We start from the raw sequence: 57,671 nt of genomic DNA, 5'->3' as shown, positions 1-57,671 counted from the left end.
AGGCAGGAAGCATTTCAAAAGCATTTGCCCCCACATAAAACTTGGCCAAACCGCCTTTAGGTGACACGGGTGCTTTGATCTTTAGGATATTGTTGATGTAATCCAAAGATGCTCGGGAAGGAGCGGCTCCATCACTTATGTTTGTTTCCAAATCTTGACCCAAGAGCGTAAAACTGATGTGACTTTCGTTGCCATACGCATCACGCAACTTCAGTTTGTAATTTTTCTTCACATCGGGCTCCAATTCTAGATGACCTGTGTTTTCTAACCTTGGGTAAATAAATTCAAACTTTAAGTTCTTTTGATAATAGAGTTTGGAATAGCGATTTTGAAAGGTATGATGAAGGAATTGCCTGGTGTAATTGAAATCCACCTTGTCCACAGTCAGATTGAAAACAGTGCCTTCTTCATCCGTCAGCTCAAAAATGGGGAAGCCATTTCTGTTGCTAGCACCATCAAGTTGGTCGAAGCTTCGGATTTCTATACCTACTTTTCCAGTGATTTTTATATCATTTGGTAGTCGGTAGTCTGATCCGTTGGCTAGAGGATTGACTTCCAGTCTGTCAAATTTCCCGTTTACACGTGAATCTATCTCCAGTGGAACTATTACTATACTTTGCGGTACCGGAGCCACATTATCCAAAATTTCCGGAAAGCCAAATAGGAGAGGATCCAGTGCCCGATCCAGACTGTCACGTATTTCAAAATGAAGATGCGGTCCACCCGAACCTCCTGTATTTCCGCTGTCGGCAATTCGCTGACCCTGTTTTACCTGTAATTCACCGGGTTCAGGGTATACCTCTAGTTCATTGACTTTAGCGGCATACATTTTCTTGCGCATGTAATCACTAAGCTCTTTGTTGAAATTGCGTAAATGGCCATAAAGTGTGATTTTGCCATTGGGATGCTTGAGGTAAATCACATTCCCATAGCCAAAAGAAGATATTTTGATTCTGTGCACCCATCCATCGGCCGCTGCCAAAATCGGAACTCCTTCTTGACCGCCGGTCTTGAAATCCAAACCGGTGTGGAAGTGATTTGGTCTCAGCTCAGCAAAATTACCGGATAAATAATTTCTGGTTCCCGGGTTAATGGGATTTATAAAATAGCCTTTGTCCACTTCCTGCGCATTTAGCTTCAGTGAAGTAATTAACCCAAGAAATATGAAGGTGCAGCTTAACTTACTTAATTTCAAAATCCAACAACTTTTCCGTTCCTATAAATCCTTCCAATTTGTCCCCGATTTGCACAGGGCCCACTCCGGCAGGAGTACCCGTATAGATAAGGTCTCCTGTTTTCAGCATGAAAAATTGCGATACATATTCTATAATGGTTCCAAAATCAAAAAGCATGAGAGAAGTATTGCCTTTTTGGCGCACCTCTCCATTGATGGTCAAATGAAAGTCAATGTTTTTCAGGTCTTTAAAATCTTCTAAGGATTTAAAGTTCCCAATCGGAGCAGCTCCATTAAAACCCTTTGCTATTTCCCAAGGCAATCCCTTTGCTTTGCATTGATCCTGCAGATCCCGTGCAGTAAAGTCAATTCCCAAACCTATCTCATCAAAATATCGATGTGCAAATTGTTTCTGTATGTGTTTTCCCTGCTTGGAGATTTTCAGAACAAGCTCCGCTTCGTGATGTATGTTTTGGGAGAAATCAGGGTAGAAAAAGGGAGACCCATCTTTCAATAATGCCGTATCAGGCTTAAGAAAAACAACAGGATTCCCCGGTGTTTCATTTTTCAACTCCTCTATATGAGCCGCATAATTTCGGCCAATGCAAATAATTTTCATGTGTTTATATTTTTCTCTCAATGGTCACATGGAATCTCGCATGGTCAATATTCATCCTTCCGTGTGTCGCTTGTGTCATGCTTGATTTCATAGGTGATCTTAATCTACAGCTTGGAAAGTCATCAAGGTTTCCCCAGCTTCATTCAGAAGGTAAAGTTGGTTGTTTTCCAGTTTATATCCACGCGTATTTATGAGTGCTTCGGATATTGCTTGTTCCGGAGCCATATCAGGGCAAGCCATCATGGTAGCGGCACCTGGCCCAAGTACTAATTTTTCGCCATCATTTTCTTTGATAGCTCCTCTTATAGAATTGCAACCCATGTTTCCTACATAGGTTTTCTTAGAGACATCAAATTCAAACGTAAGCACTTCTTCGTTTTTGAATCCTGTGGGATTTTCAAGATCGCCAACTTTTGTCACCTTCCAGATGTTTGTCAATCGTAAAGCCGGATCCTGATCTTTGCTCAAGATCTCAACCAATTCGTAGTTTTGGGATGAAGCATCTGCTGGAATAGTCCCTTTTTTGTCTGTGATTTTTAATTTGATTTGGTAAATATTTCCAGGTTCGTAGTCAAATCCTTGAATATCACTGTAGAAAAACTCCCAGCCTTCAGGATCTATTTCAGCCCCTCTTTGGATTTGCAGACATGACATGGGGCCGACTCCCACACAATCTATTTTGGCAGAGTTGATCCACCAAGTTTCTGTTTTCGAATCAGATTGGTCTTCACAGGCGACTACTCCGAGTACTGTGCAGAAGAGAAGAAATAGGATAGTTTTCATGTGTTTATAATTGTTTTCTATTGGCCACATGGAATCTCGCACGGTTTATAATCATCCCACTGTGTGTCGTCTTCGACATGCTCGATTTCATCTGTTTATATTTTGATTTTTAATGGTCAGATGGAATCTCGCCAGGCGAATAATCATCCCTCTGTGTGTCGTCTTCGACATGCTCGATTTCATGTGTTTATAGTTGACTTTTTATGGCCGAATGGAATCCCCGTTTGCGGTAGGCAGGTCGCATGGCAGATAATCATCCTAGTGTGTGACTCTTGAGCCATGCCCGATTTCATGTGTTTGCAATTTTTCATTCAAAGGATATAACCCGCTGTTTGGTACTGAAAGTCGGGGTAGCCTTTCCCTACCATGTATGCCTTCCGTCCTTTAGCCAAATTCCAGACATATAATATTACTGTTTTACTTAGAAATCCATTGTTTTTAGGTGTTCAAATAGCTTTTCTGTCCAAAGGCCGTACATTTTGGCACTGGGGTGCAATCCATCAGCCGCAAGCATGTCAGGTTGTGCAGCTAGGCTTCTGTATTGAGCCGTGATGTCAATATACATAACTTCATGCTTTTCGCAGATTTTTGCTTTAAGGCTATTATATGCATCGATTTCCTCAGCAATTTTTCCTATATCCCGGCCACTTTGCGTAGCAAAAGGAGTAACTCCCCAGTCCGGTATAGAGAGCACTACCACGTGAGTAGTATTGACAGCTGCAAAGCTGATAGCCCGAAGCAGCATATTTTCAAATTCCTCCTCGAATTTCGAAATTGGAAGACCCCTGTATTGGTTATTTACTCCAATAGAGAGTGTCACCAAATAGTACGTGTTTCCTTCGATACCCGCTTTGTTGATTCCTCTATCCAGTTCATCCACAGTCCAGCCTGTTTGAGCAATCACTTTTGGGGAAGCCCAAGATTTGCCGGTTTCAGCATTCAATGTTGCGATCAATTGGCTTGGATATCGTCCTGTATCGCTGACACCTTCACCGATAGTGTAACTATCTCCAAGTGCCAAATATGTAAGTTGGTCAGTGTTGTCTGTTGGGTTTTCAGTCATGGGTAAATCAACATCATTTGGAAGCATATTTTTGGAGCTATTGCAAGAGAAAATTCCAAGAATAGAGAGTGTGAGTAATGTTAATTTCATGTTTAAGTCGTTATCATGGTACTAGACAGTAAGTCTTTTACTCATTGAAATACGGACTCAAGCATTGAAATGGTTCCTTTGTCCGCATCCATTGTAACTCTAGCACCTACAGGAATAATAAATTGCTTGGAAATATGTCCAATCATCGCACCGGAGTAGGCCGGTATATCAAGCGGAAGTACATAATCATCCAAAACCTGATCAAGGGTCAGAGAGCCATATCCGCCGCCGGGTTCGCAATCAGAACATTGTCCAAAAATAAAGCCCTTGATTTTGTTCAGTGTGCCATTTAGTTTCAACGTGCTCATCATGCGGTCTATTTTGTATGGGTCTTCTCCTATGTCTTCGATGAATAGAATGGCATCTGTAAAATCAGGATAATAGAGAGAGCCCGAAATTGCGGTAAGTACCGTTAAATTTCCACCTAGGATTTTTCCTTCTGCTTTTCCACTTTTAAGGGTTTGAATGCGATTTGATTTGACTACCAAGTCGTCACTTTCGGAGTGGATATTTTCAAAGGTGACTTTTTCTTGATCGAAGAATATCTTTTCGAATTGAGTTACATTAAAGCTATTCCAACTTCCTGAACCCATGGGACCATGAAAGGTAATCAAGCCTGTTTGAGCCTGAATAGCACAGTGTAAAGCTGTGATGTCTGAGTAACCAAGAAGCGGCTTTGGGTTTCTTGCGATGGTTTTGTAGTCAATCAGGGGTAAAATCCTGGCCGCACCCGAACCACCGCGGATACTAACTATAGCTTTTACACTATTGTCAGCAAACATCTCATTCAAATCTCCGGCACGTTCTTCATCCGTTCCTGCAAGGTGACCTCTTCGGTTCATCAGGTTTTTGCCCGGCATCACTTCGAAACCCAGTGCTTCCAAAGCTTCTTTGGCATAGGTGAACTGCATTCTATCTGCCGTAGCCGCGGAGGGAGAAATAAGTCCGATGGTGTCACCTTTTTTGATCGCTTTTGGCAAAAGAACTTTCGGGTCGTCAGCCAGATGGGCAGAGTCCCATGAAGCCAATGGAAGGGAAGCTGAAAGAAGTCCAAGGGATTTGAGGAAAGCGCGTTTTTGCATCTGGGAGCTAAGTGTTTTTCTGGAATGTGAAAATAAGGTTTTTTTAATTTCCTTAACCTTTGATGTTTTAAAAACCTCGAAGGTTTTGTTTTTAGTCCCAAAGCACACAAAGGATACGCAAAGAATATTTTACTGCCTTGACAACTGAATCTTCTAACCACAAAGAAAGTAGGGTCGAATAGTCATTCACCCTTACCGATCACTTGAAAATTCCTTTTTCAGATAATCTATCGGTTTTTATTCATTTCCTTCTGAGTTTCAAATATTATCAGAGGTCAGTTCCAAACTCAGGAATGGACAAGGTTCTCCTAAGTTATCCAGTTTTCTTCTCCAGCATTTCTTCCATCTGTTGGATTATTGGAAGGAGTTCCCTGTCGTATTTTCTTACTTTTCTGCGCATCTGCCAATGCATAAAGCCAGCAATGGAAAGCGTCAAAACTAGATGGATACCTATCCGAGTGAGGGTGTTCAGTGGTTCCAGTAAAACATAGTAGGAAATGTTGAGTGCCAATACCAGTAAAACGGCATAGATATACATATACTTTTTGGCGATTTGGTAGCGATAGCCCAGTTTGGCAATTTGGCTTTTCAGGTATTCTTCATTGCTGAATAGTTCGCTGGAATCACTCTTGGATAGTTTGGACCGAAATGCCATGCCCAATACCCAGACCATGGCAAAAGCTATAATATACAAACTGATCTCAATTCCCCGACTTTCTCTCCAGGGCATTGACCAAAAAAGCAATCCAATCGTCAATGGTGTAATGATCAACATAAATATCCGTTCCCGCCGTTGTTTTGTCTCGGTTTTTTTCAATCCTGCCATTAATGATGTCAGGTCGAATTCCACGGATTTTTGGGTTTGCCACAGTTTCTTTATGTCTTCGAAGCTATTTTCCATTGGGATTGAGAGTTTGGGTGAGCGATGATTTGATGCGGTTGACTTTTACCGCCACATAGTTTTCGGAGATGCCCGTGACCTCAGCGATTTTTCTGTACGGCGTGTTTTCTAATAGTAGCGTCGCAATGACACGTTCTGTTTCAGATAGTGAGTTGATGGCGATATAAAGTTGTTGAAGTTGGACTTCCTGTTCCTGGCTTGTATTTTCAGGTTCGGCAAGATCCATTCCGATAGGAAAATCAGTTTGATCTGAGGTATTCTTTTCTTTTGCAGAAAAGGTGATGGCGGTGTTATAAGCGACTCTATAGATCCAGGTGCTGATGTCGCTGTCACTGCGAAAGCTGTCCAGATGCTTCCAAATCTTGATCAAGATCTCTTGAAAAAGATCCTGAGCCAGCTCTCTATCCTTTATAAATCCCAAGCAAAGACGAAAAATCTTGTCTTTGTGGAATTTATAAAGTTGTTCGAACTTGAGCTCCTTACTTTCCTTCATTTGATGAAATTCTGGATTTGCGACATAAACCATTCATAATTGTCCCACATAATAAAGTGATGTGCGGTAGGGGCCATTTCGATTTGTACATTTTCCGCTAATCGGTATTGCTGCTCAAAATTAGCCTTGACAGATTCAGCGGTCATTCCGTAATCTTTTCCGGAATACCATGCTCCTAGAATCAGAACGGAGGTTTTAAGACTACTGAGATTTGGTCTATAGTCCGTAGTCATTAATTCGTATATGGCTTGACCTAAGGTACTTCTGTCGCTTTTCACAGACCAATCCACCAGCTGTGGAATTCTCCCTGCAGTAGCCGTCATAATCGGCATACTTGCCGCTTGCTGTGTTTCAAAATCTTCACCACTTGCATTTTCGATCATAGACTTCGTCTGCTTTGCAACTGGGATCATTATTTCCACTGTGGCTATTGGATTCATCGCTGCGGAATAAAAAGGGTAAGAGTCTACGATTATTGCCTTTGAGATCAGTTCAGGATGTTCATTTGCCACCTGAAGGGATAAAAACCCTCCTAGACTATGGCCTATTAGTATTACTGGTTGATCAAGTTGCAGAATGTATTGGGCGATTTCAGCTTTTATTTTGGGGAGGAATCCCTCGTTGAAATTGGTAGCAGGTTGGCCGGCAAAGCCGGGTAACGTCAGGACATGGCATGCATTGGTTTTGCTGAGCTCGGCGACAGTTTCTTTCCAGACATCGCCCGAGGATGCCAGCCCAGGGATCAGAATAATTGGCGCGCCATCGCCGGAAACTTTTGTTTCAAATGAAGTTTGAGAAATTGAGAAGCTGACGAATCCGAAAAGAAGTAAAAATAGAAGAAGTGATTTTTTCATGGTTTGTGTTGTTTTATTCTTTAGACCATGAGCCGGCTGATTCCTTACAGATTTTCGCAATTATTTTAAACAATTGAGTTCACCAAGGTCTTGCGCAGAGGTTGTATTTGATATTTATCGATGGCGAATGCTTCAACTAATTCGTTTGCTCCGTAAATCGTAAATCGTAAATCGTAAATCGTAAATCGTAAATCAAATCATATCCCTTACCATAACCATCACTTTCTCCATTTCTTTTCTAACCTCGGAAGCTTTCCAGGGGTAATTGGAGTTCATAAAGGCAAAGCAATAATACCTGCCGCTTTTTCCCTTGATTAGCCCTACTAGACTGTGATTGTTGCTCATGGTGCCAGTCTTGGCAAAAATGTAAGGCTGCTCTGCTTTGTAACTGTTTTGTAAGGATCCTGATATTCCGCCGGTGGGTAAAAGTTCAAAGAGCTCCTGATCGGGTATCATACGGTAGATTTTTTCGAAAAGCGCCACCATAGTGCGCGGGGTGATCAAGTCATGCCTGCTTAAGCCGCTTCCATCCACCCATTGGGGTTTATCCGGCAAATCATACAAGTATGTTTTGAGCATGTATTCAATGGCCCGTTCGGTATCCAGTCGCTGAAACAACCGATCCGAGACCATCAGCATAAGTTGCTCTGCCAGAAAATTGTCACTTTCCAGCATCATTTCCTTTAAGATAGGGAAGAGTGGAGCAGCACGCCATTCTTGATGGACTGTTGGCAAACTGTCCGGCTGGTAAATCCAGGTTTTCCCTGTTGCGTTTGAGGCTAGTTTGGTAAAAAGCTCCGGTGAGGTGATAAAAGGGATAAATTCCTCCTTTGCCCTGAAGTTGTTGGGATTGTAAAAGAATTTATTGCTGTGAAAATCACGCTCCAATTCACGGATTGTACGACTGGTAGGGAATACTGATTCTTGGAAGCTGGGAGGGAAAACGGTAGGAGCGTTGCCTATTTTTTTCACCTGAACCATATTTCCATAGATAGGCAAAGAAGTACGTTCGGCGGAATAATTGAAGTAATAATCATCCCACTGCCAGCCATAACCAAATGCCGGTGAAATCATATTCGCGTCCGAAAAAATGACCTGATCATAGGGGCTCAAAAATTCACGGAAATCAGGCTGGAAAAACTTTTTGTATTTCCAGCTGGGATCACCGGTCCCCCAGATTTTAATTGTTCTTCCTTCAGCGACATAACGTAAAGTCTGAGTGCTGTCATTCAGAACTATTAACGATGAGAAGAGCGTGAAAAGCTTGGTAGTGGAGGCGGGGATAAAACGCTGATGGCTATTTTTCTCATAAAGCACGGTCTGGGAATCCAAGTCGTATAGCAAAAAACCCGAAAGGTGTCCACTGAAAAAACTGCCTTCACCCAAGGCAGATTCCAATTTGAGAAACTCGTTTCGGCTTAGCTGGGCAAAAAGGGTAGAAGAAAAAAGAAATGTCAGGAGTACAAGAGTACTGATTTTATGCATACGTTAGTTTTTTGAAGCTGCCACAAACACCAAAGCCCATCCTGCAATAAAAGCAACTCCTCCGAGAGGAGTGATTGCCCCAAGCCAAGAGATGCCTGTAAGAGAAAGTGCATAGAGTGAGCCTGAGAAAATTAATATTCCCACTACCATTAAGATTGCCGCAGTGTTGAGCTTTTTCCATTCAGGTTTTATTAGAGCCAAAATGCCGATCAGAAAAATGGCCAATGAATGATAGAAGTGGTATTTCACACCGGTTTCAAAAGTTTCCGCTCTGCCGGTTTCAGCAAGGATTTCTTTCAATCCATGTGCTCCGAAAGCTCCAATTCCCACTGCAAGCATTCCTAAAACCGCTGCTGTTCGTATTACCTGTTTCCCTTTCATTTTATTAAAATCTTTACTTTATCTCTATAACCCCCTTACTTGCCTGTCGTGCGCAGAATCCGAATTCCACGTTAGTTTTTCGATGTCAATTCTTTCACCCCAAACCTTAGGGAAGCCTTGTTTGTACATAGGCAGAAGGGGAGATCAAAATTACAACAACTTCTTAAGCTCTCCCACTACTTCCATGGTTGAAACAATCCTAGAAAACTTCCAAATCCCCCAAACTCCAACCCCAAGGTTGGCGTAGCAGATCATCGCTTACGCTTACTTTTCTGAGGGTTATTTCAGGGCCTATAGACATTACTGGCATGATTCCCATTTCCAATGGCAAATCATTACGAAACTGTAATCCCGAAAATGAAGTGAATCTTACACGCTCATTTTTCTCAACAGTTTTCAATCGATTGTTCAGTTGTTTTTTTTCATTCTCTCCAAAACCTGGAAGCTTAAAGAAATCTACAATTCTAAGTTCTCTGCCAATTTTTCCTTCTTTGATTCTATAGATCAAAAGATAAGTACTTCCATCGCTGATAAAGTGGTATGGAAGTAAAGGACAAGCTTCATACCGCCACTTGAGATAACCAGGGACTAGGTTTGTTTGAATCCTGTCAGAATATAAGCTTCCCTTTTCTATTTGATCAATCAGGCTATGTATACTTGACCAATCACTGGGGAGTGACTGGTTATTGGGTTTGCCCAATTTAAGATTGAAGTTTATTTTAAGAGGGAGTTTACCCCAGCTTTCCCAGCCCATTTTCAAATAGCCCGGTGTGCTTTGGGAATTCGGTGTGTTATATATGAATTCTACTCCTTCGTATTTAAGTTCTTCGACGAGTGTAAGCGTAAGGTTCTTGAAAAGCCCCTTTCCCCGATATTCAGGGTGGATTGCCGTATCCACAGCTCTGCATGCTTTTAAGAGTTGTTTGCCTTGGCGAAATTCCCAGCGTAAAAACACCCGTAAACCGCAGATTATACCACTATCTTCGGCCAGTAAAACAGGTGAAATGCCAAAGGGGTTAGCCACATGCTTCCAATTCCATAATTCTTCAGATTTAGGGATTAAATTTTCTCCAAGAGAGGTCTTTAACAGGTTTATAATTGAGGGTAAATCTTCGGGATTTGCCTTTCTGATTTGCATGGGATGAAGATAGGAAGATTTTATAATTGGTTCCGGATGTAGCTTAATGAGGATTCGCAGTAAGTAGGTACAGCCAGCTCAATTGGGAAAGGCCGGGGTTTATTTTAGTGAATGTTTCCGTATCCTATTCAGTTCAAAGTCATAGTTGTTAGGTTCGGCTTTTAGATGGAGTTTTACTTAGGGTAATAGGCTAAGAATACGATGTGGATTCAGGGAAGTTTCTGTGCTACTACTTTTCTAAGTTCTAATTTCAAACTTATCCCTTCTCCTCAAGGATTTTTATATATTTGACCCAAGCCAAATTTTTGCTTCTAGCTAGAATGAAGAGAATCTTGTTTATTGTCAGTTTTGCGGTTTTTGTGACGAGTTGTATCAGTAACAAGCGAATCACTTATTTGCAAAATCTTCCTGATAACACTCCTATAGAATTGGATGAATTTATCCCTTTTGCAGAGGTGGATTACGAGTATATTTTACAGCCTTTTGATATAGTTGAGATAGATTTTGCCACATCAGATGCTGAGCTTATAGAGGCTTTTTCTTTTCAAAATTCTCAAAATGTCAGGGCGATGGGCAATGGTGGAGGGGGCGGTGGGTCGGATCCCTTATATTTCAGAGGCTATTCTATAGATCAGAAAGGGGATGTAGAGATTCCTAAGCTGGGCAAAATCAACATTGCCGGAATGACCGAAGAGATGGCTAAGGAAAAAGTACAGACAGAAATCAACAAGTTTTTTAAGGAAGAAATCTACGTCAAATTAAGGATTGCAGGGATCAGATATACCACGCTGGGAGAGTTTAATGCGGTAGGAGTGAATGTGATTTATAAAAACCGGGCTACTATTTTTGATGCATTGGCCAATTCGGGAGAGACGACGTTATTAGGTAAGAAAAACCAATTATTTATCATTCGTCAGTACGATGGAGGTACCAAGATTCACCAGATCAATCTTAATGATCGAGCTCTATTGGCGAGTCCTTTTTACTTTATCCAGCCGAACGATATTCTGTATATGGAACCGATGAATATCAGACAGTTTGGTAATGCGGATAATTTAACAGCTTCATTGGCACTATTTGCAGGCTTGCTAGCATCCACGCTTTTAATTATTAATTTGGTAGCTGGGAATTAGTTGATATGGAGAAGTTAGACTTAAGCCAATTAGACAACGAGGAAAAAGCACTGGAGATCAGATATGTGATAGCCAAGTATATCCGGTATTGGCCATGGTACTTGCTGTTCATTTCTTTGTTTCTCATTGCTACTTTTCTATTCCACCGATATACAGTAGATGAATATGAAGTAACGGGATCCATGGTGATCAAAACAAACACATCTCCCGAAGCACGTATTCTGGACAGGTCAAATATTTTTTCTACAGGTCTTAATTTGGAAAATGACATCCTGAGATTAAGATCAAAAGGATTGGCCCGTGAGGCTTTGAAAAAATTGCACTTCGATGTGGAATACTATGCAAAGACCAATATTAAAGCAATAGAGCTTTATGACAGATCGCCGATTCGTATCGAAGTAGATTGGAATCATTTTCAGATGGCTGAAGTGCCCATCCAACTGGAAATACTTTCTGAAAAGACCTTTAAACTTACCAGAGAGGATGGCGGGTTCATGGATTTTAATTCAGCAATGGCTGCGGGAGATGAATCCATCTATGACAAGACATTTACTTTTGGCGAAGAGATAGAGACAACCAAGTCGAAGTTTGTAGTGCACCTAGTGAATCCGGGCAGGACGAATGAAGAATTGATATTTAGATTGAGAACCCCGAGCTCACTGGAAGATAGCTACGCAAGGTCTGTGCAGGTGAGTTTGCAGAATGAATACAGCTCAGTACTTCGATTAAGCACTACAACTAAGGTGGTGGAGAAAGGAAGAGATTACATCAACGCCTTAATGGAGTCCTATATAGAATTTGATTTAAATGAAAAGAATAAAATACAGGAAAACACACTGGCTTTCATAGAAGAGCAACTTGGCTTTTTAGAGGATTCACTTCAGAAAAAGGAGAGGGAGTTACAGGATTTCAAAGTTGAAAATAAGCTACTGGATGTTTCGGCTGAATTTTCCAATATACTGGGAAAAATGAATACGCTCGATGAAATGAACGCTGAAATTGATTATCAGCTGGATTACTTTGAGCAAATACGCTCCTATATGGAGCAGAAGAGCAAGGATTTCTCAGATGTAATAGCTCCTTCAGTCATAGGTGTTCCAGACCCATTGCTGAATGGCCTCATTCAGACATTGGTCACGCTTTCCCAAGACAGAAGGAGGCTGCTTGCCACAGTTAATGAAAATCATCCCGAAGTCCTGAAAATTGACGTGCAGATGGAGAAAGTGCAGGAGGCACTTTTTGAAAATGTGGTCAATTTGATAGCTAACACCAAACAGAAAAAAGGCAGTATCCAGCGGGATATTCGTGTGTATGATGCTCAATTCTCTACGCTTCCTGAATCTGAATCTGAATATTCGGGGATTTTCAGAGAGTTCAAATTAAGAGAGTCTCTTTATACTTATTTGCTGGAAAAGCGTGCCGAAGCAGGTATTGCGATGGCGTCAAATGTCTCAGACAATTCAATCTTGGACGCTGCCAGGCGTGGAACTCTGATCTTTCCGAAGAAAGAACAAAACTATGGTTTGGCTATTGTTTTGGGTTTGCTGGTGCCTTTTGGTTTTGTAGTGGTGCGGGATATTTTTGATGATACGATCAAAGATCAGCGTGATTTGAAAAAACATTTCATGATTCCACAGTTGGGGATAGTGGGATATAGCCACAAGGATACTAACAAGGTAGTATTGGATTTTCCGAAGTCTGCAGTTGCAGAGTCTTTTCGTTCCCTCAGATCGGCCATTACCTATTTGGCGAGTGGCAAGAATTCGAAGAAAATACTGGTAACCTCATCAGTTTCCGGTGAGGGAAAGACCTTCACTTCTCTAAACCTGGCTTCGGCTATGGCTTTGGGTTCTAAAAAGACAGTAGTAGTGGGAGGGGATTTAAGAAGACCAAAATTGGCATCGTACTTTGGAGAATCTGAGAATATAGGATTATCCACTTATCTAATCGGTAAAGTAGAGGCTGAGGAAATAGTTATTGCTACGGTCCATGAAAATCTATGGTTTGTCCCTTCGGGTATCATTCCCCCAAATCCGGCAGAACTGTTGCAGACGCCGAGATTAATTGAATTCTTGGATTATCTGGAGTCCCGATTCGATGTAGTGATTTTTGATACGCCCCCTATGGGCTTGGTATCTGAGACAATTGACTTAATGAGGTTGTTTGATATTAATATCTACGTGGTGAGGCAAAATTACACAGCTAAGGATCATTTGGTGATGATCAACGATCTTGTTAATAACAAGCAGGTGAAAAACGTATATGGGGTTTTCAACGGGATTGTAAATTCAGGATATCATTATGAAGGATATAATTATGGCTATGGAAATACTTATTTATATTCTCAGAACAATGAGTACATGTACAATTATTATGGTGACGATCTAGGAACCAAGAAAAAGAAGTTTAAAAAAGGTAGGGAGAACATCTTCCTGAAATTGAAAAATGCTTTTAAAGTAAAGTAGGGGAAGAAACATAGGGAAATGGCAACATACTGCTGATTTTAAGTTTTTAATGCTTTCCATTTCTAATTCCGCTTACTAGTAGATTACGATTCACAAAAAAAGATCGATTAACAACAGTTCCCATATATGCTTACCATTGTCGCTTTGATACCGGCCCGATATGCCTCTACAAGATTGCCTTCCAAATTAGTTCAAGATCTGGGGGGGAAGTCAGTAATTCAGCATACCTATTTGAGTACCGTGAGCACTGCTGTATTTGATGAAGTATGGGTGGTCACGGATCATCTTGAAATTAAGAGACAAATAGAGTCGCTAGGTGGCAAAGTGTTTGTTAGCAGGAAAGACCATCAGAGCGGATCTGATAGAATTGCAGAGGCTGTGGAATCCATAGAAGCAGATCTTATCGTAAATGTACAGGGGGATGAGCCCTTTCAGGATAAGCAGTCGTTGATGGATTTAGTTTCTGTCTTTAAAGACCCGAAAGTTGATGTGGCTTCACTTAAAACAAGAATATCTGCAAAAGCAGCAGAAAACCCCAACGCAGTCAAAGTGGTTACTGATTTAAAGGGGGACGCGTTGCTTTTTTCCAGATCAGTGATACCATATAATAGGGAGGATAAGCCACAGGTATCCTATTGGAAGCATATTGGTATTTATGCTTATAGAAAAAATGTGCTACAGGAATTTACGGATTTGCCCAAGAGTGATTTGGAATCAACTGAAATGCTGGAGCAATTGAGATTGCTTGAGAATGGATATAGAATAAGAATGGTGGAGACAGTGCATCAGGCAATAGCGATTGATACTCAGGAAGATTTGGAAGAAGCCAGGAAGAAGGTGAGCTAATTGATTAATGTTAATTATGGTGATGGATTTCAGTTGTTTATTGTCAAAATCATAAAAAATATAACAATTTGAGGTTAAATGTTTAAGTTTGCGGAGTTTTTGTCAGAGAAGTATTAAATATATATATATGATGAAGTTGTTAAAGGGGGTATCGTTTTCCCTTGTTTTTTTATTGGCCTTTGGGTGCATCTCGAATGAGAAAATCATCTATCTGCAAAACCAAGATGGGGCTGAGGCAATTTCGGACGGAGATCTGATCACATACGAACTCCCTGAATATAGGCTCCAGTTCAACGACATCATTGACGTGAATGTGCAGACTGTCGATGACATGATTCAGAACGGCTTCAACAATAAATCCGCTGCCGGGAGCAGCAGCCAGATGGGGAATATGGCCAGTCAGTCGGGTGGGGATATTTATTATATGACAGGCTATACGGTAGACCGAAATGGAAATATACGTCTTCCGATCGTGGGTGATGTAAGCGTACGGGATAAAACGCTTGAAGAGGCTAGGATCTTAATCGAGGAAAAGCTGCGCGTTTACGTTACCACAGAGCTGTATGTAAAGGTAAAGCTGGGTGGTATCCGTTATGCAGCACTAGGCGAGTTCAGGCGACCGGGTAAATTCGTGGTTCTCCAGGATCGTATGACGATTTTTGAGGCAGTTGCTAATGCAGGTGATCTGACACCCGTAGCCAAGCGTGATGAAATACTATTGATCCGTCAATATCCCGAAGGGACAAGGTTACACAGAATTAATTTGATAGACAGGCGGGTGGTAGAATCCCCTTTTTACTTTATCCAGCCTAATGATCAGTTGTATGCAGAGCCCATGAAGGTACGTGAAGTGGGAGCTGGTGAAAATGCAGCCCAGTCGCTTGCTTTGATAATTTCAGCTGTAACCGCTTTGGCGTTGATCTTGAACTTAATCAAATAAGTATTTATGTATCCGAATACCCCAAATCTTTCCAATTCCACACAAAATAGCTTTACTGTACAGAAGGAGGAAGAAATAGATCTAAAAGTATTACTTTTTAATTACCTGCAGTACTGGCCGGTGATTGTTGCATTTATGCTTGCGGGGCTAGCGTCGGCATTCTTGTTTAACCGTTATGCTACAAATATTTATAAAGTTGAGTCAAGTGTGTTGGTTGAAGATGACAAGCCAAGCTTGGGTACGGATCTTTTTGAGTCTGCAGGACTCGGCCTGCAAGGAAAAAATAATATTGAGAATGAAATAGGTATTTTAAAATCCTATTCTTTGGCAGAGGAAACCATCCGAGAACTGAATCTGAACGTACAGTATTACCAAGATGGATTTTTCTCCAGTGTACAGCTTTATGATAAGCTTCCTGTAGTCGTAACGGTTGATTGGAATCATCCACAATGGGTAGGTGGCTTATTCAGGATAGAGGTGATTAGTGAAGATTCTTACGAACTTCAAATTGAAGAAGAGGGATTCAGCGTGTTTAATCCATCTGATCCCTTTTACAAGACAAGAGTAGAACAAGCAGTTCTAAGTAAAAAAGTTTATGAATTTGGCGAGCAGGTCCAAGAGGATAATTATGAGTTTAAAATCAGCAATATCTATGCAAACCCCGGTGATATAATCCTGTTTAAATTGACAGACACCCCTACACTTGCATTGAAGTATAAGGGGGACTTGTCAGTTGCGCCATTGAACAAACAGGCATCTATATTGACGCTCGGTCTGGAGACTCCTGTCAGACGTCTGGGGGAGGATTACATAAACAAACTGATGGAGATGTACCTCAAGCGAGAGCTTGAAGAGAAGAACCGTGCTTCGGAAAGTACGGTACGATTTATAGAACAACAGTTGAGCGGAATCTCTGATTCTCTGGAGTTCTCCGAAAATAAGCTCCAACAGTACAGATCTGACAACAACATTTTCAACCTTTCTCAGGAAGGGTCAGTGATTTTTGAGCGGCTGCAGGAACTGGAGAAGCAGAAGGGTGAAACAGAGGTGAGCCTGAATTACTATAAAACTCTTAATGCGTACCTTGATAACAGCCGCGGTGGTGAGTTGGTCGCTCCGTCGATCATCGGAGTAACCGATCCCCTGCTGAATTCTCTTGTGAACACGCTAGCTGAACTCCAGGCTGAGCAGATTCGCCTAAAATCGAACTTTTCAGATCAGGCACCTGCCGTCAGGGAAAATTCCTCACGTATAGCAAACACAAAGAAGCAGCTTCAAGAGAATGTGAATCTTGCATTGGGAAATACGCAAAATGTTCTTTCGGATATCAATGCACGTATAAAGACAATAGAATCGGATATCAATGCGCTGCCTAAGACGGAGCGTGACCTTTTGGGGATTCAGCGGCAGTTTACAATCAACGAGAATATCTACGTCTATCTATTGCAAAAGAAAGCAGAAGCGGAAATAACAAAGGCATCGAACATGCCAAAGAATAAAATACTGGATTATGCGAAAGCGGGACAAATCCCTGTAGCCCCCAAGAGATCTTTAAACCTATTGATAGGGTTGATTTTGGGACTTATTCTTCCAATTGGTTTTATTACGGTGAAAGACTTCCTGAATACAAAAATTGAAGATCCTAAAGAACTGGAAAGTCAGATCAAGGTTCCCTTGATCGGGATGATTGGAAGAAATAATTCTGATGATGCTATTCCTGTATTAAATAATCCCCGATCTACTGTCACTGAGTCGTTTAGATCCTTGAGAGCTGACATGTCTTATCTGAGTCCCCACAGAGATAATCTTACGATACTCTTTACCTCGTCCATATCAGGGGAAGGTAAAACCTTCGTGTCTATCAACGTAGCGTCTGTGTATGCCCTGATGGGTAAGAAGACCATTCTGATAGGATTGGACTTAAGAAAACCAAAGATTGCAGAGGATTTTGGTTTGGCAAATGACAAGGGGATGAGTACTTGTCTCAGCACAGACATACCATGGCAAGATGTGGTGAAACCTACTGGACATAAGGATATGGATGTGATTCTATCGGGACCTATTCCTCCCAATCCTGCAGAACTGCTTTTGCAGGATAAGTTTGGTGAAATAGTAAAAGAAATCAAGTCTGTATACGATGTGGTTATTTTTGACTGCCCACCTGTGGGACTGGTCTCAGAGACAAAAGAGCTGTTTGGGTTTGCGGATATCAGCTTCTTTGTTTTCCGTCAGGGATATTCCATGAAGGGCAATACTCAAATATTGAACAACTTGGTGGAAAAAGGCGGAGTGTCCAAGATATATGGGATCCTCAATGATGTCCATATAGACAAAGGTTACGGTTACGGCTATGGCTATGGTTACGGTTACGGTTATGGCAACAATTCCTACGGATATCACGAAGAAGTTCAGCTGCCTTGGTGGAAGCGTGCATTGAGAAGGAAATAAGCTTATAATACTAATAAGATTTAAGAATCGCAGACGAAAGTTTGCGATTTTTTTTTACAGTTTGTAGAGTCTGGGGGTAGATAGAATGGTAATTAGTAGAAGATCAGTATAGAATATAGTTGTTTAGTCCTCCTCTCTCTTTTTAGTAATGAATGCTTTTATCTATTTTATGGGTATCTTGATGTCCTGAGCTTTAGAACCTAATTCGTCTCATTTATTTCTCAGAGCTTGGATTTTGATTATTCCTTGCTTTGGCCTTTTCCAGATTGAATTCATTTCCCAACTCATGAAGCTATACATCAAATATATGGTCAGTTTACGCTGCAAAATGATGGTAAAGGAAGAGTTGAAAAATCTTGGCCTTCACCATGTGATGGTTGAGCTGGGAATAGTGGAAATCCTTGAAAATATTAGTCAGGAACAAAGAATGCTGCTTAAGGCAAACCTGTTGAAATCAGGCTTGGAGCTGTTGGACGACAAGAGAAGTATCATTATCGAGAGTATCAAAAACCTTATCATTGAAATGATTCATTACTCTGAGGAGTTGCCTAAAGTGAATTATTCGGATTTTATCAGTGAAAAATTAGGATATGATTATACGTATTTGGCCAATATTTTCTCCGAAGTGAAGGGGATAACCATTCAACAGTTCACTATTATTCATAAGATTGAGCGGGCAAAGGAACTGCTGATCTACGATGAATTGACTTTGACTGAAATTGCCTACAGACTGCACTACAGTAGTGTTGCTCATTTATCCAATCAGTTCAAGAAAATCACGGGTCTTACTCCTACATTTTACAAGCAATTGAAATACAAGCGTAAGCAGAATCTCGAAGATATATAGCTTTTGAATAGCTGGGGGAGTTTTTTCAAACTAATCACCTATTGGCGTAATTCATGTATGCCCGAGAGATTCTCAGAAACTTTGAAGGAGGTCTGTTGAAAAGCCTTGAATTTCACAGATACGGTCAGGGAATTTGATGGCTTTTACAACCTCAATAGGGAATGAAAAATCCGAAGCTATTCCCTTTTTTCAGATGTTTATACGTGTTTGTAATGATTATAACTTGTCTCGTACTGATGGTCGGATAGCCTGTCCCGAATCTTTATACCGATAGGCAGAATGGATAGTCATCACTTTGGGCGTCGCTTGGGACGCGTTCGATTTCATGACGTGAAGTGTCTGGAATTTAACTCCTAAAATTGATACACTGATTTTTTATGATGAAAGAATTTTACCCAATCCCATGAAATGACACGTAATGAGGTGCTTATATCCCAATTTGCCTCCGATGTGGGATTTATGTAAGCTTTGCCTAGGCTTGTGTAACATTTCCTGACTTGGTTTAATCGACTTTCGGTATTAGGAATAAAAACCTTAACAAAAAGAATCATGTCCAAAGAAAAAGAAGGCAAAGGGAAATCGGATAAAACTGCCCCGGCCAAGAATCTAAAGGAAAAAAGAGCTGCTAAAGCGGCAAAGAAAAAAGATAAAGGCACAGATGATTGATGTCCTTGGTTTCTTTACTTATTTATAATTAGCTATGGTAAACCCAGAGTTTGAGAAATCTACTGCACATCGTTTGGTAGATTCAGTAGCATATGTTGCCGGTTCAGTGGTGATTAAATCTATTCTTACAAAGCAGACCGGAACGGTTACTATATCATCCTTTGATGCAGGTGAAGGGATGATGACGAAATCATCCCCATTCGACAACCTCATACAGGTACTTGATGGAATTGCCGAGATAATTATAGAAGAGAAATCGAATATGGTCGAAGCGGGTGAACTGATCATAATTCCTGCTCACTCAAAAAACCGTATTACGGCAAATGGTAAATTTAAAATGTTGTCTACGGTAATCAAAAGTGGATATGAGGATGTTAGTATTTAGACCCTAAACCTGAGAAGTAATGGACTTAAAACAAGGCAGGAAATTCGAGTTAGGTGATTTGGTGTATGATAAGAAAAGTCCTGATACCAAGTTGATCATTAGGAAGTATTATGCAGGAATATACTACTGCACATTCGCTGACTTTCCCAAGAAAAAGGAATTAGCTCTTTTCGAAAGGGAGCTATTGATCAATAAATAGAAAAACAAACGGTTGATGACTAAATAAATGTGTGCCCGCAATCCTCTTGCTTATGAATTTGAGTTTTGAGGGCATTGCATAGTTTAGAGACTAAAGGGAATAAATCCATCCCAACAATAATTGACGCCTATTTTCTTCCTCATAACAGTAATCTCGGATCGAAGGAGTCTTCCTTCGATCCGAGCGAAGTAATCACTAAGTAATTAATGAACAAATAACATGACTATTACAAGAAGCTGGAGGGAACAAAAAGTAATGCTCAAACAGAGGTATTCGATTTTAAACGATGCTGATTTTGAGTTCCAGGAAGGACAACGGGAAGGAATGCTCGAAAGACTTTCTCAAAAACTCAAAAAAACCAAGGATGAGTTGCAATTGCTTTTCGCAGAATTGCAAACCTATTGAATTTAGAAGCCAGGGTGAAACTATCTGGATGTCAATAGGATGATAACGTAACAGCAAGAATAATGAAAAACTTAAAATTTGATAAATCCGGTAGCGCCGAATTCTCCAAAGCGTTACGGATAAGAGTAAACGCATATTTCAAAGGAAACAATACTTCCATCTATGGAGATGGTAGCATGGTGATCAAGACTATTATCATGCTTTCTGTATTCTTTGTTCCCTTGATTACTATGAGCACGGGATTGATTTCCAGCCCCGCACTTATATTTGCCCTATATATCACCAGTGGCTTGGGGATGGCCGGAGTGGGCATGGGGGTTATGCATGATGCCATTCATGGATCTTATTCTAAGAGCAAGCGGGTGAATAAATTTGTGGGATATACCATGAATCTCATAGGAGCTAATGCAAGCGTATGGAGAATACAACATAACGTTCTCCATCATACTTATACCAATGTGGATGAAGGGGATGATGATATCAATGCGCCTTTTTTCTTACGCTTTTCTCCTAATGCCAAGCGTTATTGGATTCATCGGTTTCAATACCTCTACATTTGGTTTTTTTATGGCCTCTCCACCGTCTCGTGGATTACTATGAAGGATTTTGTCAGGGTCAAAAGGTACCGGGATATGGGGTTTTTCAACAAGGAAGGTGAATTCGGCAGAGAACTGCTGAAAATTACGGGTTGGAAGCTTCTCTATTATTCGTATGCTCTTGTGTTGCCCTTGATTATGATACCACTGCCTGCATGGATTATTTTATTGGCATTTTTCAGCATGCACTTTGTCACAGGTATATGCATAAGCTTAGTCTTTCAGACAGCCCATATTATACCTGATGCGGTTTTTCCAAAGGCCGATCAAGACGGGCTTATTGCCAATGATTGGACAGTACATCAGCTTGCCACTACGAGCAATTATGCTCCTAAGAGTAAGGTTTTCTCTTGGCTGATAGGAGGGCTGAACTTTCAGGTAGAGCATCATCTTTTCCCCAATATTTGCCATATCCATTACCGTGAATTGTCATTGATTGTGTCTGAAACGGCGAGGGAGTACAATGTGCCTTATATGGTAAAAAGAACTTTTGCGTCTGCACTATGGGATCATATTAAAATGCTCCGCCACTTGGGAAAGGCTTAAGTCTTACATAGGACTTTATTGCAAAATTTCATTTTAATTTAACCTGAATGGGTCGATTATTAACCAATTTTTGTCTTTCAAAGATTATTATCATATAATTAGGTGTTGAAAATGGGTTGTCACGACTGCTCAACATTCTTTTACTAGTAGTATTAATTAAGGTAATTCAATTTTGGAAGCAATAGATTCTCCCTTTTTGAAACAGGTAGTGAACGGGCTTGTCCAAGGTGATGAGGCGTGCTTTGAGAAACTATATGGAATGTTTTCCGGGAAAATTTATGCTATATCCAGAAAGATGAGACTTGGGCATGAAGATGCCGAAGGGGTGGTGCAGGAAGTTTTTCTGAAAATCTGGAAAAATAGAGAGAAGTTGGATCCTGAGCTTTCTATCAATGCATACATGATTGCGATCTTACGCTCACTTGTCATCAAAAAAGTAAAGAAGGAAGCACGTTTTTTTGCCTTTAAAGAGTATCAAATTCCACTTTTGAAGCCAGTTTCTTCTTACAGCGCAGACGGTGATCTTATCTACTCGGAATTTCATAATCTCTCCTTGGAGATAATCGAAAAACTCCCACCTGCCCAACGGCAGATCTTCAAGCTGAGACATCTCGAAAACCAGTCGGTTGGGGAGATTTCCGAGGCTCTCAATCTTTCTAAACGAACGGTGGAAAATCAGATTTTCAGAGCTACCAAATCTTTTAAAGAAGGACTCGCAAAATTGGAGATTGTTTCCACCGGAGTTTGGGTAATCAGTCTAAAAGCAATACTTGCTTCGCTTTTGGAGGGGTGATTCCGCACCTTTTTAAGGTAAATCAAAAATATTCCAACTTTTTTTGAATTCTATGTGAGTAGAATTCTTCTGCTGTGGCTATATATAGCAGAACACAGCCAAAATGGATCATAATAAAAGAATAAAGGATTTTTTTGAAGGAAAACTTACGCAGGAGGAAGCGCAAGAATTGCTGGACTTTTTAGAAAGTCAGGAAGCAGAGGATTTTTTATCTGCCGAGCTCATTCAACTATGGTCAAGTAAATTAAAAGCAGAAGAGTATAATTGGGATAACAAAGCTCTTTGGAAGAAACTAAACCATAACAAATCCAACTATGCCCGCCCATACCTTCACCGGGATAATAAGCGCCAAAAGAGTGCCTGGATACCTTGGTTAAGAGCTGCTGTTGTATTCTTGGCAATAGGAAGTTCTACACTCTTTTTTGTCAATCGGGAAAAATATAGAGCTACCCAGGATCAAGAGCAGTTACTGGACACCAAGATGATCACTAAATACAATCCCGCAGGCCAGAAAACCAAAATTGTGCTTCCCGATGGATCAACTGTTTATCTTAATTCAGAAAGTAAAATTGTCTATCCTGCCAATTTTCAGATGGACAGATCCATTTCCTTAGAAGGGGAGGGGTTTTTTGAAGTGGTGAAAGATGCAGAACATCCATTTGCTGTAGAGGCCGGTGGGATAGTGACTACTGCGCTGGGAACATCTTTTAATATCTCCACTTTTGAGCGCGACGGTAAAGTGGCTGTCACACTGCTGACAGGTATGGTAGAGCTCAAGCAGCTGGACAAAGGAAATGTCATTGAGCTCAGCCCTGGGGAAGGATCTCTCTTGTCCAGAAATGATAGTCAACTAGGGAAAAATCCTGTCAACGCAGAAGATGTGACACTGTGGACGAAGGGTGTATTGAAATTCAATAATTCGACTTTGGAGCAACTTACGGCTAGACTCGAAAGATGGTATGGAGTAGAGATAACTCTTCAGGGAAATGAGAAGAGACAACTGGCCAGCGGGACTTTTGATTCGGATGAGAGCCTGGAAAATGTGCTGATGGTGCTGAGCGAATCCCTAGATTTCAGTTATGAACTAAATAATAAAAAAGTATTGGTCAAACTAAACTAGGAGCCTATGACAAAAGCCAAGTAAGTAGAAAAACAGGAACGTACTGCGAATACGCTCCTGCTGAAATCAAAACACTTAACCCCGTATCAGAAGATTTGCATCCTGTCGTCATGGGGGAATTATCATGTTTCAACTTATCATCCAAACATATGAAAAAAATATTACCATTAATAGTCATGTCTATTAAGCTACTGGCCAGAGGGCTTGCTATTCTTTGCATTTCTCTGAACCCACTATTGGCCAATACCTCTAAAGCTCAGGTAAAAAGTATTGATGAAGTCTTTCTAAAGCTGGAAAAACAACCAAAATCCTTGGTTCAATTTTTTAATGAAATAGAAAAAAAGACTGAATTCAAATTTTTTTACACACATGCAGCTGTGGATTTGGACTCGGCTATTTCTTATCTAAACCAATCGGAGAGTGTAGAGAAACATCTCTATCATATCGCCACGCAGACCGAACTTAGGTTTAAGCAGGTCAATAACGCTATCAGTGTCTCCAAAAAAACAAATTCAGCCGAAAACTTCGTAGCCAAAGAAGCTCAGGCCGAAAAAATTACCGGAACCGTAAAAGATGAATTCGGCCAACCTATGCCGGGTGTTTCGGTTGTGGTGAAAGGAACTACCACGGGAACAGTAACAGATCTTGATGGAAATTATTCTATAGATGTCAATCCCGGTCAGACATTATTGTTTTCGTTTATTGGATATCAGCGAAACGAAATACTGATCTCTTCCGACACGGTGATAGACGTGGTTTTGACTGAAGAGGAGAATTCTTTAGATGAATTTGTGGTGGTGGGATACGGCACCGTCAAAAAGAAGGACATTACAGGGGCAGTAAGTGCAATTAATTCTGAAGAGCTAAAAGACCAGCCAATAGTGAGTGTAGATCAGGCTATGGCCGGCAGAATGGCAGGTGTCGTGGTCACCCAAGCCACGGGGGCTCCGGGAGGAGGATCATCTGTACGGATCAGAGGAGCTGGGTCTCTCAGTGCAGGAAATGAGCCGTTATATGTCGTGGACGGATTTCCCGTGACCAATGATTTTGATCAGCGGAATAATCCTCTGAATACAATTAATCCCGCAGACATAGATAACATTCAGGTATTAAAGGATGCTTCTGCCACAGCTATATATGGTTCAAGGGGGTCTAATGGAGTTGTGCTGATTACTACCAAATCAGGCAAAGAGGGACTGACAAAAATTGAGTTCAACGTCAGCACAGGTATTCAGCAGGTGGAAAAGACCCTGGATGTATTAAATGCATCAGAGTTTGCTTCCTATATCAATGAAGCAAGAAATAATGCGTGGGTGAATTCAGGCCCGGGAAGATCCGCTTCTGATCCAAATTCAGAGCGTATCCAGAATGTTATGTATTTGATCCCCGAAGGATTCGAAAATCCGTCCTCATTGGGCCGGGGTACTGACTGGCAGGATGAAATATTCCGCACAGCCCGTATGAGTGATTATCAACTGAATTTTTCAGGAGGAAATGAAAAAACCAAGTATTTCGTTTCAGGTGGATACTTAGAGCAGGAAGGGGTAATCATAAATTCTGACCTCAAGCGCTATTCATTTCGGGTAAATGTAGAATCACAGATGAACGATCGGGTAAAAGTAGGCGCAAATATTACTCCTTCCTATACTTTCTCCAATCAATCACTGGCCGAAGGAAACTGGCAAGGGGGTGGTATCATCCAGTCTGCCATCACAGCAGGGCCGCATTTGTCTCCTTATGATGCAGATGGCAATTATACCCAAATAACAGGGCAAGGCATAGGGACCTCGGAAGTTGATAATCCGGTGAAAATCGCAAAAGAATATTTTCACCAGCAAAAGAACCTAAGACTCCTGGGCACTGCATTTACGGAAATAAACTTGATAGATAATCTAAAGTTCAAAGCCTTGGTAGGGACAGATATCAGAAGTTTTAGAGAGGATATATTCAGTTCATCCATTATCAATCCCAATAGTGTTAACCTCACTCGGCCTGCAGTAGGCTCCAATAATACTGCACAAACCGTCAATTGGCTTTCGGAATTTACATTAAGTTATGGTAAGACGATTGGCAAGCATACATTTGATGCTGTGTTAGGCTATACTGTTCAGAAAGAGACATTTGAGACCAGCCGGATCACAGGTACAAATTATGCCAACGACAATATAAAAACGACCAATGCTGCAGGACTGATCACACAAGCTCTGAACACTCAAGAAGAATGGTCTTTACTATCCTATCTGGCACGATTAAACTACAACTACGATGATCGCTATCTTCTCACGGCGACTTTTCGGCGGGATGGTTCATCCAGATTCGGGTCGGATAATCGTTGGGGTGCATTTCCATCGGTATCATTGGGTTGGAGACTTTCCGAGGAGAATTTCCTAAACCAGGTATCATGGTTGTCAGAACTGAGATTAAGGGCAAGCTACGGATTGACAGGAAATAATTTTATAAGCAATTACGGAGCGATAGGATTGACCGGTATTGAGAACTATCCTCTCGGAACCAGCATCAGCAATGGCATAAGGCTTACAAATATTCCGAATTCCACGCTTGGCTGGGAGAAAAACGAACAGATGGATTTTGGATTGGAACTTGGCGTATTCCAAAATCGACTTTATCTGTCCGCTGATTATTACATCAAACGGACATCCGATCTTTTGCTGAATGTTCCGGTCCCTACCTTGACAGGCTATACCAATGCGCTGCAGAATATTGGTGAAATAGAGAATAAAGGAATAGAGTTTACCCTTACCAGCAGAAATTTAGTGTCTGATTTTAAATGGACTACTGACTTTAACATCTCTTTCAATCAGATCGAAGTCATGGCATTGGGACCGGATGGTTCTCCGATTATTTCCCGACAGGCGACCTCAGCTTCATCTCCCACACACATTACCCAGATCGGATCAGCTCCGGGGAGTTTTTATGGGTATCAGGTGATAGGAGTGTATCAAAATCAGGAGGATGTTGATAATAGTGCGGTGGTCATGAATGGCAACGGTACTGTACAATCCATACCGGGTAGACTGAAGTTTGCCGATATCAACGGGGACGGCATAATCAATACTGACGATAGAACGATATTGGGTGATCCTTTCCCGGATTTTACCTATGGGATGACGAATAGATTCTCGTACAAGAATGTGGATTTTTCATTTACTCTTCAGGGGGTACAGGGATTTGAGGTGCTTAATTTGGCTAGGAGATATTATGGGAATTATGCCGGTTCTTACAATGTGCTGAGCAGCACGGCCAATGGATGGAAATCTGAAGCTGATCCAGGAGATGGAACCAGTCCGATGATAGATAGAAACTTCAATGCCTATGCAGGAAGTAATGTGGTGAACAATGTGACCTCTGCGTTTGTAGAAGACGGTTCTTTTCTAAGAATAAGAAACATCACATTGGGCTACACCTTTCCCGCCAAGATTTTGGAGCGTGTAAAAGTTTCCAATGCACGGTTGAATTTCACGGTTCAAAATGCTTACACCTTTACGAAGTATGAAGGATTCAATCCGGAAGTGTCGGCTCAGGGAGGAAGTCCTCTTGTGCCCGGCGTGGATGCAGGGGGATATCCCTTGGCAAGGACATATATGTTGGGTTTAAATGTAGGCTTCTAAAATATTTCTCTTATGAACAACATACTAAAATATAGCTCATTATGCGCTTTGATAGTGGCACTGATGAGTGCATGCAATAGTGATTTTCTGGATTTGGCTCCCATATCCCAGGAGAACAGTACCAATTTTTATAAAACTGCCTCTGATATGGAAAATGCCTTGACAGCAGTGTATGGGTCTTTACAATATGGAGGGACCTATTATTCTTCCATGCACGTGATCGGTGAATTGAGATCGGACAATACCGAAATCACCAACCCCAATGCGGGTGCAAACCTGCAAGCGGTGGATGACTTCACGAATGATGCAGTTAATTCCATAAGCAGTACTACCTGGAATGCCCATTATCAGGGAATTCAGGCTGCAAATATTGTGATTGACAAAATCGTAGAGGTTTCCATGGATGAAACACTAAAAGCTCGGTATGTGGCCGAAGCTAAATTTCTTCGGGCATTGTTGTACTTTAATCTGGTTCGTATTTATGGAGATGTCCCGCTGGTACTTCAGATTATTACTAATCCGGAGCAAGGTTATGACTTCACCAGAAATCCTGCTGAGGAAGTCTATAGACAGATTATAGCTGATTTAACTGCGGCAGAAATTGATCTGCCTTATACTTATGGCAGTGCTGAAGCAGGTAGAGCTACAAAAGGAGCCGCCATGGCACTACTGGGCAAGGTATACCTGACTAGAAAAGACTGGGAAGCAGCTTCGCAAAAGCTGAAGGAAGTTATTGATGCGTCGGGACAGGCAGGGTACCGGTTGATGGATTCTTATGGTGATATTTTTGGTGCGAATAATGAAAATAATGCTGAATCTATCTTTGAAGTGCAGTTCAGTAGCAGCTCAAATGGAGAAGGCAGCCCTTTCACCAATCAATTTGCCCCGATTGGATCTGGGGGCGCAGTAGTATCAGTAGGAAATCCTTTGGGACAAAATATCCCTACTAGCGATATGGATGCAGCCTATGCGGAGAATGACCTTCGAAAGGAATATTCTATGGCTACTTCTTATCAATTGAACGGCAATGAAGTGATTCACAACTATATCTTAAAGTATTCTGGAACTCCTGCTGCCTATCTGGACAGCGATAATAACTGGATAGTTTTGCGCTATGCCGATGTGTTGCTGATGTATGCTGAAGCACTTAATGAGATTTCCTTCCAGCCTGATGGAGAAGCTTTTGCGCTGCTAAACCAAATCAGGTCAAGAGCAGGGCTTCCTGAGATGACAAGTTCTGCTTCAGACCCTGAATACCTGATTACCTCACAACAGGAATTCAGGGATGCGGTGGCCAAAGAGCGGAGAGTGGAACTCGCCTTTGAAGGGCACAGATGGTTTGATCTAATCAGGACAGACGAAGCATTGAGCGTATTGTCTGACAAGGGAATGCAGTCCCATCATGTCTTATTCCCTGTACCTCAAAGTCAGATAGACATCAATCCGGGAGTGATAGCGCAAAACCCGGGTTACTGACCTGATAAATCAACAGTGTAACAATTGAAGTTTCCTGACCATCCCGATCTCCGGGGTGGCAGGAGGCTCTTTGTCAATGGAGAAATGGGCTTCGACTTTCTGGTCTTCTGGAGGCATACGTCATCCCCATGTCCGATAGTGGATGACTTGAGTTATCCGCATCGTGTCTGTCGCCATTGGTAGGAGGGATGAGGAGGCAGTCTAGAGCTACATTGGGAGAGATTGCTTCGTTCCTCGCTATGACGAATTGCTTTTATCCTGCCCATTACCCCTAAGCTGTGTACGCAGTGAAAACTTTCTGAGCGCTCTGAGTATTAAACTTTCGAAAAAAGAAGGAATCAATATAGAATTCAAATGACAACTAATAAACGCTTTGTGAAGGCTATCTGTTTTTTATCGGTAATGATGACGATTAATTTGTCATTCGCTCAATCGGTAACTACCCTTAACCAACAGGATACCGGCTATAGAGGAATCTGGTACAGCAATGAACCCTCAGACGATGAGTTTGTCTATAAGTACAGCGGAGGGCTGGCCACTTATCCTGCAAACCATTACCCGTTTTCAGTCTATTCCAAGAAGGTAAACAAGACATTTTTTTGCTATGGAGGTGCAGATCCCGATGGCAACACACTCTATCACATGATTTCATATTTTGACCATACTACTGGGCAGGTTCCCCGACCGACTATTGTGTTGGACAAGCAAACGGACAATGCCCACGATAATCCTGTCATGAACATTGACAAAGAAGGCTATATCTGGCTTTTCTCCACAGCAAACGGAACATTAAGCCCTTCCTATGTCCATAAAAGCAAAAGACCATACGACATTTCGGAGTTCGAACAGGTGTTTGCCGATAAAATAGAGAATGGGGAAGCTGTGGAAATGGATAATTTTTCCTACCTCCAAAGCTGGTACCAGCCCAAAAAGGGATTTATCAACTTGTTTACCCACTATCAGACAGGAGTGATCCCCGACCAGCCCGAAAAGCCCAGAAGAACTATTGGTTTTATGACCAGTCGGGATGGGGAGCACTATTCCTCATGGAAAGATATCGCAGCCATAGAGGAGGGACATTATCAGACAAGCGGTCAATCCGGGAAGATACTGGGTACTTCATTTAATTTCCATCCTTACCGAGAAGAGGGTAATGGCCTCAATTTCAGGACGAATCTTTATTACCTGCAAACAGCTGATTTTGGCAAAAGCTGGACAAATGCAAAAGGGCAAAAGATAGAAATCCCGCTGAGGGCCAGTCAAAATGAAGCGCTGGTCAAAGATTACCGGGCTGAGGGATTACTGGTTTACATCAATGACTTGGAATATGATGGAGAAGATAGACCGGTCATCTTGTACCTCACTACTAAGGGGTACGAAGCAGGACCTGAAAATGGCCCAAGAAACTGGTTTACAGCCAGGTTTACAGGCGAAGAGTGGGAGATTTTGCCTGTAACTTCCTCTGACAACAATTACGACATGGGCTCACTATACATTGATGAGCAGGGAATATGGCGAATAATTGGGCCTACCGCCTCCGGGCCTCAAAAATTTAACACTGGAGGAGAGATGGTTCTCTGGACCAGTCTGGATCAGGGCAAGACCTGGTCAAGCAAGCAACTCACACAAAAAAGCAGATACAATCACTCTTACGCTAGAAAGCCGGTGTATGTCAATGAGGATTTCTATGCTTTCTGGGCAGATGGCCATGGCCGTGAAAAGTCAGTTTCAAATCTCTATTTCTGTGATCGGGATGGAAATGTCTACCTGCTGCCTGCAAAAATGGAAGGTCTATTTGCGAAGCCTGAATTAATCTCTGCTCATGATGATAAGTAAAGGAAAACATCTGGGGGCATTGTTGATACTGCCGGCAATTATGCTTGGCTGTGAGCAGCAGCATAGGCTTTCCCTGAAGCAGCTCGACAGTATTCAGCTGGATAAATCACAATTGAAAGTGGAGGTATTGACATCCGGTATGGAAGTTCCATGGGACTTAGAGGTGGATGACATGGGGTTTCTCTGGGTAGCCGAGCAAAAAGGGAAAGTGTCCCGGGTGAATCCGGAAACGGGAGCCCAACAAAGCCTTCTACAGCTACAGGATGTCTGGCAAGAACGTACTTCGGGTCTGTTGGGAATGGCTGTACATAAGGACTTTAAGAAATTTCCTTATGTGTACCTTAACTACACTGCGAGAAAAGACAGCGGGATTGTTAGCCGTCTTGTTCGCTATACTTACGAAAATGATTCCTTAGTCAAGCCTTTTCTTTTGCTTGAAATTGAAGGAGGAACGTCCCATAATGGATCTAGGTTGGCTTTTGGCCCCGATGAGAAATTGTATTGGGCCACAGGAGATGTGCATGATTATTCTTATGCCCAGAATGTCCAGATGCTGAACGGGAAAATTCTCAGGATGAATGAGGATGGAAGTATTCCGGAAGATAATCCGGATCCTGAAAGCTATGTCTGGGCACTGGGATTTAGAAATATGCAAGGACTTGCTTTTTCGTCCAGGGGGATCCTGTATACCTCCGAGCATGGAGATGCGATAGAGGATGAAGTAAACTTGATCCAAAAAGGAGGAAATTATGGCTGGCCTCACATAGAAGGTAAACATGATCTTGAACAAGAGCTGAATTTTGCCGGGAGGAACAACACATTGGAACCCCTAAGGTCGTGGACGCCGGTTATTGCTCCCTCGGGCATTACCTATTATGGTTCCCCTGCTATTCCCGAATGGAGCAATTCTTTGCTGTTGACAACCCTTAAAGGCAAAAGCCTACGGATTCTATTCCTGAATGAGACCGGGGACGAAATTACAGGTGAAGAAATACTCTTCGAAAACCACTACGGAAGACTGCGCGATATAGTACCCGGTCCCCATGGTGAAATCTACCTGAGCACCAGTAATCTGGACTGGAATCCCCAGCCTGGCTTTCCGCTGGACGGAGATGATAAAATCTTAAAAATCAGCCCTGCTGAGGAAGTGTCTTCGACTCCATTAATTCCAATAAAAGCACAGCAAGCCTTAGTAGCTCAGAGCGGAAAAGAGCTGTACCTCAGCTATTGTGCTTCTTGTCATAAGGAAGATGGGGCGGGAGTACGGGATGTGTTTCCATCTTTAAAAGCATCGGGATTGATTAATGGAGATCCCGCTAAGTTGATCGATGTGGTGCTTAAAGGATCGGGTGAATCGGAGAATTCTCAGCAGATGCCAAGCTTTGCTTTTCTGACCGACAGTGAAGTTGCTGAAATCCTCAATTATATCAGATCTGAATGGGCAAGTGGTCCAACTAGTATTTCCCCTGACTTAATCAAACAAAGCAGATGAGTATAAATCAAAATAAATTTATTCAGGCACTGAAGAGTCTTGGACCCGGAATAATTACCGCAGCCTTGGTCTTTGGTCCGAGTAAGATGACGATTACCTCCAAGCTGGGTGCTGTGTATGGTTATGATACACTATGGCTGGTGGTAGTGGCGATTTTTTTTATGCTCGTGTTTACAGATATGGGAGCAAGAATAGGACTTAGCAGTTCACTTACCTTGCTTACCCAGATCAGACAAAAGTGGGGAAGAACTGTAGGCGTCATTATAGGAATGGGGGTTTTTCTGGTAACTACCTCTTTTCAGGCCGGCAATTCCATTGGGGTTGGGATTGCGGTGGCTGAAGCCACGCATACTGACAGCTGGATTTGGGTTTTGGTATTTAACCTGGCAGGAATGAGCCTGTTGTTTTTTAGGAGTTTCTATAAAACACTGGAAAAACTGATGATTACCCTTGTTGCATTGATGCTACTGTCTTTCATGACAACACTGGTGCTTATCAGACCTGACTTTACCCAAATTACCGCTGGCTTTGTACCAAGCGTTCCTGCCGGTTCTGAGGCAATTTTAATAGCCTTCGTAGCCTCCTGTTTTTCAATTGTCGGGGCGTTTTACCAGTCATACTTGGTTCAGGAGAGAAATAAAACCAAGACAGATAAGCCCGATAACAATACCAGTATTTCAGGTATTCTCATTTTGGGAGTGATGAGTGCGGTGGTCATCATATGTGCAGCAGCGGTTTTGAACCCTCAGGGAATTCAGGTGAACTCCGCTTCCGAAATGTCCAAAGCGCTTGAGCCCTTATTTGGTTCTGCTGCCGCTTATTTGTTTCTAGCGGGACTTTTTGGAGCCTCATTTTCCTCACTTATCGGTAATGCAACGGTAGGGGGGAGCTTATTGGGGGATGCTATGGGATTTGGAAGCGGCTTGAGTTCGGGGAAAGTCAGAGGTTTAATAGCCTTGGTAATGGCTTGCGGGGCAGGGATCTCTCTGTGCTTTGGCAAGCTCCCTTTAGAGCTGATCATCTTCGCCCAAAGTGTTACAATTTTTCTTGTTCCATTTATAGGCGTTGCTATGTATGTGGTAGCAAATGACAAGCAATTGATGGGTGAACGTGTCAATTCTACTTTTTCAAAGATCACAGGTGGGATAGGACTGGTGCTTTTGGTGGCTTTGGCAGTATGGAACTTCAATGAGCTTTTTATCAAATAGAATTTAGAACATATAATCGATAGCAATGACAAATTTAGAAGCATTAGAACAGGACTTGACAGTTCCATCGGAAGCTTTGATTGCGGATATGTCCCGAATAGACGGGGATATTATGCTGCTGGGTATAGGCGGAAAAATGGGGCCAAGCATGGGTAAGCTTGCAGTTGATTCCATTAAAGCCGCCGGGCTGTCCAAGCGGGTTTATGGGGTTTCAAGATTTTCGGATAGCAAGGCAAAGAGTGCCTTGGAAGAGGCGGGGGTAGAAACTATTGCCTGTGATCTCCTGAATGATACCGAACTGCAAAGTTTGCCTCAGGTAGCCAATGTTATATACCTGGCAGGAAATAAGTTCGGAACTACCGGGAATGAAGGGTTCACCTGGGCGATGAATACGTATTTGCCGGGTAGGGTTGCCGAGAAATTCAAAAATTCCAATCTAGTGGTGTTTTCCTCCGGAAATGTGTTGCCTTATGTTCCGGTGACTTCGGGAGGAGCGACGGAACAAACCGTACCAGAGCCCTTAGGGGAATATGCCCAATCCTGCTTGGGAAGGGAAAGAATATTTGAGTATTTCTCCAAAGCCAATCAAACGCCCATGCTTATTTACAGACTGAACTATGCCGTGGACTTCCGGTATGGAATTATGCTGGAACTGGCTAAATCAGTGCTGCATGAAAAGGAGATTGATTTAAGTACCGAAAATGTCAATGTGATCTGGCAGAAAGATGCCAATGAAATAGCCTTGCGGTCACTTCTTCATACAAGCTCACCGGCAAAATTGCTCAATGTCACCGGTCCGGAAATCTTATCCGTGCGCTGGATTGCCTCACAGTTTGGTACACTTTTCAACAAGAGTCCCAAATTCGTCAATGAGCCTGCGGGGACGGCCTTATTGAACAATGCCTCTGAATGCCACCGCCTTTTTGGATACCCCAAAGTGACTCCAAGGGAGATAATTGAAATAACCGCAACTTGGCTGTTGCAAGGTGGGGATGACTTCGGAAAACCCACCCATTTTCAAGAGAGAGGAGGGAAGTTTTGATGAGCAGACTTAAGCAAGCATTGAAGCAACACCTGGCGGCAGGAACCGTGATTCCGGCGCATCCCCTGGCCTTAAAAGAGGATAGGACTATAGATGAGAAAAGGCAAAGGCAACTTACCAGATACTATGCGGCCAGTGGAGCAGGCGGGGTTGCTGTTGGGGTGCATTCCACCCAATTTGAAATTCGGGAACCACAGCACAACCTATACGAAACGGTGTTGAAATGGGCATCCGAAGAGATTGCTTCTGCAGACTTGGAGCGTCCCTTTATTAAGATTGTCGGAATCTGTGGAGATACATCCCAGGCGGTTTCAGAAGCAACACTTGCGGTAAATTATGGGTATGATATGGGCTTGCTCAGCATGGGTGGATTACAGGGATGGACAGAGCAGGAAATATTGTCCCGGGTAAAGGAAGTGGCTGCTGTGATTCCGGTTTTCGGATTTTACCTTCAGCCCTCCGTAGGGGGTAGGATTTTTAGCTATGATTTCTGGAGACAGTTCGCTGAAATCGAAAATGTAGAAGCCATCAAATGTGCTTCTTTTAACCGCTACCAGACGCTGGACGTGATGCGTGCAGTCTGTACTAGTTCCCGTGTGGAGGAAATCGCCATGTACACGGGAAATGACGACAATATCGTGGCTGATCTACTTACGAACTATCGCTTTAATGTGGAAGGGAAGATCGTTGAGAAAGAGTTTGTCGGTGGATTATTGGGGCACTGGGCGGTATGGACACATAAGGCAGTACAGCTGCTGGAAGAAGTGAAGCACTGCAAGTCCCGGGGGACTGCCGGTGATTGGGCCAGACTCCTGTCCAAGGGCGTGGAAATCACAGATGTAAATGCGGCGATGTTTGACCCTGCGCATCTGTTTCATGGCTGCATTCCGGGAATGCACACGATGTTGAAAAATCAGGATTTGCTCGGAAGCATTCATTGTCTGAATCCAAACGAGGTGCTTTCAGAAGGGCAGCTGGAAGAAATACAACGCGTGTATCAGGATTATCCCGATCTGAACGATGATCTATTTGTCAGGGAGTTTTTAAAAAACGATAGAAGCTAAATACATGAAATCTCTTTTAAAACTTGCAGTAGGTATTATCTGTTTGATCAATTGCTCCAGTGGCTTTTCTCAGGTAGATACGGCACAATTCAAAAATCATGGCCCGCAATTGTTCGCTTCCATGATTCAGGGAAGTGCTTTCGTCGAGGATAAAAATGGTTCGGAGCTGATCTACACCGTGGTCAGGGGAGAACCGGCTCATCTGCTCGCTTATGATCTTGACACAAAATCCCTACAAGTGGATCTTCCACTTGGGGAAGCAGATGGGGTTTGGGATATGGCACAATCCTCAGATGGGACGCTTTATATCCCGGGAGCGGATGGGACGATGTTTTCCCATGTGCCCGGCACGCAGGAAGTAAAGGATCTGGGGACAGCGTTGGAGGGAGAAACATACCTTTGGAATATGACAGCGGGCAAGGATGGTGAGGTCTTCGGAGCCACATATCCAGGTTGTAGGGTATTTAGGTATCATCCTGTCGAAGGTTTTTCAGACGTGGGGAAAGGCCCATTGGTAGCAAGTGAAAACTATGTGCGCAGTATTGCTTACTATCCCAAAACAGAAATGATTTATGCCGGGGTGGGATCACGTGCTCATTTGATTGAAATCAATCCGAAGACAGGAGAAAAGCGGGAGCTTCTACCGGAAAAATACAAGAACTATGAATTCGTCTATGGACTGGAAGTGGTGCCGGGAATAGACGGGAACGACCGTCTGTTTATCTTGCTTACCAATGGCAGTGTGACTCTTGTTTATAATCTGAAGACAGGGGAATTCGAACAGGAAATAGAGAAAATGGATATGCGTTCCATCGTTGGGCTTCCCGGTGGAGACGGGGTTTTTTACACCTCAGGTTCTTCTCTGAAGAGATTTGATCCGGCCTATTCCGAATCAAGTTCGGAAGTCTTGGGAGAAGAAGTGGGGACGGCGAATGCCTTTAAGGTAGGAAAGGACGGGAGTATTTATTTATTGACTTCCAGGGCTAATTTGGTAAAATATGATCCGAACACCGGGCAAATCGAAAAAACCAAACTCAAGATTTCCAGACAGCCTATTCCCATCCAGTCATTACTTTATGGTCCCGATGGCAAAATTTGGTCAGGTGGCTATCTGGCCGGGGGAAATGCCACATTTGATCCCATGACGGGTGCACATGCCTTTTTGCCGGGATTGGATCAGACGGAAGGAATGTCTTTTCAGGGGGACAGGATTTTCTTTGGAGTTTATCCCAAAGGCAAATTTTATGTGTACGATACCAAGAGTCCTTGGGATCCAAAGCAAGGCAATCCGGAGAAACTCGGGCAAATCCCTGATCAAAGCAGAGCCTTTGCCCATGTAAGCCTCCCTGCAAAAAATAAGATGGTGTTTGGGATGATTCCGGAATACGGTAAATTGGGTGGAGCCCTGGTTACCTTTGACCTGATCAGCAATCAACTCCACAGTCATAATAGCCCTGTGGAGTCCCAGGCGATAGCAGGATTGTGCGATGCAGGGGAATACCTGTTAGTGGGTACCACCATTTCCGGGGGATTGGGTGTGAAACCTACTACAGAGGAAGCTGTACTGGCAGGTTGGGATCCGGAGACAGGGGAGACTCTCTTTCAGCTTGTTCCGGTACCGGGTGCTTCTGCATTGACCGGTTTAATAAAAGGCCCTGATGGAAATATCTGGGGAATGGGGGATGGTACGCTTTTCAGGTTTGATCCGATTCAAAAGAAAGTGGTAGATACACATCGCTTATATGATTTCCCGGAGTTTAAGAGCCATATCTGGAGAAGCGCTTTTTTGGTATTGCACCCGGATGGAAATATTTATGGAACGGACAATAAGATGTTGTTCAGGATTGATCCGCTGACATTGTCATTTACGGAACTTTCCAATGAAGCGGGCTTGCTGGTAATGGATAAGGCAGGGACATTATTCTTCAGAAGAGGGACGGATCTATGGTCTTTTAGGCCTTGAAATTTATAAGAGGCTGTCTCATAACTCATAATTGTCAGATTGAGTAGCTTGTCTCGCTGTAGCGGAAAGTCGAAATGGACTTAATTGGCCCATAAAAGGCTTCGACTTTCATGCCTTCGGCAGACTGGCTGCTCAGCCAGACAAGAAAACCTGCTTATGAGACAGCCACTTTTTCTGTATAGCCGCTTTCTACCAGTAAGGAAGCAAAAGCATCATAGGATTAGGGAAACACTAGGTCAAGGCTACTTCCGTCTTCGGTCTTCTGTCCAGTAAAGCAAAGAGAATATGGTTACTGGCATCATTGCGGATAATCACATAAACAATTTAGATAATAATCCACATGCATTTCTCCAGAAGGACATTCTTAAAAAAATCCGCTGTTTTGGGAGTTGGAGCGAGTATCAATTTCTCAGCAGCGCTTCCATTTGAAGAGAATCCCATCAGGATTGGTATCATAGGTCTGGACACTTCTCATGCAGTGGCTTTCACTAAATTATTTAATGCAACTACCCCAAAAAAAGAGTTTGAAGGATTTAGCGTGGTATCGGCATATCCCTTTGGCAGCAGGGATATCCCATCCAGTGCGGAAAGGATACCCGGTTATAGCGAGGCAGTTCGTGAGTGGGGTGTCACTATCGCCAATTCAATCGAGGAACTTCTCGAGGAAGTAGATGTGGTGTTGCTGGAAACAAACGATGGGACAATGCACTTAGAACAAGCAAGGAAAGTTTTCAAGGCAAAAAAACCTGTTTTTATTGATAAGCCCGTTGCTGCCCGTTATGATGATGTGAAGAAAATTTATGAAGAGGCAACTGATCAGGGAATTCCGATCTTTTCAGCATCCTCCCTGAGATATCAGAGTAATGTAAATGCAGTAAGAAATGAGGATAAAATCGGGACTGTATTAGGCTGTGATGCGTTCAGCCCTGCTGAAACGGAACCAAGCCACACTGATTTATTCTGGTATGGGATCCATGGAGTAGAAATTCTATTTTCCATAATGGGTGCAGGCTGCAAGTCGGTACAAAGGATAGCCTCACCGGAAGTGGATCTTGTGGTAGGAAAATGGCATGATGGGAGAATAGGCACGTTCAGGGGAATGCGTAATGGTATTCACGATTATGGAGGAACAGCCTTTGGAACTGAGGGGAATCTTAATCTGGGCTCATTTGATGGGTATGAAGGATTGGCCAAGGAAATAGCAAATTTTTTCAGGACAAAGATCTCCCCTGTGGATTATAAAGAAACTTTGGAGATTTATGCTTTTATGGAAGCTGCTGATTTGAGTAAGAGAAAAGAGGGAGTGGAGGTTTTGTGTAGGATATAGTGTGTTTTTCCAGAGCTTAAAGGCTTCACCTTGATCTTAAAATACTTTGTTATTTCGGGTTTAAGCATATTAATAGGTAAATTCGTGCCTGAAATGGACGATTTGTGAGACTCTATAATGAGGCAAATCAAAAACAATTTCAAGCGGAGTTAACCAATAAAAATGAATGTTTAGACACCAAGGTAAGAGCAGAACTTTTCAGCATAATCTTCATCTTGCTTCGGTGCTTTCTTTTGTGGCCGGAATAGTGAATGTTACCGGGTTTCTGGCATTTAAGCAACTGACTACGAATGTGACAGGGCATTTTGCACTCTTCATTAATGACTTTGCAAATCTTGAGTTTTGGAGAGGTACTATTTATTTTATTTACATATTCTCCTTTTTCTTTGGGTCCTTTTTTGCTAGTCTTTTGATCGAGAAATTCAGAGAAAACAAGAGGCTAAATGTCTATATTTTACCAGGGGTAATAGAATGCATACTCTTAATAGCAATTGCATTGTTTACGGATGTTGTTGAAGCAGAGCACCCTGATTTGATTGCATGTTTACTTCTTTTTGCCATGGGTATGCAAAACTCTTACGTAACTAAGATTTCAAATGCTATTGTGAGAACAACCCACTTAACGGGGCTTTTTACAGATTTGGGAATCGAAATTTCCCAGCTGTTCTTCCCAAAAGTGTACCCTAAGAAAGAGAGGCTAATCAAGACGATTAAGTTACGATTAGTTATCATCGCCTTCTTTTTTTCAGGTGGACTGGTAGGTGGATTTTTATATACTGAAGCTAAGTTGGGATTAAATACACTGCTTATAGCAGCGATGGTTTTACTGATTAGTTTGTTCTACGACGATTTCAGGTTTAACTATATTAAAGTTTTAAGAAAGTATAGCCAGAAGAGGAGCAAGTTGAAATCTAACTTACCCCTGACTGAATAAGTAGGGCATGCTGAAAAATGCCGGTAATAGATCAAAAGCTATCATTCGGACATCTCTTTACAAATCAATTAACTCCTTCCCCCGAAGATTGCCGAGCCAATCCTCACCATCGTACTCCCTTCTTCCTGAGCGATCAGGTAGTCTCCGCTCATTCCCATGGAGATTTCTTCGAGTTGTGCGAAAGAGGGTAGTTGAAGGCTTTTTAATTCCTCGAAAAGAGCCTTGAGACTTCTGAATTCCTTTCTTACCTGATTTTCGTTCTCAGTGAAGGTCGCCATTCCCATCAGCCCTTTAATTACTATATGAGAAAGGTCTGTAAAATCCGGATCGGAAAGCATTTTATCCAATTCTTCCCTGTCAAAACCGAATTTGGTCTCTTCTTCAGCAATATGAATCTGTAGGAGGACATTTAGCTTTCTGTCTATTTTTTTTCCTTGCTTATTGATTTCCCTAAGAAGTTTGAAGGAATCCACGCCATGAATCAGATGTACGAAAGGTGCAATAAATTTAACTTTGTTGCTTTGGAGGTGTCCGATCATATGCCACCGGACATCGTTTGGCATTTCGTGTTGTTTGGACTGAAGTTCCTGCACTTTATTCTCTCCAAAATCCCGAATTCCAGCTGAATAAGCAGTTTTTAGATCATCGAGAGGTTTGGTTTTGCTTACTGCTACCAGTAGGCATTCTTTATTTTTGAATGTTTTTTTTACCGCTTCAAGGTTGGCTTTGATGTCCATTTTCTATTTTTATACTTTACATTTTTCAAAAGGCCCAAAACAAAGATATGGCGATCATTAGTACTTTGCTAAAAAAAGGCATTCGCCTAAGAGAGAGCATAGAGCAAGAATACTCTCATCCACTGGAACTCCAACGTCAGGAATTGAAGAAATTGCTGATTCAGGCGAAAGATACCGAGATTGGCGAGAAGTATGATTTTGCTAAAATCCTGAATGGCTTCCGTTGGGGTGAGAATGAATTCTATGAGCGATACAAATCTCAGGTGCCTATATATGATTATAACCGCATTCATGATGAGTGGTGGTACAAATTACTCGAAGGGAAATCAAATGTCACTTGGCCCGGTCCTGTGAGACATTTTGCACTGAGCAGCGGGACATCAGGAGCCACTTCCAAATTCATTCCGATTACCAAGGATATGGTGAAAGCTATCCGTAGGACCGGCGTTCGTCAGATTCTATCCCTTTCCAAATATGACCTGCCCGCTTCTCTTTTGACCAAGGGCATACTGATGCTGGGCGGAAGTACGGATTTGGAGTTTAACGGTACCTATTTCTCCGGAGATCTGAGTGGGATTACCACAGGAAGACTGCCTATTTGGTTCCAGCGGTTCTATAAGCCGGGTAAGAAAATTGCGCGTAGCAAAAATTGGGGAGATAAATTGGATCAGATAGTAGATAAAGCAGCATCTTGGGACATCGGTATTATTGTAGGCGTGCCTGCTTGGCTGCAGATACTGATAGAGAAGATAATTGAACGGTACCAACTCCATAATATCCATGAGATCTGGCCAAATCTTCAGATTTTTGTGCATGGTGGGGTATCTTTTGAGCCGTACAAGAAAGGTTTTGAGAGGCTTCTGGGAAGGCCCTTGTTGTACTTGGAGACTTATTTGGCTTCAGAAGGATTTTTGGCCTTTCAGGCGCTACCAAATCGAAAATCCATGCGCTTAGTTCTTAATAATGGAATCTTTCATGAGTTTGTGCCTTTTAATGATGAGAATTTTGATGAAGACGGAAATCTTCGGGATGAGGTAAAATCCTTAAAAATCGATGAAATAGAAGAGGGAAAAGATTATGCGTTGCTGATCAGTACTTGCGCAGGAGCTTGGCGGTATCTTATTGGAGATGTTGTCCGTTTTGTTTCCAAGGAAGAGTCGGAAATAATTATCACCGGCAGGACCAAGCATTTTTTAAGTCTTTGTGGAGAACATCTTTCGGTGGACAATATGAACAAGGCGATTGAACTTACCGCCGAGGAGCATGATATGAATATCCGTGAGTTTACCGTTTTGGGAGTCCCTCACGGAAGCCTTTTTGCCCATCATTGGTTTATCGGTTCGGGCGATACTGTCAAAACCTCAGTGCTGAAGAAAACTATAGACAAATATCTCAAAGTGCTGAATGATGACTATGCAGTGGAAAGAAATCATGCTTTAAAGAAAGTCAAAGTCACAATGTTGCCGTCATCTCTTTTCTACGATTGGCTGAAAGAGCAGGGCAAAGAAGGGGGGCAAAACAAATTTCCACGAGTGCTGAAAGGAGAAAAGGCCGCAAGCTGGCAGACATTTCTCGCCAAAAATAACATAGAGCTGTGAATCAAGCTTTGCTGGAAGGGGTCAGCATGGGGCTTTTGCTGTCAGCAATGATCGGTCCTGTGTTTTTTACATTGATCCAAAGTAGTTTGGAAAACGGCTTCCGATATGCCACCATGGTTGCTTTGGGTATTCTATGCAGCGATACACTTTACGTAGTACTTACTTTTTTCGGGATAAAATTTCTGGCTACCGCAACTTACTTTGAATCAGTTTTGGGGTATGTGGGGGGAGCTATTTTAATAGGGTTTGGCATTAGTTATTTGGTAAAAAGACAAACTGCCAAACCTGAACTAAGTGTGGAAGAAGTACGGAGAGCCAAGAAAAGGAGTGCTTTCTTCAAAGGATTCAGTATCAATGGAATTAATCCCTTTGTGCTGCTTTTTTGGATTTCCATTGCCAGCCTGGTGCATCTGAAGGAATCATTCGGTTCACTGGATGTGTGGCTTTATTTTACGGGGATCCTTCTCACGGTTTTCTCTATAGATTTGACAAAAGCCTACATAGCTAAGAGACTGTCCCATTTTGTCACTCCGAAGTTTATGTTTTGGCTCAACAAGACAGTGGGAGTGGCAATGATAGGTTTTGGGATTCGGCTGATTTGGTTTGCTTTTGGGAAATAGCGGATTCTGGTGTTAAAGCAGATCACTCAAGATCTCTAATATGTATTTTACGTTGATTCAGACAACTCAGTTGACTACCATTTACTTCCTGTGACCTGTAAAATTACCCACTCACCATTTTCGTTTATATAGCCTTTGGTGGTCTCTATCATGTTGGAACCTCCTTTTTTCACAACCGTATCTACTTCAGCATAGGCCAATTTTGAAACGGGATCAAAAAACCCGATTCTTGAGAAAGCGGGAAGCACCACTGTTTTTGTCTTAAGGTTTATAAACCCCATCCTAAATTCCTTGCCACGAAGAATACCCTGATGGTTCATATCATTGTTGGAAAAATAAATTTTAGGATTGGTTTCGCCCACCACGGTAAAAAAAAACTTGCCGGAGTAGGAACCGCCGTTCGATTTACGGTAAGATGCCCCGTGAAAATTCGATATGCCTGTAATGCCGTATTTGGTAAAAAAATCGGCTTTAGACATGATATTAAATAAACTGTCCATCACATAGGCACCATTGCTTGGGGTGGTTAATCCGTAGCTTTGAAAGGTTTCAAATTCGGAATTGCCAAGCTCTCTTATATCTGCTATAGTCTGTTTGAATACAATTTCGCCTTTTTTGTTGATGAAGGCATACTGAAACTCACTAACATCTTTGGGTTTTACTTTAGCAAATCCGGAAGCAAATCCGGAAGGCCTTATTGAAAATATAAGCGGAATTGCCAATTCCCCCTTCTCATTAATGTAGCCGTATTTTTTTATCCCAAACTGGTCTTGCTGGCCCACTACTGCCATCCCGTCAAAGAATGGTTCGGCTTCGTCGAAAACTGCTTCGGTCAACTTTTCCCCCGATAGCTTCATATAGCCGAGCTTCCAACCGTCTTTGTATTCGGAGTAAACTCCTATGCCATTGTTTATTTTCCCCAGCTCCTGATCACGAATGTATGTTTTCCCCGTATTGGTAATGTAATAATACTGCATGGGGTGTCTGTTCTGCCTGTTGCGAGGCTGGTCGTACAAGGTTTTTACCCCTTCAAGTAAAGCGTGTTGGTTGTTAAGACTTATTAAGATTTCCTTGGTTTCCTGTGATGCGGCGAGTTCCCGGCCTTCGGCATTCATGAAGGATTTAAAGCCTTCTTGCACATCTTTTGAATATTGAAAAATGCCGTTGGCATATACTTCGTTTTCCTGAAACACATAGGTGTTGTTAATATCATAAAACCGATAGGTATTATATGGGATTACAAATTGTCCATCCGCGTTTATCATTGCGCTGGCAGTGCCTTTGTGTATTATGGCTTTTCCGTTGTTGAAATGCCCAAACCTGTCAGCATCCAATTGCACTGCATTTGCTGCAATTCTACCTCCCCGAAGATGTAAAACGTCTATATTTTTCGGCTGATTTACTACGTTTCCTGTTTGATCTTTCGATTCATCTTCGGCATTGGGTTTTTTCTTGAAAACGTTTTTCAAGGCATTGAAATCTTCTTTTAGCTGTTCTGCCGATTCCTTTACCGTTTGTTGCTTTTGGGTAGTCTGCGCTGTGGCATGAGTGTCACAGGCGAAAAGGCATAGTATTATTAAGGCTTTTAGTGGTTTCATTGTTTGTAACTTTTTTTGTTTTCAATTAGTTACACTTATGGTGTTGGTACTTTAAATTCTCCATCGGAGATCAAAACAGAATCCCTTACTATTGGAATAGCTCCGCTTACATCAATATCCAATAAGGTTCCCGAAAAAGATCCGCTAATATAGCTTTCTGTTATTTCTTGAATGCGGATCGTTGCTTTGCCATAATTTCTACTGCTATAGTACCATGTCCCGTTTTCGTCCCAATACTGTAAAATCAATGCCCCCAAAATTGAAACGGGAGTACTTTCCGTATAATCGTATTGTGTTTGACATTCATCCCAAGTACCCATTGCTAAACTCCAAGAATTTATAGATGTTGAATTTGATTGTTTTCTGGACACAACAATTAACTCATGTCCATAACCTTCTTTATAAATGTATGTAGCTTGTTGGCTATATTGGCTATATGGGTAATCCACCAACGTACTGTTCTCCTTAAACCGAAAATAGTAGTCAGAATCTAACTCAGGATTTTGATCGTTATCTTCGTTAGAGCAGCCTGTAAACAAGAGGATTGCCACTAAGAATGTATATATATATGCGTATTTTTTCATGACTTTGTGGTTTTATCTTTTTAATAGTGTTAATTGGATTAGGCCAAATACATATTATTTATATCCGGTTTTCTGCCAACAAAGCAGTAAATGTATTATTGGATTCAGAAAACACTTCCATTGAGGTCGAATCGGTCACCCGCCTTCGATTTTTCGTCAGATAAAGCAGAGAGAATATAGCTATTGGCATCATTGCGGATAATCATAATATATATCTAAACATCAACAAATTGTAGTCGATCTTCTGCTATTTCATTGGCATACTCTATTCGTAACTGGTTGATTTTCTGTCTAAAGTATTCATATATTTTTTCTGAATTTTCTTCTGCTTTTTTGCTGTCTCCAAAATCGTCTTTCAGGTATTTGGAAAGAGAAAATAAAGTTCTTGGATATTCATATATCAGTAAACTGTCATGGTCTATATTGGCACGTAACCAAAATGGTTCACTTTGTGATTTTTCCCTGACATAAATTATCTCTGCGTTTTGTTCTACCTTATTACAGTAGGTGCATAATGAAGAAAAATTTCTTGGCATTCCAATTTCGACCTTGATCTTATCGGAAGTGAATGATTTCAAAGAATTATCCGGAAAAGAAAAATCAATGGGGATTTTGGATTTTACCAATTTCCCAAGTCTGCCTGAAAAATGGTTAAAATAACCTACTGCTAAAATTTCAGCCAGAGACTTTTTAAATATTTTCACATTTTCTCTATAAAATAAAACCGCTAAAGCTAAGGACAGGACTAAACCAACTCCAAGTGAAAACCAAAGGTTTTTGAAAATCGTATTATCGGTACCTTTTAAATATTCGAGATAGGTGCCGACTGTCGGGATGACTGAATAAAACATGTCCTTTACCGGAAGGAATTTCAGGCTAAAATTCATCTTGAATGAGTTTGTGGGGAAAACATCCGATAGCTCTGTCTATCAAGGCAAAAAACAACAGCTTCATCCATTTTACTTATCCTGTAGTAGTGTGTTATTGGAGTTTTAATGCCAGCCCTACATTAAGATAAGCCACGCCATAACCGATTTCCGCAAACGCTCCCAGATTTTCGGTAAAATAGTAGCGACTTCCCAGATAGAGGCTCAGCCCTCCTGTATTGTTGTAGCTGTCCCTGCCCGTCGAACTTCCATTGCTGTCCGAATAGGAATAGTTGAGCAGGTAGTAGCCCAGCATCAGTCCGCCATACAAATCGAGCTTGTCCACGTTGTGGCCGTTCCAGTGATAAGCACTACGTACACCGAGCAGGATATAATCCCATTTCTGTTCATAACTGTATGATGATGAGGAATAATCGTATGTAAAGGCTTTATAGCCGATGTAGCCGCCCAAACTGATTACCCCCTGTCCTCCTATATCCCACACCCCCTGTTCATACTGGGCACTTAGGGCGGGCATCTGGCCGGAAGTGCTAAAGCTTCCGATACTGCTTCCAATGCCAATACCGAAGGACATTACCTTGTCTCCTTTTTCAAATTCCTGCCCAAATACCAAGAGAGGCGACAGTGCAAAAAGTGTAATAAAAAGCTTTAGAGATTTCATAATAGCTGTTTGTTTAGGATTTTGTTGTTTTCGTTTTCGAACGTTGAGTTATACTGTCTTTCTTTAATGTATCAAAAGCCGACGAGGCACACCGGAAATGCAGCCAGTATTACTTATTGGATATTATCTTGAGGTACAAAAGTATTTTCAGTGTGATTTGTGCCAATTCCCGGGCTAAGCCGAGCGCAAGGGGCAGGAAATAGGTAATGGATATCACTCCCAAAAAGCCGGCAAAGCCGCCGGTGAAAGAATTCATTCCTGCTCCTATAGCCATTAGCAGCCCGGTGGGGTACACTAAGGCGACCAGTGCATCAAAGATGCGTACATACCACGTATAGAGTGGGAAATCCGGCGACAGTTCCGATTCTTCCGTGCCGGTACTGCCCGAATCGGATAGCACCTTTAAAGAATTGTAGTAGATTTTTAGCGGAAGTGTGAACGGCTTAACAATGAGGAGATCCAACACCTTCAGCATTACTTTGCCAAAATCAATATTTTTAAAATCCATCGTGTGCTTTGTTGAATGAGCTACTTACAATGAAAATTACATGACTCACCCCACTTGAAAAACCTTAACTGATTTCCTGTCAGGCCTGATTTATTTTTTGTTGGGAACCAGTTTTTTTTTGTGAAAAGATATATCTTCACACTAGACCAACTTTAGGTTATGAAAGCAGGTTATGTATTTTTTTTTCTTCTGGTTACCTGCTTTTCTGTAAGTGGCCAAGAGTTTCAGGGAAGTGTTGATTCCTTGTCCATGCACATAACTTCAATGCCCGAACGGGATACGGCTACCATTAACTTGAGGAATGACTATGTCAAGCAAGCCCTGTTTGCCAATCCTGCTGACAGTACCTTGACGGGTTATGCCCGACAAACTGCCATGATTTCGGAAGAAATAGGATATAGCAAAGGTCTTCTTCTGGCATATGAACGTTTAGGGCTCATCAGCCAATATTCGCTTTCCAATCCATTTAGAGCGTTGGATTACTATCACCAGGCACTTGCTGTTGTAGAAAGCAACCGGGGTTTTGATTTTTATAAATGGGAGATTCTGGGCAATATAGCTACCATTTATTATGAGCAGGAGGAATATGAAGAAGCGCTAAAGCTCTTCAAAGAGGTAGCGATGCACAGCAAAGCGTCTGAATTACCGGCTATTTTGAATATGGCCAATATTTTCGGAGCTACCGGAAAAGCAGATTCTGCCATATTTTACTATCAAAAGGCTTTGAAATATAGTGGGATAAAGGAAAACCCTACCCAAAAAGCAAACCTGTACAGTAATCTATCCTTGATGTACACAGAGACAGGAAGGACACAAGACGCTGTAACTGCGGTAGAGGAGAGTCTGTCATTGATAGAAGCGCACGGAATAGCGTTTGTCCGACCCAGTGCGTATGCCAATGCGGCTATGGCATATCTGGGGGCAGGCGATTACCAAAAAGCAGAACGTTTTGCGGAGGAGTCGTTAAAACTCAGTGAAAATCAAGGTAATCTTTTTCTGCAAAAATCAGCATGGGGAACATTGTCGGACGTCTTTGCCGCAACCGGTGACTACCGGAGCGGCTTAGAAGCCTATGTGAAATTCGCAACACTAAAAGACAGTCTGAACAATCAGAACCGAAGAGTGGAAATCAACCGCAAACAGATGGCTTTTGATTTCGAAAAAGAACGTGCACTGACACAAGCCGAGCTAAATAGACAAACCATTATCAAAAGAGCATCCATGATGGGCGGGGCAGGGGTGGTTTTGGTTTTGGTAGGTGGTTTTATACTGTATAAACGGAGATGGGATGCATTGACCCAAAAGAAGGAAGCAGAATTCAAGGCTTTGGTTTCCGATACCGAATTAAAGGCACTTCGCTCACAGATGAATCCGCACTTTATTTTCAACTCACTGAATTCAATCGGAGACTACATTTTGAAAAATGACAATAATTCTGCCCAAGATTATCTTACAAAATTTGCCAAGCTAATGCGTACCGTTCTTGAAAACTCCGAGCATAGGGAAATTCCTCTGAGTGAAGATTTGAAATTCATCGAATTGTACCTGCAAGTTGAGACCAAAAGGTTGCCCGGCAAATTTTCATATACCATACATATAGAAAATGGTTTGGATGCAGAAAACATACTTGTGCCCCCACTCATCCTACAGCCTTTCATAGAAAACAGTATTTGGCACGGATTTAAAGACAAGAAAAACCAAGGTCACATTTCCATAGATTTCAAGAGAAAAGGCGAAACCCTCCTGTGCAGTGTAGATGACAACGGTACAGGAAGAAGTATCAATTCCTCTGGTTCAACCAAAAAATCGTTGGGCGTTGCCATTACGGAGAATCGTATAAGAATCCTCAATAAGCAGAACGATGCCAATGGAAGACTTAGGATCGTTGATAAACCGGAGAATACAGGCACAAGAGTTGAACTCAGCCTCCCGTTGCAAACAGCCTTTTAAATCCATCGATGATTACAATAGCGATAATAGACGACGAACAACATTGTATCGACCGTGTGACGGCTTTTTTGGAACCTTACGGCAACCAAATAAGGCGGTTATGTTTCTATACAGCCGACGAAGCTGTAAAGGGAATTGATAGCCTGTGTCCCGATATAGTGTTTTTGGATGTACAGTTGTATGACAAGACGGGTTTTGATGTCCTTTCTGCTATCTCTTTTACGGATTTCTGCCTTATCTTTACCACAGCCTACGAGCAATATGCTATCGATGCCTTTAAATTTTCTGCCATAGATTATTTGCTCAAGCCGATTGACAGGGAAGATTTTGACAAAGCCATGCGGAAGGCTATCAAGAAGGTAGAACAAGCACAGCTCAATGAAAGGATCAACGTCTTGCTGGGCCATCTTTCGCCTGCAAATATTCCCAAGAAGATCGGCATTCCGTCGAGAGAGGGGTTTAGTTTCTTAGACATATCGGAAATTGTCAGATGTGAAGCCAATGTAAATTACACAGAGCTTTTCACCAAGGATGGGAAGAAACATACTGTTTCCAAGACACTGAAACATTTTGAAGAAATTTTAACCACTTATGGCTTTTTTAGGATACATAATTCTCATCTTATCAATTTAAGTTATGTCAAGGGCTATGCAAAAAGCGGATATGTAACCCTCATCGATAATTTGAAATTGGAAATTTCTGTCCGTAGAAAGGATGCTTTTATAAAAGCGTGTAATGGGTTTTTGAGCATTTGATCAAGTTGGATCCTGTAGTGTTATAGATTAAGCTTAAAAAAAATCCCTCCGATTTTCGTCGAAGGGATTTGTATGAAGTGGGAATGTCTTAGTTTAATCGGCGAGGTATTTCACCACAGGTGTATAGTCCATATCAAAAGCCTCTGCTACTGCTTGGTAGACAATGTCTCCGTGGATTATATTCAGACCGGGAATTAAGTCAGGGTTGTCCTGAGCAGCCTTTTTCCACCCTTTTTCTGCAAGTTGAATGGCATAAGGAAGTGTGGCATTAGTCAAAGCCAACGTAGAAGTATAAGGTACAGCGCCCGGCATATTTGCTACGCAATAGTGGACTACCTCATCGATGATGAAAGTAGGATCCTGATGCGTCGTAGGCTTGCAGGTCTCGATACAGCCACCCTGATCGACAGCCACATCCACTAGGACTGTTCCCGGCTGCATTTCTTTTAGCATATCCCGGGTGATCAAGTGTGGAGCTTTTGCGCCGGGAATCAATACAGCACCGATGATCAGGTCATGATTTACGATCATTTTGCGCACATTGTATTCATTGGACATCATAGTCTTCACGTTGGCGGGCATCACGTCTGCGAGGTATCTCATCCTTGGAAGAGATACATCCATAATTGTCACATCTGCTCCCAGACCGGCAGCCATCCAAGCGGCCTGTGTACCGACTATGCCTCCTCCAAGGATCAAAACTTTGGCAGGAAGCACACCAGGCACTCCTCCTAGAAGAATTCCTCTACCCTGAAGTGGCTTCTCCAAATAATTTGCCCCTTTCTGCACTGCCATTCTTCCGGCTACTTCAGACATAGGAACCAAAAGAGGCAGGCTTCTATCAGCTTTTTCTACTGTCTCATATGCGAGACATACCGACTTACTGGCTACCATTGCCTTAGTCAATGGTTCGTAAGAAGCAAAATGAAAATAGGTGAACAACAGCTGATCTTCTTTAATCAATTTATATTCAGGTTCTATAGGTTCCTTTACCTTCATAATCATTTCAGCGATTTCATAAGTCGCTTCAATCGTAGGAAGAATAATCGCACCTGCTTCTGCATATGCTTCATCGAGAAAGCCACTTCCTTCGCCGGCAGTATGCTGAACGTAAACAGAATGACCTCTTTTTACCAATTCTTTTGCACCGGCAGGGGTAAGGGCTACACGGTTTTCGTTGTTTTTGATTTCCTTCGGAACACCTATAATCATGACTTGTATATTTGGATTTAAATAACTTGGCACAAATATAATAAGTGGGATGCTATCCATTTGCACCATGGAGAATAGTATTTGGTATGCTTTGGAAATTACCGAGATGTCGAAATTATATTTTGATATATACTGAATTATTTTATAATATTTTAACAATGGTCTTTTAAGCAGTGATAATTTCGAGTGTCTATTTGAGCTAAATACTTGAGTAAGAGCATCACGTAATTTTGATAATTCTACTTTTTCTATTGACTGAATGTTAATTTTCAGAATTTAATTCTGTTATGATTCTGTTATTGCGTCTCTTTCAAAATTTTTGATTGAAAAATAATATTATTGAAATTTGCATAAAGAATGGATTTGGCTATTTTTGAGTGATCCTAAAAAATCATCAAAGCAAAACCCGGATAACTTTAGTAAATTAACCTCTATGTCAGAAGTCCAATCAGTGCCGAAAAACCTGAATTCACCTAACCTGTCAAAAGAAGCTGTACTGGATGATTTTCGAGTAGCTATGCTGAGCAGGCATGCTTCCTTAGTAGGAAGGAAAGAAGTTTTTATGGGGAAAGCGAAGTTCGGGATTTTTGGTGATGGTAAGGAAGTTGCCCAAATAGCAATGGCAAGAGCCTTCCGGCTCGGAGATTTTCGCTCAGGCTATTATAGGGATCAGACTTTTATGTTCGCCATCGGTGAATTGACTTTGCAGCAGTACTTTTCTCAACTGTACGCTTATACCAATGTGGAAGCAGAACCCGCAAGTGCAGGCCGCTTAATGAATGGTCACTTTGCTACCCGCTCTCTTAATGAGGATGGTAGCTGGAAAGATCTAACCAAAATGTATAATTCAGCTGCGGATATTTCTCCCACAGCAGCTCAAATACCCAAACTTCTTGGGTTGGCATACGCCTCCAAACTCTTTAGGGAAAATAAGGGATTAAAGGACTTAAAGAAGTTTTCCGTCAATGGAAATGAAGTAGCATGGGGGACCATCGGAAATGCATCTACTTCTGAAGGGATGTTTTTTGAAACCATAAATGCAGCCGGTGTAATGCAGGTGCCAATGGTAATCTCTATTTGGGATGATGGCTATGGTATTTCTGTTCCAAATGAATTTCATACCACCAAAGGCAGTATTTCAGATGCGCTGGCGGGTTTTGAAAGAACAGATTCGCAGAAGGGCATTGAAATAATCCGTGTAAATGGATGGGATTATGAAGGTTTGCTAAATGCCTACGTAGAAGCCGGTGAGTTAGCGAGAACATCCCATGTACCGGTAATGATCCATGTACTGGAGATGACTCAGCCTCAAGGGCATTCCACTTCAGGTTCTCATGAACGGTATAAAGATAAAAAGCGTCTTCAGTGGGAAAAGGATTGGGATTGTGTCTCGAAATTCAGAGAATATATCCTGAGCAATGAGATAGCCAGTGCAGATACGCTGGACAAAATTGAAGCAGAAGCCAAAGCTCAGGTAAAGCAAGAAAAGGAAGCTGCTTGGTCCAGATTCTCCAGTGAAATCAAGAAAGAATTGAATGAGGCAGTAAGTCTACTCACAGAAGCTGCCCAACATAGTACCCGAAAAGTAGTGATCAATCAAATCGCAGAAGAGCTTTCCAAGACTATAAATCCAATTAGAAAGGATGTGGTGTTGGCAGTGAGAAAAGCGTTGGTGATATTAAGATTGGACACTCCCGCAGCAAAGGCAGGCCTGAAAGCATGGTATGCAAAGCAGTCGGATTTGAATTACGATAGATACAATAGTCATCTGTATAGCCATTCAGAATGGAGCGTGTTGAATGTGGAGGAAGTTCCTGCCAAGTTCAACAGCAATTCACCTCTTGTAGACGGCAGAGAGATTTTACAGTCCTATTTTGATATAACTCTTGAAAAAGACCCCCGCTTCTTTACTTTCGGTGAAGACGTAGGTAAAATCGGTGATGTAAATCAGGCTTTTGCGGGATTACAAGCCAAGCATGGGGAATTGAGGGTGTCGGATACGGGTATTCGGGAATGCACCATTATAGGCCAGGGAATAGGTACTGCTTTGCGGGGATTGCGTCCACTGGCAGAGATTCAATACCTTGATTATTTGCTCTATGGGCTACAGATGCTGGCTGACGATGTAGCTTGTCTTCAGTATCGCACCAAAGGAGGTCAAAAAGCACCAATGATTGTGCGTACCCGTGGACATCGATTAGAGGGTGTATGGCATTCAGGTTCACCTATGGGAATGATTCTTTCCACCTTGCGTGGAATGGTAGTCTGTGTGCCCAGAGATATGACTCAGGCAGCGGGAATGTACAATGCGCTCTTGAAATCTGATGAACCCGCCATTGTCATTGAATGCTTGAATGGCTATAGACTGAAGGAGAAAATGCCTCTCAATCTGGGAGAATTTACCGTTGCATTGGGTAAACCGGAAGTGCTTAGAGAGGGATCTGATGTAACCATTGTGACATATGGTTCCATGTGTAGGGTGGTGATGGAATCGGCTGGTGAACTTGCCGAAATGGGTATTGACATAGAGGTGCTGGACGTCCAAACTCTTTTGCCATTTGATGTTCACGGAATTATTGGTGAATCAATCAAGAAGACCAACCGCGTAATCTTTGCAGATGAAGATGTGCCGGGAGCAGGATCTGCTTACATGTTACAGCAGGTGATAGAAGGACAGGAAGTTTTTAAATTTCTGGATTCAGAGCCTCAGACTATATCAGCAAAGGCCCATAGACCGGCTTATTCTTCTGATGGGGATTATTTTTCCAAGCCAAGTGTAGAAGATGTAATTGAGAAAGTTTATGCTATGATGAGTGAAGTAGATCCAAAAAAGTTTCCGGCGATATAAGGACTTTTTTTTGTATTTATAGCTGTGTGTGTTTAACCCGAAATATGCATTAGCAATTCTACGCCACGGCGCACAAGTTACTTCAGCCATTGATTGCTTCAAAATCAGCCATTACGTTGCTGTTTTCGAGCCTACCTTCCGTCAGGCAGGTTTACCATATCCACCGCGGCGGACTCACTCTCCAAACAGGCTGATTTTCTTGCAATTAATGCCCTTCCCCATTAAAATCGGGACAGGCTATGACTAAACCTAATACATAATCCGGGTCTAATATTTTCCACTGAAAATCACATTTGAATAGTTAGCCCGGACATTTTTGGTTTTTAGACTCTAGTTCATCTAATGCAATAATTGAGGAGGATGCTTTCAGTTGATTCTAATTATAGGTAGTCTTTTGATAGTTCGTTCACCAGCTGAACATACTGTTCCGAGGCCTCTTCCTTGGATTTGCCTTTCATATTCATCCAGGCGTTGTATTTCGCAGCTGCTTTGAAATCAAACCCGCCGGGACGCTCTGTTTCATTGTCTCCTTCAGTAGCTTGCTTATAGAGTCCATAGAGCTTCAATAACTCTTCATTACTTGGTTTCGAGGTGAATTTTTTGGTCAATGCCACGGCATCGTCCAGTGATTGGGTCGACATGTTAAGTGTGAAATTTAGTTAGAGGGTTATGTTCAAATTTAATACCATATCGGATGCAGTTCTCCATTTGGACTTTAAAAAAATAACCGGCCAAAATTAGCCGGTTATTTATGTACTGTGGGGAGTTTAAATTTCGCTTATCGCTTATTTATCGATACGTAATCACGCTCATTTTCTCCTGTATATACTTGTCTCGGACGACCGATAGGCTCACCATTCTCACGCATTTCTTTCCACTGCGCTATCCAGCCCGGAAGTCTTCCCAGTGCAAACATTACTGTAAACATATCTGTAGGAATGCCAAGAGCTCTGTAGATGATTCCAGAATAGAAATCTACGTTTGGATATAGCTGACGGTCGATGAAGTATTGATCGTTAAGGGCAGCCTGCTCCAGTTCTTTTGCGATATCGAGTACCGGATCGTTAACACCCAATTTTTCCAAAACATCATCAGCCGCTTTCTTAATGATTTTTGCTCTTGGATCGAAATTTTTATATACTCTATGTCCAAAGCCCATCAATCTGAATGGATCATTTTTGTCTTTGGCTTTGTCTAAGTATTTTTTGGCATCGCCGCCATCAGCTTTGATTGCTTCCAGCATCTCAATTACCGACTGATTGGCACCTCCGTGGAGAGGGCCCCAAAGTGCGTTGATACCTGCGGAAATAGAAGCATAGATGCTTGCCTGAGAAGAGCCGACAATTCTTACAGTTGAAGTAGAACAGTTTTGTTCGTGGTCTGCATGAAGAATAAGTAGTTTGTCCAAAGCCGCAGATACTACAGGATCTACATCATACTTCTCCGCAGGAAGTGCGAACATCATTTTCAGGAAGTTTGAGCAGTAGTCTAGTGCATTGTCAGGATAATTGACAGGATGACCCATTTCATTTTTATAAGCCCAAGCTGCAAATGTCGGCATCTTGGCAATCAATCTTACAATGCTCATGTCCACTTCCTCTTTGTTTCGCACGGGATTCAGAGAATCGGGGTAAAATGCAGTCAGTGAGCAAATCAATGAAGAAAGTACTCCCATCGGGTGAGCGTTGGAAGGGAATCCTTCAAGAATTTTTTTGATATCCTCATGCACCAAGGTGTGATGGGTAATTTCTTTGGAGAAATTTTCGTATTGCGCTTGTGTTGGAAGCTCACCATAAATCAATAAATACGAAACTTCAAGAAAGGTTGATTTCTCAGCCAAATCTTCAATTCTGTATCCTCTATAGCGAAGAATTCCTTCTTCTCCATCTAAAAATGTAATTGCACTCGTCGTTGCTCCTGTGTTTTTGTATCCCGGGTCAAGGGTGATAAGTCCCGAGGAAGCTCTAAGTTTTGCGATATCGATCGCGGATTCATTCTCTGTGCCGGTGATTACCGGAAATTCATATTCTTGTCCTTTGAAAGAAAGCTTAGCTGATTCAGACATATGTGTTTTTTTTGGATTGCTTATGTTAAAAAACCTCGAATTAGGCTCGTAAGATAATAAAATCAGGTCGTTTATTGGTGATTCAATGTGTCTATTGGAATAATAATCATGCGAAAAGTGATTTTTTTTCTATATAATTCCAATAGGTACAGGCATCGTTCCCACTAAGCAGTGTGTCACCATTTGTAAATACTTGATTGATTGTTTTTGTAATAAAAAAAGCCCCGGAGGGCTGGTTTTATGCGCAAAAATGCTCGAATACTTCCACCAAGTGGTCTCCGATCATTTTTGCATTTCTTCCTTCTATGTGGTGACGCTCGATGAAATGGACCAACTCACCGTCCTTGAATAGTGCCATAGCAGGTGATGATGGAGGATAAGGAAGACAGAGCTCTCTTATTTTATCCACCGCTTCTTTATCATTGCCGGCAAAAACAGTAGCTAGAGTAGTTGGTTTTACTTTCGCATTTTCTACTGCGTAAGTCACTCCCGGACGGGCAGCTCCTGCCGCACAGCCGCACACTGAATTTACTACAACTAGGGTAGTGCCTTTATGGTCTGGGCCAAGATGGGTTGCAACTTGCTCAGCAGTTCTGAACTCTTCAAATCCTACACTTGAAAGTTCCGCTCTCATCGGAGCGATCAATTCTTCTGGATACATAGTATTACTCGTTTTTAAAGTTCTTAATTAGAGAAAGCCCAATTCAAGTTTTGCTGCTTCAGACATCATATCCTGAGAATAAGGCGGGTCAAATGTCAATTCGATTTCCACATTATTTATCCCCTGGATCTGCTGGATTTTATCCTTAATCTCTGAGGGAATGAATTCTGCCGACGGACAATTTGGTGAAGTCAGCGTCATTAACACATATACGTTGTTTACAGGATAGACAGTGATCTCATAGATCAAGCCAAGATCGTAGACATCTACCGGAATCTCAGGATCATATACCAGTTTAATGGCTTGAATCACCTTTTCCTTGAGGTTTTCTACTTGTCCTAATGTAGCTTCTGTTTTACTTTCTGTTGACATATCTATCAGGCATTTTGCTTGGTTTGAATAGCCAAAGCGTATAGTTTGATTTGTTTGATCATCGATGCAAAACCATTTGAACGCTGGCTGCCGATAATGGAGCCCATTCCGATTCTCTCTACGAAATCAAGCTTTGCATTTATAATCTCTTCCGGGCTTCTATAGTTCAATACCCTCAGCAAAAGTGAGATCAGTCCTTTGGTAATGTCGGTGTTGGAATCAGCCTGAAAATGAACTCTGTTATCCTTTTCCTCAGCGATCAGCCACACTTTGGATTGACAGCCTTTGATGGTGTTTTCTTCAATTCTTTCACTGTCAGGAAAATCCTTTAGGCTTCCTCCCAACTCCATGATATAATAAATCGTAGATTCCTTATCATCCCCAAGGATTTCAAATTCCGAAACTATCTCATTCTGAACTTCCTGAATACTGCTCATTTATTTTTTATTTTGGCGATTCGACTTACGCCTTCGACCAATTTGTCTATTTCCGATTTCGTGTTATAAACCGAAAATGAAGCCCTTACAGTTCCCTCTAAGCCGAATCTTTTCATCAGGGGCTGAGTGCAGTGATGACCCGTTCTTACAGCGATGCCATTGGCATCGAGCATCATTCCCACATCGTAGGGATGCATCCCGTTGATGTTGAACGAAATCACACTGACTTTTTCCTTTGCCGTACCGACCGGAATGAAACCTTTGATTTGCATCAGCTGCTCATTGGCATAGGCAAGCAATTCGTCCTCATGTGCTTTGATTGCCTCTTTCCCGAGTTCGTTGATAAACTCCACGGCAGTTTTGAATGCGATTACATCAGCAATATTGGGTGTTCCTGCTTCGAATTTGAAGGGGATGTCGTTATAGGTTGTCTTTTCAAACGTGACTTCCTTGATCATTTCCCCACCTCCCTGATAAGGAGGCATAGATTCGAAGACTTCTCTTTTTCCATACAATACCCCAAGGCCTGTGGGACCATAAAGCTTGTGTGCTGAGAAGGCGAAGAAATCACAATCCAATTCCTGCACATCAATCTTCAAGTGACTTGAACTTTGAGCACCGTCCAGCAGTACTTTTGCCCCAACAGCATGTGCTGCCTCAATTACTTGCTTTACGGGATTGATGGTGCCAAGGGCATTGGAAGCATGGACAATGCTGACCAGCTTTGTTCTCGGGGATAGCAATTGCTCAAATTG

The 57,671-nt window shown here is 42.0% G+C and carries 51 protein-coding genes (2 of these 51 cut by a window edge); 27 read left to right on the top strand and 24 right to left on the bottom strand.

The features are described from left to right. The 11 genes from ID165_RS11275 to ID165_RS11225 form a co-directional block, all read right to left on the bottom strand. On the bottom strand, positions 1–1,195 hold the 5' portion of the coding sequence (locus ID165_RS11275; RefSeq protein ID WP_225587089.1) for a M23 family metallopeptidase. Its footprint begins 680 nt before the window's first position; the window shows 1,195 of its 1,875 coding nt (coding positions 1–1,195); it begins with the start codon at positions 1,193–1,195; its stop codon lies beyond the left edge, outside the window. Beyond that, positions 1,182–1,793 carry a fumarylacetoacetate hydrolase family protein gene (locus tag ID165_RS11270; RefSeq protein WP_192350620.1) on the bottom strand — a complete coding sequence of 204 codons (612 nt, stop codon included), beginning with the start codon at positions 1,791–1,793 and terminating at the stop codon, positions 1,182–1,184. Before ID165_RS11270 ends, ID165_RS11275 begins: the two co-directional genes overlap by 14 nt. Before the next feature lie 99 nt (positions 1,794–1,892). Beyond that, positions 1,893–2,576, bottom strand: a complete 684-nt coding sequence (locus ID165_RS11265) for a DUF4377 domain-containing protein (protein WP_192350618.1) — start codon at positions 2,574–2,576, stop codon at positions 1,893–1,895. 421 nt (positions 2,577–2,997) lie between these two features. Then, a complete protein-coding gene (locus tag ID165_RS11260; protein ID WP_225587088.1) occupies positions 2,998–3,729 on the bottom strand; it encodes an SGNH/GDSL hydrolase family protein in 732 nt (243 codons plus the stop codon). Positions 3,730–3,770: 41 nt separating this feature from the next. Next, positions 3,771–4,811, bottom strand: a complete 1,041-nt coding sequence (locus tag ID165_RS11255; protein WP_192350616.1) for an LD-carboxypeptidase — start codon at positions 4,809–4,811, stop codon at positions 3,771–3,773. 313 nt (positions 4,812–5,124) lie between these two features. Next, positions 5,125–5,712, bottom strand: coding sequence for a hypothetical protein (locus tag ID165_RS11250; protein ID WP_192350614.1), 588 nt, complete (start codon positions 5,710–5,712; stop codon positions 5,125–5,127). After that, positions 5,702–6,205, bottom strand: a complete 504-nt coding sequence (locus tag ID165_RS11245; protein ID WP_192350612.1) for an RNA polymerase sigma factor — start codon at positions 6,203–6,205, stop codon at positions 5,702–5,704. The genes ID165_RS11250 and ID165_RS11245 overlap by 11 nt, the downstream gene beginning before the upstream one ends. After that, positions 6,202–7,059: an alpha/beta fold hydrolase gene (locus ID165_RS11240; RefSeq protein ID WP_192350610.1), complete on the bottom strand. Its 858-nt coding sequence runs from the start codon at positions 7,057–7,059 to the stop codon at positions 6,202–6,204. Before ID165_RS11240 ends, ID165_RS11245 begins: the two co-directional genes overlap by 4 nt. A 192-nt stretch (positions 7,060–7,251) precedes the next feature. After that, a complete protein-coding gene (locus ID165_RS11235) occupies positions 7,252–8,544 on the bottom strand; it encodes a D-alanyl-D-alanine carboxypeptidase (RefSeq protein ID WP_192350608.1) in 1,293 nt (430 codons plus the stop codon). 3 nt (positions 8,545–8,547) lie between these two features. After that, positions 8,548–8,925: a DUF423 domain-containing protein gene (locus ID165_RS11230; RefSeq protein ID WP_192350606.1), complete on the bottom strand. Its 378-nt coding sequence runs from the start codon at positions 8,923–8,925 to the stop codon at positions 8,548–8,550. Between the two features lie 199 nt (positions 8,926–9,124). Further along, positions 9,125–10,063, bottom strand: a complete 939-nt coding sequence (locus tag ID165_RS11225; RefSeq protein ID WP_192350604.1) for a GNAT family N-acetyltransferase — start codon at positions 10,061–10,063, stop codon at positions 9,125–9,127. 320 nt (positions 10,064–10,383) lie between these two features. Between ID165_RS11225 and ID165_RS11220 the strand changes: the two genes are divergently transcribed. The 22 genes from ID165_RS11220 to ID165_RS11115 all read left to right on the top strand — a co-directional run bounded on the left by ID165_RS11220 (position 10,384) and on the right by ID165_RS11115 (position 39,423). Continuing rightward, positions 10,384–11,196 carry a polysaccharide biosynthesis/export family protein gene (locus ID165_RS11220; protein ID WP_192350602.1) on the top strand — a complete coding sequence of 271 codons (813 nt, stop codon included), beginning with the start codon at positions 10,384–10,386 and terminating at the stop codon, positions 11,194–11,196. A gap of 5 nt (positions 11,197–11,201) precedes the next feature. Next, complete coding sequence (locus ID165_RS11215; RefSeq protein ID WP_192350600.1) at positions 11,202–13,661, top strand: polysaccharide biosynthesis tyrosine autokinase; 2,460 nt, start codon at positions 11,202–11,204, stop codon at positions 13,659–13,661. 126 nt (positions 13,662–13,787) lie between these two features. Further along, positions 13,788–14,507, top strand: a complete 720-nt coding sequence (gene kdsB, locus ID165_RS11210; RefSeq protein WP_192350598.1) for a 3-deoxy-manno-octulosonate cytidylyltransferase — start codon at positions 13,788–13,790, stop codon at positions 14,505–14,507. 127 nt (positions 14,508–14,634) lie between these two features. Further along, positions 14,635–15,447: a polysaccharide biosynthesis/export family protein gene (locus ID165_RS11205; RefSeq protein ID WP_225587087.1), complete on the top strand. Its 813-nt coding sequence runs from the start codon at positions 14,635–14,637 to the stop codon at positions 15,445–15,447. 6 nt (positions 15,448–15,453) lie between these two features. Beyond that, positions 15,454–17,895, top strand: coding sequence for a polysaccharide biosynthesis tyrosine autokinase (locus tag ID165_RS11200; RefSeq protein ID WP_192350596.1), 2,442 nt, complete (start codon positions 15,454–15,456; stop codon positions 17,893–17,895). 286 nt (positions 17,896–18,181) lie between these two features. Continuing rightward, complete coding sequence (locus ID165_RS11195) at positions 18,182–18,742, top strand: AraC family transcriptional regulator (RefSeq protein ID WP_192350594.1); 561 nt, start codon at positions 18,182–18,184, stop codon at positions 18,740–18,742. A gap of 700 nt (positions 18,743–19,442) precedes the next feature. Continuing rightward, complete coding sequence (locus ID165_RS11190) at positions 19,443–19,793, top strand: cupin domain-containing protein (protein ID WP_192350592.1); 351 nt, start codon at positions 19,443–19,445, stop codon at positions 19,791–19,793. A 19-nt stretch (positions 19,794–19,812) separates the two neighbouring features. Then, entirely contained in the window at positions 19,813–19,992 is a 180-nt protein-coding gene (locus ID165_RS11185; protein WP_192350590.1) for a hypothetical protein, read from the top strand. Between the two features lie 219 nt (positions 19,993–20,211). Then, a complete protein-coding gene (locus ID165_RS11180; protein ID WP_192350588.1) occupies positions 20,212–20,397 on the top strand; it encodes a general stress protein CsbD in 186 nt (61 codons plus the stop codon). Between the two features lie 62 nt (positions 20,398–20,459). Beyond that, complete coding sequence (locus ID165_RS11175; RefSeq protein WP_192350586.1) at positions 20,460–21,539, top strand: acyl-CoA desaturase; 1,080 nt, start codon at positions 20,460–20,462, stop codon at positions 21,537–21,539. A gap of 172 nt (positions 21,540–21,711) precedes the next feature. After that, the gene (locus tag ID165_RS11170; protein WP_192350584.1) at positions 21,712–22,332 is read left to right on the top strand and encodes an RNA polymerase sigma factor; all 621 of its coding nucleotides are present in this window, start codon (positions 21,712–21,714) and stop codon (positions 22,330–22,332) included. Positions 22,333–22,435: 103 nt separating this feature from the next. After that, entirely contained in the window at positions 22,436–23,452 is a 1,017-nt protein-coding gene (locus ID165_RS11165) for a FecR family protein (protein WP_192350582.1), read from the top strand. A 149-nt stretch (positions 23,453–23,601) separates the two neighbouring features. Next, positions 23,602–27,081 (top strand): TonB-dependent receptor, encoded by a 3,480-nt coding sequence (locus ID165_RS11160; protein WP_225587086.1) that lies wholly within the window; start codon positions 23,602–23,604, stop codon positions 27,079–27,081. 12 nt (positions 27,082–27,093) lie between these two features. Then, on the top strand, positions 27,094–28,557 hold the full coding sequence (locus ID165_RS11155) for a RagB/SusD family nutrient uptake outer membrane protein (protein WP_192350580.1): 1,464 nt from the start codon (positions 27,094–27,096) through the stop codon (positions 28,555–28,557). A 354-nt stretch (positions 28,558–28,911) separates the two neighbouring features. Then, complete coding sequence (locus ID165_RS11150; RefSeq protein WP_192350578.1) at positions 28,912–30,393, top strand: BNR-4 repeat-containing protein; 1,482 nt, start codon at positions 28,912–28,914, stop codon at positions 30,391–30,393. After that, positions 30,380–31,885 carry a PQQ-dependent sugar dehydrogenase gene (locus ID165_RS11145; protein WP_225587085.1) on the top strand — a complete coding sequence of 502 codons (1,506 nt, stop codon included), beginning with the start codon at positions 30,380–30,382 and terminating at the stop codon, positions 31,883–31,885. The genes ID165_RS11150 and ID165_RS11145 overlap by 14 nt, the downstream gene beginning before the upstream one ends. After that, on the top strand, positions 31,882–33,093 hold the full coding sequence (locus tag ID165_RS11140) for an Nramp family divalent metal transporter (RefSeq protein WP_192350576.1): 1,212 nt from the start codon (positions 31,882–31,884) through the stop codon (positions 33,091–33,093). Before ID165_RS11145 ends, ID165_RS11140 begins: the two co-directional genes overlap by 4 nt. Positions 33,094–33,118: 25 nt before the next feature. Continuing rightward, entirely contained in the window at positions 33,119–34,135 is a 1,017-nt protein-coding gene (locus ID165_RS11135; RefSeq protein ID WP_192350574.1) for an NAD(P)-dependent oxidoreductase, read from the top strand. Continuing rightward, positions 34,135–35,199 (top strand): dihydrodipicolinate synthase family protein, encoded by a 1,065-nt coding sequence (locus tag ID165_RS11130; protein WP_192350573.1) that lies wholly within the window; start codon positions 34,135–34,137, stop codon positions 35,197–35,199. Before ID165_RS11135 ends, ID165_RS11130 begins: the two co-directional genes overlap by 1 nt. A 4-nt stretch (positions 35,200–35,203) precedes the next feature. Then, positions 35,204–37,162 (top strand): hypothetical protein, encoded by a 1,959-nt coding sequence (locus ID165_RS11125; RefSeq protein ID WP_192350571.1) that lies wholly within the window; start codon positions 35,204–35,206, stop codon positions 37,160–37,162. A 340-nt stretch (positions 37,163–37,502) separates the two neighbouring features. Beyond that, positions 37,503–38,489 (top strand): Gfo/Idh/MocA family protein, encoded by a 987-nt coding sequence (locus tag ID165_RS11120; protein ID WP_192350569.1) that lies wholly within the window; start codon positions 37,503–37,505, stop codon positions 38,487–38,489. 166 nt (positions 38,490–38,655) lie between these two features. Next, positions 38,656–39,423 carry a YoaK family protein gene (locus ID165_RS11115; protein WP_192350567.1) on the top strand — a complete coding sequence of 256 codons (768 nt, stop codon included), beginning with the start codon at positions 38,656–38,658 and terminating at the stop codon, positions 39,421–39,423. A 68-nt stretch (positions 39,424–39,491) separates the two neighbouring features. Here the strand turns inward: ID165_RS11115 and ID165_RS11110 are convergent, their stop codons facing one another. After that, on the bottom strand, positions 39,492–40,160 hold the full coding sequence (locus ID165_RS11110) for a YggS family pyridoxal phosphate-dependent enzyme (RefSeq protein ID WP_192350565.1): 669 nt from the start codon (positions 40,158–40,160) through the stop codon (positions 39,492–39,494). Between the two features lie 47 nt (positions 40,161–40,207). On the opposite strand from ID165_RS11110, the gene ID165_RS11105 reads away from it, so the two are divergent. Further along, a complete protein-coding gene (locus tag ID165_RS11105; RefSeq protein ID WP_192350562.1) occupies positions 40,208–41,758 on the top strand; it encodes a GH3 auxin-responsive promoter family protein in 1,551 nt (516 codons plus the stop codon). Continuing rightward, entirely contained in the window at positions 41,755–42,378 is a 624-nt protein-coding gene (locus ID165_RS11100; RefSeq protein ID WP_192350560.1) for a LysE family translocator, read from the top strand. The genes ID165_RS11105 and ID165_RS11100 overlap by 4 nt, the downstream gene beginning before the upstream one ends. Positions 42,379–42,452: 74 nt before the next feature. Here the strand turns inward: ID165_RS11100 and ID165_RS11095 are convergent, their stop codons facing one another. From ID165_RS11095 to ID165_RS11075, 5 genes are all read right to left on the bottom strand, one after another. After that, positions 42,453–43,976, bottom strand: coding sequence for a WG repeat-containing protein (locus tag ID165_RS11095; protein ID WP_192350558.1), 1,524 nt, complete (start codon positions 43,974–43,976; stop codon positions 42,453–42,455). Between the two features lie 35 nt (positions 43,977–44,011). Then, a complete protein-coding gene (locus ID165_RS11090) occupies positions 44,012–44,560 on the bottom strand; it encodes a hypothetical protein (protein WP_192350556.1) in 549 nt (182 codons plus the stop codon). A 215-nt stretch (positions 44,561–44,775) separates the two neighbouring features. Then, positions 44,776–45,447, bottom strand: coding sequence for an STING domain-containing protein (locus ID165_RS11085; protein WP_192350554.1), 672 nt, complete (start codon positions 45,445–45,447; stop codon positions 44,776–44,778). Positions 45,448–45,541: 94 nt separating this feature from the next. Next, positions 45,542–46,108 (bottom strand): hypothetical protein, encoded by a 567-nt coding sequence (locus ID165_RS11080; protein ID WP_192350552.1) that lies wholly within the window; start codon positions 46,106–46,108, stop codon positions 45,542–45,544. 109 nt (positions 46,109–46,217) lie between these two features. Next, on the bottom strand, positions 46,218–46,616 hold the full coding sequence (locus tag ID165_RS11075; RefSeq protein ID WP_192350550.1) for a hypothetical protein: 399 nt from the start codon (positions 46,614–46,616) through the stop codon (positions 46,218–46,220). Positions 46,617–46,775: 159 nt separating this feature from the next. On the opposite strand from ID165_RS11075, the gene ID165_RS11070 reads away from it, so the two are divergent. Continuing rightward, positions 46,776–48,566, top strand: coding sequence for a histidine kinase (locus ID165_RS11070; protein ID WP_192350548.1), 1,791 nt, complete (start codon positions 46,776–46,778; stop codon positions 48,564–48,566). Between the two features lie 8 nt (positions 48,567–48,574). After that, positions 48,575–49,321, top strand: a complete 747-nt coding sequence (locus ID165_RS11065) for a LytTR family DNA-binding domain-containing protein (protein WP_192350546.1) — start codon at positions 48,575–48,577, stop codon at positions 49,319–49,321. Positions 49,322–49,414: 93 nt separating this feature from the next. Here the strand turns inward: ID165_RS11065 and ald are convergent, their stop codons facing one another. Then, complete coding sequence (ald, locus tag ID165_RS11060; protein WP_192350544.1) at positions 49,415–50,533, bottom strand: alanine dehydrogenase; 1,119 nt, start codon at positions 50,531–50,533, stop codon at positions 49,415–49,417. A gap of 433 nt (positions 50,534–50,966) precedes the next feature. On the opposite strand from ald, the gene ID165_RS11055 reads away from it, so the two are divergent. Next, positions 50,967–53,381 carry a thiamine pyrophosphate-dependent enzyme gene (locus ID165_RS11055; protein ID WP_192350542.1) on the top strand — a complete coding sequence of 805 codons (2,415 nt, stop codon included), beginning with the start codon at positions 50,967–50,969 and terminating at the stop codon, positions 53,379–53,381. A gap of 380 nt (positions 53,382–53,761) precedes the next feature. Here ID165_RS11055 and ID165_RS11050 read toward each other — a convergent pair whose 3' ends face one another. The 6 genes from ID165_RS11050 to ID165_RS11025 all read right to left on the bottom strand — a co-directional run. Beyond that, complete coding sequence (locus ID165_RS11050) at positions 53,762–54,022, bottom strand: acyl-CoA-binding protein (RefSeq protein ID WP_192350540.1); 261 nt, start codon at positions 54,020–54,022, stop codon at positions 53,762–53,764. 137 nt (positions 54,023–54,159) lie between these two features. After that, complete coding sequence (locus tag ID165_RS11045; protein WP_192350538.1) at positions 54,160–55,446, bottom strand: citrate synthase; 1,287 nt, start codon at positions 55,444–55,446, stop codon at positions 54,160–54,162. A gap of 238 nt (positions 55,447–55,684) precedes the next feature. Next, positions 55,685–56,107 carry a BrxA/BrxB family bacilliredoxin gene (locus ID165_RS11040; protein WP_192350529.1) on the bottom strand — a complete coding sequence of 141 codons (423 nt, stop codon included), beginning with the start codon at positions 56,105–56,107 and terminating at the stop codon, positions 55,685–55,687. A 27-nt stretch (positions 56,108–56,134) separates the two neighbouring features. After that, complete coding sequence (locus tag ID165_RS11035; protein WP_192350527.1) at positions 56,135–56,479, bottom strand: DUF59 domain-containing protein; 345 nt, start codon at positions 56,477–56,479, stop codon at positions 56,135–56,137. Positions 56,480–56,484: 5 nt separating this feature from the next. Next, positions 56,485–56,916 carry a SufE family protein gene (locus ID165_RS11030; RefSeq protein WP_192350525.1) on the bottom strand — a complete coding sequence of 144 codons (432 nt, stop codon included), beginning with the start codon at positions 56,914–56,916 and terminating at the stop codon, positions 56,485–56,487. Beyond that, positions 56,913–57,671: the 3' portion of a cysteine desulfurase gene (locus ID165_RS11025; protein WP_192350523.1), read on the bottom strand. 465 nt of this gene lie beyond the right edge of the window; the window shows 759 of its 1,224 coding nt (coding positions 466–1,224); the start codon falls outside the window, past its right edge; it ends in the stop codon at positions 56,913–56,915. The genes ID165_RS11030 and ID165_RS11025 overlap by 4 nt, the downstream gene beginning before the upstream one ends.

The organism is Algoriphagus sp. Y33 (assembly GCF_014838715.1).
Taxonomy (GTDB): Bacteria; Bacteroidota; Bacteroidia; order Cytophagales; family Cyclobacteriaceae; genus Algoriphagus.
This window is presented reverse-complemented; position numbering and strand designations above follow the sequence as displayed.

Excerpts from the sequence above, each read along its gene's own strand:
- ID165_RS11270 (WP_192350620.1), bottom strand. The coding sequence starts at position 1,793 with ATGAAAATTATTTGCATTGGCCGAAATTATGCGGCTCATATAGAGGAG.
- ID165_RS11265 (WP_192350618.1), bottom strand. The coding sequence starts at position 2,576 with ATGAAAACTATCCTATTTCTTCTCTTCTGCACAGTACTCGGAGTAGTC.
- ID165_RS11260 (WP_225587088.1), bottom strand. The coding sequence starts at position 3,729 with ATGAAATTAACATTACTCACACTCTCTATTCTTGGAATTTTCTCTTGC.
- ID165_RS11255 (WP_192350616.1), bottom strand. The coding sequence starts at position 4,811 with ATGCAAAAACGCGCTTTCCTCAAATCCCTTGGACTTCTTTCAGCTTCC.
- ID165_RS11250 (WP_192350614.1), bottom strand. The coding sequence starts at position 5,712 with ATGGAAAATAGCTTCGAAGACATAAAGAAACTGTGGCAAACCCAAAAA.
- ID165_RS11245 (WP_192350612.1), bottom strand. The coding sequence starts at position 6,205 with ATGAAGGAAAGTAAGGAGCTCAAGTTCGAACAACTTTATAAATTCCAC.
- ID165_RS11240 (WP_192350610.1), bottom strand. The coding sequence starts at position 7,059 with ATGAAAAAATCACTTCTTCTATTTTTACTTCTTTTCGGATTCGTCAGC.
- ID165_RS11235 (WP_192350608.1), bottom strand. The coding sequence starts at position 8,544 with ATGCATAAAATCAGTACTCTTGTACTCCTGACATTTCTTTTTTCTTCT.
- ID165_RS11230 (WP_192350606.1), bottom strand. The coding sequence starts at position 8,925 with ATGAAAGGGAAACAGGTAATACGAACAGCAGCGGTTTTAGGAATGCTT.
- ID165_RS11225 (WP_192350604.1), bottom strand. The coding sequence starts at position 10,063 with ATGCAAATCAGAAAGGCAAATCCCGAAGATTTACCCTCAATTATAAAC.
- ID165_RS11220 (WP_192350602.1), top strand. The coding sequence starts at position 10,384 with ATGAAGAGAATCTTGTTTATTGTCAGTTTTGCGGTTTTTGTGACGAGT.
- ID165_RS11215 (WP_192350600.1), top strand. The coding sequence starts at position 11,202 with ATGGAGAAGTTAGACTTAAGCCAATTAGACAACGAGGAAAAAGCACTG.
- kdsB (WP_192350598.1), top strand. The coding sequence starts at position 13,788 with ATGCTTACCATTGTCGCTTTGATACCGGCCCGATATGCCTCTACAAGA.
- ID165_RS11205 (WP_225587087.1), top strand. The coding sequence starts at position 14,635 with ATGATGAAGTTGTTAAAGGGGGTATCGTTTTCCCTTGTTTTTTTATTG.
- ID165_RS11200 (WP_192350596.1), top strand. The coding sequence starts at position 15,454 with ATGTATCCGAATACCCCAAATCTTTCCAATTCCACACAAAATAGCTTT.
- ID165_RS11195 (WP_192350594.1), top strand. The coding sequence starts at position 18,182 with ATGAAGCTATACATCAAATATATGGTCAGTTTACGCTGCAAAATGATG.
- ID165_RS11190 (WP_192350592.1), top strand. The coding sequence starts at position 19,443 with ATGGTAAACCCAGAGTTTGAGAAATCTACTGCACATCGTTTGGTAGAT.
- ID165_RS11185 (WP_192350590.1), top strand. The coding sequence starts at position 19,813 with ATGGACTTAAAACAAGGCAGGAAATTCGAGTTAGGTGATTTGGTGTAT.
- ID165_RS11180 (WP_192350588.1), top strand. The coding sequence starts at position 20,212 with ATGACTATTACAAGAAGCTGGAGGGAACAAAAAGTAATGCTCAAACAG.
- ID165_RS11175 (WP_192350586.1), top strand. The coding sequence starts at position 20,460 with ATGAAAAACTTAAAATTTGATAAATCCGGTAGCGCCGAATTCTCCAAA.
- ID165_RS11165 (WP_192350582.1), top strand. The coding sequence starts at position 22,436 with ATGGATCATAATAAAAGAATAAAGGATTTTTTTGAAGGAAAACTTACG.
- ID165_RS11160 (WP_225587086.1), top strand. The coding sequence starts at position 23,602 with ATGAAAAAAATATTACCATTAATAGTCATGTCTATTAAGCTACTGGCC.
- ID165_RS11155 (WP_192350580.1), top strand. The coding sequence starts at position 27,094 with ATGAACAACATACTAAAATATAGCTCATTATGCGCTTTGATAGTGGCA.
- ID165_RS11150 (WP_192350578.1), top strand. The coding sequence starts at position 28,912 with ATGACAACTAATAAACGCTTTGTGAAGGCTATCTGTTTTTTATCGGTA.
- ID165_RS11145 (WP_225587085.1), top strand. The coding sequence starts at position 30,380 with ATGATGATAAGTAAAGGAAAACATCTGGGGGCATTGTTGATACTGCCG.
- ID165_RS11140 (WP_192350576.1), top strand. The coding sequence starts at position 31,882 with ATGAGTATAAATCAAAATAAATTTATTCAGGCACTGAAGAGTCTTGGA.
- ID165_RS11135 (WP_192350574.1), top strand. The coding sequence starts at position 33,119 with ATGACAAATTTAGAAGCATTAGAACAGGACTTGACAGTTCCATCGGAA.
- ID165_RS11130 (WP_192350573.1), top strand. The coding sequence starts at position 34,135 with ATGAGCAGACTTAAGCAAGCATTGAAGCAACACCTGGCGGCAGGAACC.
- ID165_RS11125 (WP_192350571.1), top strand. The coding sequence starts at position 35,204 with ATGAAATCTCTTTTAAAACTTGCAGTAGGTATTATCTGTTTGATCAAT.
- ID165_RS11120 (WP_192350569.1), top strand. The coding sequence starts at position 37,503 with ATGCATTTCTCCAGAAGGACATTCTTAAAAAAATCCGCTGTTTTGGGA.
- ID165_RS11115 (WP_192350567.1), top strand. The coding sequence starts at position 38,656 with ATGTTTAGACACCAAGGTAAGAGCAGAACTTTTCAGCATAATCTTCAT.
- ID165_RS11110 (WP_192350565.1), bottom strand. The coding sequence starts at position 40,160 with ATGGACATCAAAGCCAACCTTGAAGCGGTAAAAAAAACATTCAAAAAT.
- ID165_RS11105 (WP_192350562.1), top strand. The coding sequence starts at position 40,208 with ATGGCGATCATTAGTACTTTGCTAAAAAAAGGCATTCGCCTAAGAGAG.
- ID165_RS11095 (WP_192350558.1), bottom strand. The coding sequence starts at position 43,976 with ATGAAACCACTAAAAGCCTTAATAATACTATGCCTTTTCGCCTGTGAC.
- ID165_RS11090 (WP_192350556.1), bottom strand. The coding sequence starts at position 44,560 with ATGAAAAAATACGCATATATATATACATTCTTAGTGGCAATCCTCTTG.
- ID165_RS11085 (WP_192350554.1), bottom strand. The coding sequence starts at position 45,447 with ATGAATTTTAGCCTGAAATTCCTTCCGGTAAAGGACATGTTTTATTCA.
- ID165_RS11080 (WP_192350552.1), bottom strand. The coding sequence starts at position 46,108 with ATGAAATCTCTAAAGCTTTTTATTACACTTTTTGCACTGTCGCCTCTC.
- ID165_RS11075 (WP_192350550.1), bottom strand. The coding sequence starts at position 46,616 with ATGGATTTTAAAAATATTGATTTTGGCAAAGTAATGCTGAAGGTGTTG.
- ID165_RS11070 (WP_192350548.1), top strand. The coding sequence starts at position 46,776 with ATGAAAGCAGGTTATGTATTTTTTTTTCTTCTGGTTACCTGCTTTTCT.
- ID165_RS11065 (WP_192350546.1), top strand. The coding sequence starts at position 48,575 with ATGATTACAATAGCGATAATAGACGACGAACAACATTGTATCGACCGT.
- ald (WP_192350544.1), bottom strand. The coding sequence starts at position 50,533 with ATGATTATAGGTGTTCCGAAGGAAATCAAAAACAACGAAAACCGTGTA.
- ID165_RS11055 (WP_192350542.1), top strand. The coding sequence starts at position 50,967 with ATGTCAGAAGTCCAATCAGTGCCGAAAAACCTGAATTCACCTAACCTG.
- ID165_RS11050 (WP_192350540.1), bottom strand. The coding sequence starts at position 54,022 with ATGTCGACCCAATCACTGGACGATGCCGTGGCATTGACCAAAAAATTC.
- ID165_RS11045 (WP_192350538.1), bottom strand. The coding sequence starts at position 55,446 with ATGTCTGAATCAGCTAAGCTTTCTTTCAAAGGACAAGAATATGAATTT.
- ID165_RS11040 (WP_192350529.1), bottom strand. The coding sequence starts at position 56,107 with ATGTATCCAGAAGAATTGATCGCTCCGATGAGAGCGGAACTTTCAAGT.
- ID165_RS11035 (WP_192350527.1), bottom strand. The coding sequence starts at position 56,479 with ATGTCAACAGAAAGTAAAACAGAAGCTACATTAGGACAAGTAGAAAAC.
- ID165_RS11030 (WP_192350525.1), bottom strand. The coding sequence starts at position 56,916 with ATGAGCAGTATTCAGGAAGTTCAGAATGAGATAGTTTCGGAATTTGAA.